Below are 57,409 nucleotides of genomic sequence, written 5' to 3' on the forward strand. Positions count from 1 at the left end.
GAAACGCCCGGTCCCCATTCCGAACCCGGAAGCTAAGCCTGACAGCGCTGATGGTACTGCACACATGTGTGGGAGAGTAAGACACTGCCGCAATCACCCATAACGAAGGCCCTGACAGGTCGCCCCCAAGGGTTGAGCATTGATTTGCTCCCCGGGGCACCTGCAGGGCCTTCACCCATTTGTGGCCCCTTCGACGCGTTCGCAGACGAAGTGGTTGGTGGCGATCTGACTTATAGACGTGTCACACAGAAGAACGAGGGTGGCAGCTCGACGAGCTGCCACCCTCTTCGTGTCTTCTATTGTGCCCTTAGCGCGTTTTGGGATTCGTCTTCTTGTTTACGAGTGGGGTTGAGGCTGTAATGGCCTCGTCATCGTGACCGATTCCTAGCCTGCGTCCACTGGTCTCTGGCATCAGACTTGTAGCGATGACTGCCCCGACTGCTATCACGGTCAGATAAATTGCTGGAGATATCGGGTTGTCGGTGGCATCAATCAGCCATGTTGCTGCGAATGGAGCTGTTCCACCGAAGATGGCGTAGCTGACGTTGTAGGTAATACCTGATGCGGTGTATCGCACCTTGGTGGGGAAGACTTCAGTCAGCAGCACAGCTGTGACAACGTTTGCCGTCACCGTGCCGAACATGATCATGATTTGGCCTGTCAGGGCGCCTGCAAAGCTGCCGTTGGACGCAACTAAGTACCCAGGTACTGCGGTTAGACCGAGCAGGATGGCAGAGAGGAACATTGTGCGGCGACGGCCAATCTTGTCGCACACCTTTCCCAGGAACGGGGCAATCACTGCTGCCAAGGTCAGGGCGAGCAGGTTTGAAAGCAGAACAGGAGTCGCTTCAAGTCCAACCACTTGACGCAGGAACGTGGTCATATATGTGGAGAAGATGTAGAACGACAAGGCTGTCAGTGAAATATATCCGGCGAGAATCATCATCTCGCGCCACTGCACCTTCAGAGTTTGGCGAATCGGTGCGTGTTCAGTTGCTTCCTGAGAATCCTTTATGTCTTGGAAGAGCGGGGACTCATTGAGATGACGGCGAATCCAGAAGGCAAGCAGCCCCAGCGGTGCCGCAATGAGGAACGGGATGCGCCAACCCCATTCATTCATTGCCTCTTGACCCAGCCCCGCGGATAATCCAAAGCTCAGAGCTGCTGCGGCAGCAAAGGCTGCGAAGGTAGCAGTCGGCATGGCTGATCCCCAACGAGCACGTTCGTTGGAGGGCGCATGCTCAATAACATAGGTGACAGCGCCAGCATATTCTCCACCTGCAGATAGTCCCTGCACACAGCGCGCAATCGTTAGGAGCACTGCCGCCCAGATACCGATTTGATCGTAGCCAGGAAGAATGCCGATGGCAGCAGTAGAACCGGACATGAGCAACACGGTGATTACCAGTACGCGTTTACGTCCAAGGCGGTCCCCCAGCATCCCGAACAACGCCCCACCAAGGGGTCGTAGTGCGAACGCAACGGCAAAAACAGCGAAGGTTTGCAGCAATCCGCTGACTGCTGAATCAGATTTGAAAAAAGTAGTGGCAATGGTACTTGCCATAAACCCGTAGACCGCGAAGTCGAACCACTCCACAACGGTGCCTGCGAAGCCAGCGAAGGTGACCTTACGCAGATTGGCCCGATCAATGGGGGCTTGGGTTTCCGGGTCGTTATTGGTGTATGGACGCTTTGAAACCGGAGGCGGCTGTGAAGGTGTAGTCATTAGTCTGCCTTTGACGAAGCGAGTGGGAAACGCCTCAGTGGAAGTTGCTGCAAGTGCGGAACCACGGTGGGTTTGGAGAGGCAAAGGGCGGCCTACCTGTTTGAGGGAATAAGAAAGATAGGCCGCCCTGAGCGGTAAGTGGAGTGTTTGTCAGCCTTTGGCGAATTCGGCTGCTGGTGCGTGTTGTTCGACGACTTGAGCTGCTGGGGTTGGGACGGTGTCTTCGAAGTTCGGCAAGTTGTTCAGGTAGTCAACAACGGTCGAGAGGTTTTCGACGTCTCCGAACTTGTTGTCGATATCGAATAGGTTCCAGGCAACGGTGCCGGCCACCCGGTCGCCGACTGCTTCGCGGACCACGACCGGGCGGAAGCCTTCAGCCATGGCATCTTCTACCGTGTTGCGTACACACGCTGAAGCGGTCACGCCGGTAACGATCAGGGTATCGATGCGGTTGGCAGTCAGGAACTGGTTCAGGTAGGTGCCAGGAAAGGCAGAGGCTCGCTTCTTGGTGATGACCAGCTCGCCGTCTTGTGGCGCGATGCGTGAATCGATATCAGCTGCACCGGTGGATGCGTCCAAGGTTTCCAGTGGGATCTTTTGGGACCACAATCCCATGTCCGAAGGCAAGGATGTGTCCAGCACTTCGTAGGTGGTGGTGATGAAGATGACCGGCACCCCTTTGGCCCGAGCTGCGGCGTTCAGATCCTGACAAGCCGGAATGATGGTATCCATGTTCCGACAGGTGAATGCGTGATCTGGGCGGGTCCAAGCGTTAGCCATATCGATATGGATCACCGCTGGGCGGGTGCCGAAACCAACCCGGCGTTTGAAACCACGACGCTTCATCTCTTCGGCACCCTGGTTGAAGGCCCGGTCCAGCATTTCCTCGAGCTGACGCTCGGTGTCCTTGTAGCTTGAGTCTGACTTGTAAATCTCATCCACCATGATGAGCTCCTCCAGTTAGATGTGACCTGCGCAACAGTCGGTTGCTGTATGAACATGCTAGTTGCGCCTGTAGCATCACACAAGGGTTTAGAAAGCTGTTGCAGTAACCGATTGCCTACTTGAAACGTAAATAGTGAGCTTGTTCCGGGCTCATGGAGAAGCCGACGTAGGCTTCAGGAAAGAAAATACTTTGAGAAAGGGTGCGCATGGCAGCAAGCTCAACCCCCACCTCGCGTCAAGGCGCTCCGGCAGCTCTGCTTAATGGGTTGGCAATTCTGGAGAGTTTCTCTTCGGTGGCTCCGTCGCTGACTGTCACGCAGATCGCTGCGAATGTCGGATTGCACAAGTCAACGGTTTCGCGAGTATTGCAGGGCATGGCGGAAGCCGGCTACGTTCTTCGCGATCCAGGCACTGGTAAGTATCAACTTGGTTTGCGTGTTCTTCGCCTGGCTGCGCCCTTGTTGGCTGATCTGGATGCTCGTGTCGCCGCCCGACCGTATCTGGAGCACTTGTCAACCGAGACTCAAGAGACCGCCGCACTTACCTTGTGGAACGGGAAGAATGCGGTTGTTGTAGACCAGGTGGCTAGTCCCCACCAGGTTAAACACACCGCGAGCGTTGGTACGCAATATGACCGGTGGCAATCCTCCTCAGTGCGCGTGGTGCTTGCTCATTTGCCGAAGGAAGAGGTTATGCGCTTGCTTGAAAGCGGGGAGGTTCGGTTTTCAGATGGCAATCCGGACCGAGAGCAGGTTTCAGAGAAACTGCAGGCCATTATGGAGAAGGGCTACGCAATCAACTATGGTCAGACCACGCCAGAAGAATTTGGGATTGCTGCGCCAATTTATGATTTGCAGGGAAGTATTCTCGGTGGATTGGTGGTCTCCGCTCCGTTGTCCCGGGTTGAGCACCAAGGCAAGTCCGAGTTCATGATCCAAAAACTCAAGGAGGCGGCCGCAGCTGTGACGATGCGGCTTGGTAAACCTTCGGGGGTGGCCCTCACCTCAGCCTCTTGAGGATTGTATTCGCACTCAGTTCCGCTCAGTAAACGTCCCATAGGACCGATGAAAACGCTGCAGGGGAGTGCCTTCAGTGTTTCTCTCACCCTGATCGACAACCGGGCCGGACACCAGTGTGTGGGTCGTTATCTCCGTCCGCTGCGCAATGTCCACGGTGAAGTAGGCAAGGCAGTTGGCAATGACCACCCCGCCCAATTCGGTCGTCTCCGTGGGGATCTGTGACAACAGCCCGTAGATAGGCTGTCCCGGCGTTCCAAGCCACTCTGCAGTGTCCTGCTGGTCTGCAGACAGAACACTCAACGTATACCTGCTCGCGTTATCCAGCGCCTCCATCATCCGTGAACCCGAATAGACAGAAACCGCCATCGTCGGCGGATCCCACGACACACTCATATAGGAATCAACAGTGATCGCCGCGGTGTGCGAACCCTTCGCACAGGTGAGAACAGCAAGGCCCGTCGACATATATCCGGTCATACGGCGGTACTCATCAATGCCGACAAGATCACGTTGGGGTGTATCCATAGCCTTCAGTCTAGGCGGCTAGAATGCTGGCATGTCTGAAACGTTCTCGGCTCCCGGTGGCAGTGCCACCATCGAACGTCAGCAACAGGAGCAGCTGACCGAACCCGGCGACCACGAACGCTTTTCGCACTACGCCCCCAAAGCCAAGATCATGGAGGCAATGGTCACCGGAACACCCATCGTCGCCCTGTGCGGCAAGGTGTGGGTTCCCTCCCGTGACCCCCAGAAATTCCCCGTGTGCCCGGCCTGCCGAGAAATCTACGAATCCATGCCCGAAGGCCCCCAGGAGCCCGACGACCAGTGAACGCACCCGGAAGAGTTCCGGGCACCTCGGCAGCAGAACATCTGCCTCCGGCTTATCCCGAACGCGCAGCGTGGGGTACAGCCGGCAAGCTTCGTGCCTGGCAGGCTGAAGCCCTCGAACAGTACTTCACCACCGAACCGCGAGATTTCCTCGCCGTCGCAACACCAGGGGCAGGTAAAACCACCTTTGCACTGCGCCTGGCAGCCGAACTGCTGGCTCAGCGCAAAGTCGACCGCGTCACCGTCGTAGCCCCCACAGAGCACCTCAAAGTGCAGTGGGCCGATGCAGCCGGCCGTGTCGGCATCAAGCTCGATCCGCGCTTTAAGAACAGCGACGGTTCAACCGCCCCCGGCTTTCACGGTGTCGCAGTCACCTACGCGCAGGTGGCGGCAAAGCCCGTCCTGCACCACAACAGGACGGCCCGCGCACGCACCCTCGTGATCCTCGACGAGGTACACCACGCCGGCGACGCACTGTCCTGGGGTGACGCCATTCGCGAGGCCTTCAGTCCCGCCCGCAGGCGCCTGTCGCTGACCGGTACGCCCTTCCGCTCAGACACCGCTGCAATTCCGTTCGTCGTCTACGAACCCGATGACGAAGGCATCCGCACCTCGCAGGCCGACTACTCCTACGGCTATTCGCGGGCCCTGGAAGACGGCGTGGTCCGCCCGGTCATCTTCATGACCTATTCGGGCAACATGCGCTGGAAGACCAAAACCGGCGATGTCATGGAAACCCTCCTGGGAGCTGATGCGACAAAGGACGTTCACGCTCAAGCGTGGCGAACCGCGCTGGACCCCAAGGGCGAATGGATCCCCGCCGTCCTCAAAGCAGCCGACCTGCGACTGAGCGAAGTGCGGCGCACGGTCCCTGACGCCGGTGGTCTTGTCATCGCAACCGACCAGAGCACCGCCCGCGCCTACGCAAAACAGCTCAAGCAGATCACCGGCGAAGACGTCACCGTCGTCCTGTCCGACGAAGCCGGTGCCAGCGACCGTATCGATGAATTCCAAGAGTCCGACCGCCGGTGGATGGTTGCGGTGCGCATGGTGTCAGAAGGCGTCGACGTGCCGCGCCTGGCTGTGGGCGTCTACGCGACATCCTCGGCAACCCCGCTGTTCTTCGCACAGGCCATCGGCCGTTTTGTGCGCGCACGCAAACGCGGCGAAACAGCCTCCATCTTCCTGCCATCCGTGCCGATCCTGCTGGCACTGGCAAACTCACTGGAAGTCGAACGCGACCACGCGCTCGACATCAGACGCGAAGACGTCGAAGACGATGAGCACCTGCTCGACGACGAAGCGATGGAGCAGGCCAACAGGAACGAAAATGCGTCATCGTCGCTGGACGAAGGAGCCTACGAGGCTCTGGAATCACAGGCGTCATTCGACAAGGTGCTGTTCGACGGCGGCGAATTCGGTGCCGGAGGTGCCGTCGGCTCAGAGGACGAACTCGACTTCATCGGCCTGCCCGGTCTGCTCGAACCCGACCAGGTGGCCGAACTCCTGCGCGCCCGGCAGGCCGAACAGGTCAAACGGCGCGGCAGCAGCGGCCAGGCCGCCCCACCACAGCCGCAGGCGGAAGCAGCAGAGCTGCAGCACCGCGCACTGAAAGAAGACCGCAGCAAACTGCAGTCCATGGTCGGAGCGTGGGCCCGCCGCACAGGCAAACCGCACGGCTCCATTCACCTGGAACTGCGGCGTGCCTGTGGGGGACCGGCCGTTGCGCAGGCCAGCCGCGAACAGATCCTCGACCGCATCAACACCCTGCAGCGCTGGTTCGTCGGCAGAAAATAGTCGCCGCTGATTACCCGGGTCGCCGCTTAGGCGTCGTAGAAGATCGTGGGGATCGTCGGGTCGCCGTCCTGGAGGCGGCGAGCCGAACGCGGCAGCTCCGCCATCGCGGCCCGGTGCATTTCCTGAGCGCGGACAACCGCCTGGGGGCCTGTGAAGCTGTCGTCGATTTCCCCATCGACAACAAAGTCCACCTGCAGATCCCGCCCTTTGCCGACGCCGTCGGGCAGGTGGGGCACACCGATTGCCTCCTGCGTGGCGGTGCCCCCTGAGAGCACCCGTCTGGCGGTCTTGAGACCACCGTGCGAGCCCTTGCCGGCAGCCTTCTTCGCCACCGAGTGCCACGTGCCCTCGTCATCCTGCCGGGCCGTGAGCTTATAGACGAGGTTCGCGGACGGCGCACCAGATCCGGTCACCAGACGTGTGCCAACACCGTAGGAATCCACCGGGGCAGAAGCCAAGGACGCAATCGCGTACTCGTCGAGGTCGCTCGTCACCGTGATCGTCGTGTTGTGCGCTCCCAGCGCATCGAGTTTTTCGCGCACCTCGGTCGCCTGAATGCCCAAGTCGCCCGAATCCAAGCGCACACCGCCAAGATTCGGCCCGGCAATGCGGACTGCCGTTTCGAGTGCCGCGTCAACGTCATAGGTGTCCAACAGGACAGTCGTGTCAGCGCCGAGCGAATTGATCTGCGCACGGAAGGCATCTTCTTCCGTTGGGTGCAGAAGAGTGAAGGAATGTGCCGAGGTGCCAATCGTGCGCAGACCATACCGACGCCCCGCTTCGAGGTTCGACGTAGAAGAAAAACCGGCGACAACAGCCGCGCGGGCCGCGGCAACAGCGCTGCTTTCATTTGTGCGCCGCGAACCCATCTCCGCCAGCGGGCGGCCCAGAGCCACACCGCTCATGCGCGAAGCCGCGGCGGCGACAGCACTGTCGTAGTTGTACACCGACAGAGCGAGAGTCTCCAGAATGACGGCTTCGGCAAACGAGGCTTCGACAATGAGCAGAGGCGAACCGGGGAAATAGACATCGCCCTCCCGATAGCCGCGGATCGTTCCCGAGAACCGGTAATCCGCCAGCCAATCCAGAGCGTCCTCGGACACAACACCCGTGTCACGCAGGAAGCCGAGCTCAGCATCACCGAACCGGAAACGGCTCAACCCCTCCAGAAAGCGGCCGGTGCCGGCAACCACGCCGTAGCGGCGGCCCGCGGGAAGTCTGCGCCCGAACATCTCAAACAAACACGGAGTGTCCGCAGTGCCGGCATCCAAAGCCGCCTGCAGCATCGTCAGTTCGTAATGGTCGGTAAGAAGAGCGGTCGAAGGTCCGTCAGGCGTTGTGAGTTCACGCATACTCGCGAGCATATCGGACCACACAGCGGGTCTTTTGGCACTCCGTGCAATACAGTTGAGAGCTGTGAGCACCACCGCCATGCCCGTCGCAGAATCGGACGTCCTCGCCGACGTCCAGACCGATCCTGCTCTGCCGTGGGTGACGATCGTGTTCAACGACCCGGTCAACCTCATGTCCTACGTGACATACGTGTTCCGGTCCTACTTCGGTTACTCCCGCGAAAAAGCCGCCGAACTCATGCGGCAGGTCCACTGCGAAGGCAAAGCCATCGTGTCCCAGGGATCCCGCGAAGAAATGGAAAAAGACACGGCCGCCATGCACGGCTTCGGCCTGTGGGCCTCCTGCCGCCAGATGGACTCCGGGGGAGCGGCATGAAGATCTCGCCTGGAAACTCCGAATTCGCCCAACTGGAATTCGACGACACAGAAAAGGCGATCATCGCCCGTGTTGTCAGCGACACCATCACCCTGCTCGACAGCCGGTCCGACAGCGAAAGCGACGACCCGCTGGCAAAGATGGTCGGCATAGAGGACCGCGAACGCCCCACCGACCCAGCGCTTCTGCGGCTGCTGCCGGACGCCGACCCGGAAAACCCAGAAGCCTCCGCCGAATTCCGCCGCTACACCGAAAACGACATCCGCGAAGGCAAAATCGCGAACCTGCAGACCATCCTCTTCACCCTGGGCCGCACCAGCCCCGCCGACATCGGCCGCGACGAAGCGCACGCCTGGATGATTGGGCTCACCGACGTCCGCCTGGTCATCACCAGTCGGCTGGGCATCGTCACCGAAGACGACATGCAGCAGCTCTACGACAACGACGACAACCTGGACGACAACGAAGCCGCCCTGCTGTCCATCTACGACTTCCTGTCCTGGATGCAGGAGCGCTTCACAGAACTGTTCATGAATCAGCTGGACGGAGACGGCCGATGATGAAACTCACTGCGATCGGCACGTCAGGCTCCTACCCGGGACCCCACGCCGCCGCCAGCTGCTATCTGCTGCGGATCGAAGCCGAGCGGACGTGGAACATCGTGCTCGACCTGGGTTCGGGCGCACTGGGGCCGCTGCAGCGCTGGATCAACCACACCGACATCGACGCGGTGGTGCTCAGCCACCTGCACCCCGACCACTGCCTCGACGTCACCGGACTCTACGTCATGCACCGCTACGACCCGCGGTTCCTCGACGCCGGAGGCCCACCCAACCGCCTGGCGGTGTACGGTCCGGCCGGCACCCGCGAAAGGCTCACGGCAGCCCACCACACGGACCCCGGAGCAAGCCCCGTCCCAGCCGATTCCACCTCGGACGGTTTGGAGCAGGCATTCGAGTTCACCGACATGCGCGACGGCCAGCCGTTCACGGTCGGCCCCGTGACCATCACCCCGCACCTGGTGCACCACCCGGTCGAGGCCTACGCCGTGCGGATCGAATACAACGGTGCGGTGCTTGCCTACTCCGGTGACTCCGACGCCTGCGAGAACCTGACCACAGCCGCGCGTGAGGCCGACCTCTTCCTGTGCGAAGCCGCATTCGAAGACGGCCGCGACACAGTGCGCGGCATTCACCTCAACGGTGAACGAGCCGGCCGCACAGCACAGGAAGCCGGTGCGAAGCGGCTGGTCCTGACCCACATCGCCCCCTGGACCAATTCCGATACCGTCACCGCCGCGGCAGCACGCCGCTACAGCGGCACAATCGACCTTGCGGTACCCGACCGCACATGGGAAATCCGCGCGCAGCAGCCGTAAAAACCGGCAGATGCCAGCGCCGAACAACAACATTGAGGAGCAGTCATGACCCGCTTTGACGGCCGCACGGCCGATCAGCTTCGACCCGTTTCCTTCCAGCGCGGCTGGCTCGACCACGCCGAAGGCTCCGTGCTCGTGGAGTTCGGCAACACCCGCGTGCTGTGCGCCGCATCCCTGACCGAAGGCGTGCCCCGCTGGCTCAAAGGCGAGGGCACCGGCTGGGTCACCGGCGAATACGCCATGCTGCCGCGCGCAACCCACACCCGCTCAAGCCGCGAATCCGTCCGCGGCAAAGTCGGCGGCCGCACCCACGAAATCTCCCGCCTCATCGGCCGCAGCCTCCGGGCCGTTGTCGACACAGCACAGCTGGGCGAAAACACCATCCAGCTGGACTGCGACGTCCTCCAGGCCGACGGCGGCACTCGCACGGCAGCGATCACCGGGGCGTACCTCGCGCTGCACGACGCAATCGAAAAGGGCCGCGAACTCGGCTGGATCACCAAGAACGCCCAGGTGCTGAAAGACTCACTGGCGGCCGTCTCCGTCGGCATCGTCGACGGCACCCCGGTGCTCGACCTTCCCTACGAAGAGGACTCGAAGGCCGAAACCGACATGAACGTCGTCATGACCGGCTCCGGCAAGTTCATCGAAATCCAGGGAACCGCAGAAGGCGAGCCGTTCGATCGCACCGAACTGGGCACACTGCTCGACCTGGCTTCGACCGGCTGTGCCGAGCTGACCCGCCTGCAGAAAGAAGCCCTCGAAGCATGAGCGGCGGCGAAGGCAAACGCGCGGTCCTTGCCACCGGGAACGAAGGCAAGCGCGCTGAACTCGAAGCGATCCTGTCGCGCACCCTGCCGGGCATGACGGTTGTGACGTCATCGGCTCTGGGACTGGCCAACCCCGTGGAGGACGGCACGACGTTCGAAGAGAACGCCCTCATCAAAGCCCGCGCGGCCGCTGCTGAATCCGGCATGCCCGCCTTTGCGGACGATTCCGGCCTGACCGTCAGCATTCTGGGTGGATCACCGGGCATCTTCTCGGCCCGCTGGAGCGGTGCCCACGGCGATGACCTCGCCAACAACCGGCTGCTGCTGGCTCAGCTGGCCGACGTCAAGGACGCCGACCGAGGAGCCGCTTTTGTGTGTGCGGCAGCTTTTGTCGACACCGACGGAACCGAGATCGTCTGCCGAGGTGCCCTGCCGGGAACACTGGCCCGCGCACCTCGCGGTTCGGGCGGGTTCGGCTACGACCCCATCTTCATCCCGGAAGGTCAGGAACGGTCCCTGGCGGAGTACAGCCGGGAAGAGAAGAACGCGGTGTCTCACCGTGGTCGAGCATTCACTGAACTCGTCGAGAAGGTCCGCGCGCACATCGCAGGCTGACGCCGCAAACACAAGCGCGGCCGGTGCATGAGCACCGGCCGCGCGGGTTGTTACTGCCGCTCTGCGGGTCAGAGCGGGCGGGGGTTACCACCCGTAGATCTTAGTGATCTTGATGGAGTCGCCGTCGATTTCGAACTCGCCGGCAGCGATCACGGGTGCTGGGCTTGCCAGCTTCCATGCGTTCTTGCCGCGGCTCTTGGAGTCGGCCGTGAAGGTGGCTTCGCCCTTCTTGGTGGTGGTGAAGGTGCCCTTGCCGCTGCCTCCGTCAAGCTTTGCTGACACCTTCGGGTTCGTCACCTTCCACGACACAGTGTCCAGCTTGACGTCCTTTTCGGGCTTGATGCTGGTGTTCTGTGCTTTCTTCGGCAGCTTGATCGGGCCGCAGCCGTCCTTTTCGAACTCCTTGGCCTTCTTGCAGTCGTTGATGCGCTTATCGATTGCCTTCTGCACTTCTGTGCCGAGCGCCTTCGTGGGCTTGGGGTCGACCTTGAGCTCTGCGCCGCCGTCATCCCCGCCGAAGCCGACCGTGGCCTTTGCCGAAGTCGCTTCGATGAACTTCGAACCTTCCGTCGAGATTTCGTAGGTGCCGGGCAGCACCGCGTACTCGGTGTCGGGGTTCGACGCCGTGAAGTCCTCGCCGTTGATCTTGACGTTCGCTCCGGCCGGAGCGGTGATCTTCACGGTGCCAAGGTCGGGGGCGTTGAGCTTCCACTTGTCGAAGAAGAGCCCCTGCTTTCCGTCCTTGTGGCCGGTGAGCTTGATGTGCTTATTTTCTCCGCCCTGCTTGTAGCCGACGGTGATGTTGGCCTCGTCGCCGTTGCGCTCCGAAGCAGTCACCTGGGCGTCCGACAGAGTGTCAGCGGCGGCCTTTGCGTACTTAGGGTCGTCGATGAGGTCCGTGTAGGCCTCTTCGGGAACATCGAACGACGCGAAGGACCGCGCCTTTTCGAAGTCTCCTTCGTTGAGGGCTTCGACGAACTTTTCGGCGGTGGCATCCGGGCCGTACACGGTGCGGTTGATGACGAAGTGTGCGATGGCGCCGACAATCACCAGGATCAGCACGACGGACGCTGCGATCACAGGGACAAGCCACGCTGCCGTGTTGGACTTCTTCTTGGGGCGTTCGCGAACCGGGGAGGCCGCAACCGTGGTCCCGCCGGCACCCGCTGGGGTGCCCGCACCCGGTCCTGAAGCCGGGCCAGCGCCGGGGCCTGGGGGAGGTGCCGTGTTGCCAGCGCCCGCTGCTCCAGCGGCCGCGCCTGCACCGGCGGCAGCACCTGCACCAGCTGCTCCTGCCGCGGCACCCGCGCCGGGTCCGCTGGCCGGGCGCTGCTGGACGGGAGGCATGACCGCGGTGTTGTCACCGGCGGGGCCAGAGGGGGACGAGGTGGAGTGAGGGTCGTTCTGTCCCTGCGGCTGTCCGGGCTTCTGCCCGGGCTGCTGGCCAGGAGCCTGTGCCGGTCCCTGCGGGGCGGCGGGCGGAAGGACGGTGGTCTTTGCGTCTTCGCTGCCGCGGGGAGTTCCCATGGGCGGCTTTGAAGTGCCGGCTTCCGCAGGCTTCTGCGGGCCAGCCTGCTCTGGTTTCTTCTGCGCAGCTTCAGGTGCCGGCTTCTGCTCTGGTTTCTGCGCGGGCGAGCCACCGGGGAACGGTTTGAACGCCTGGGTGGGCTGGTCCTCACTCGGCACAGGGCCATCCGCGCGCTTCGGCGTGGGCGCGCTGCCGCCCGGCGCCTGCGCGGGAGTCTGCGGTCCAGAGCCGCTCTTAGAGCTGCTTGGAGGTGTCGGCTTTTCAGATGGCCGTCCGCTGCCGGTATTCGGCTCGGGAGACGACGAGCTGTTGCTGCCTTCTTCGGGCGTTGGCTTGCTCATTGCTTCCTTCTTCGCATTGACTGTGTGAGGCCTGCGCCTCAATCTATCAGCTGGGCCCAGTCTGCACGTTCTTTCCGCGTGGAAGCTGGGAACCGCGGCAAAGCTGGTGCAACATAGGACCAATGGACCCCTCGGCACACAGACTTCGCATCCCCCTCCTCGCAATTCGCTCGGCACTCCCGGCTGTCATCGTGGTGGGTGCCGTTGCGTTCCTGTCGGGTGCTGCCGCGTGGACGATAGCCGCCGCACATCTCATGCCCACTTCGGTCATCATCGTGTGGGCCATGCGCGGGCTCGCGGCAGCCGCAGGCCTTGCTGTGCCGCTGGGTTCGGCAGTGCTTTCGCTGCCGCCGACGCTAGCCAACCTCGCTCTGTTCTTTGCGATCTACTGGAGCGGTGCGCGTCTGCGCCGGATGCTGGAAGCCGAAGACGCTGAAGACGGCACAGAGGGCCGTGATCGTCTGCGCGCGCAGATCATCGGTGCTGCATCCGTTTTCGGAATCTTTGCGGTGCTGGTCATCATCGCCGCGATTATCGGGGGCGCCGCCGCGGACCTGAGGGGCATCCTCCGGGTCGTCGTGCTCGTGAGTGTTCCGGTTCTCGTGTCCCTGCGGCCGGCCGGTGAACTCATCAACCAGGCAGTCCGTGACTACATGGGCTCAGCTGCGCTGGAAGCCCTGCGCATGTCCCGCGGGCAGACCCTGCGGGTTTTCGCGGCACTGGCCATCAGCTCGAACGTTGTTCTTGCCGTCCTGATTACCATCCGCTTCAGCGAAGTGACAGCAGTTCTGGACGCCTACTCATCGCCGGCTGCTGCCGCCGTGGGACTGGGCGTGATCCAGCTGGCCTACGCACCGACCATCTGGGCGGCCGGGATTGCCTGGGTGTCCGGTGCCGGAGTCACTCTGGCCCGGGGTGTCGAACTGTCGGCATACCGAGGTGCCGAGGGCATTGTGCCCCCGTTCCCCATCGCGTACGTGTTCCCGCCTGATCCAAGCCCGTGGGCTGGTCTGCTCGTACTCATTCCGGTTGCCGCGGTAGCCGCCGCGGTCATCGGGCGCAGCGCGTGGCAGTCAGCCGCTCAGCTGTGGCCGGCCGTGTTCTCTTCCGTGCAGATCCTCATCGGATTTGCCGTTCTGTGCCTGTTCTTCTCCGGCGGCATCGGCGGGGGAGGGCTGAGTGAAGTCGGCGTGGACGTTGTGCCGATGATGTTCCTCGCCGGCCTGGGCACGTGCGCCGTTGTCTTTGCCGGTACGGGAATGGTGTGGCTGCGCGACCGCTACTCCGAAGCTGAGTGAAGTGCGCGTAGGAAATCAGTTCTGCGGAGCCAGGCCGGGCATGTCGATGCCCGTGAGCTTCTTGAATTTGTCGTTCAGCGCCGTGTTGTACTCCGAGGTGCACGAAGCTGAAGCCTGTTCGGTCAGTGCTGAGCTGACGCACTCCTGGTAATCCGCCTGCTCCGGGTAGGTGAGCAGGGTGCCGACAGTGCCCAGGCCCACGTAGCCGGACACGATGATGCTGATGACGCCCATGATGAACCACGACGCGGGGCGGTTCTCCCGGCTCGATGCGGCAAAGAAGCGGATGGCCACAACGACGGCGGCAACAGCGAGAACGCCGGCCGCCACCTTGATGGGAACACCGAGCATGGACACCAGGAGACCGCCGATGACGAGCATGCTGAGCGTCGTTCCAAGCTGGGCGGCGCGGCTGGGCTGCTCGGAATCCTTCTTCGGCTTCTGGGTATCTGCGTCGGGTTGAGTCACGCTGTCTATCTTGGCATACCTCGTGACAGATGTGGCTGCTGGCCGCTTGGCGGTCCGCCCCGCTCAGATTTGCTCTACCTGGTGGACAGTGTCTTGCGCGGGTCTGTCACTCATGGGCGATTCAACTGTGCTGTGGGTTGTTTATAGTCCGAAGGCTCCACCGCTGACGAGGATGACGATGCCCAGCCCGATGAGCACTGCTGGGAAGAGAATGTCTTCCCACCGTTCCAGGGCTTCGGCAATAGGTTTTCTTGAGCTGATCCATTTGGCCAGGAACACCAGGACGGCCACCAGTGCTAAGAACACGATGCAGTAGGCCAGCACTGCACCCCAGCTGACGCTGACGAACACTGGCACATAGACGCCGAGATTGTCGCCGCCGTTGGCGAAGGTCACGGCCGCCACGGCCCAGATCGAGACGCGTTTGCCTTCCAGTTGTGCTTCGTCATCATCGTCTTCGCCGCGATTTCGCCAGGCCTGCCATGCCGCCCAGAGACCCAACCCCAGGGGAATCAGGCCAAAGTACGGCAGGATGGCTTCCGGCAGCAGTATTTGGGCGCCAAAGGCTGCTGCTGCTGCAGCGCCTAAAATACCCAGGAATCCTAGATATTGTCCCACCAGGATGCGGCGGGTGGTTCCTGGTTGTCCTTGGCCTCGGGCAAAAAACAGAGACAGGATGACGACGTCATCAATGTTGGTGGCGATAAACAGGCCAATCGCCTGCACGATGGAAGAAATCACGCGCTGAGCTCCTCATCATGAGCACAACCGGCAACAGTGCAGACCGGATCAATGCAAGGGGCAGCTACGTCAACGGCCAGGGTCGTGTCCACCAAGGCAGTCAGTGCCTGCGCCAAGTGTGGGTCCGCGATCTCGTAGCGGGTTTGGCGTCCCTGATGCTTGCCGACCACAATGCCACAATCGCGCAGACAGGCCAGGTGGTTGGACACATTAGACCGTGTCAGGTCCAGAGCGTGGGCAAGGGCCGCCGGATATTCAGGCCCCTCCAACAGCGTTAATAAAATTCGGGATCGCGTGGGATCGGCCATGGCTCGACCCAGCCGGTTCATGACATCTAAACGAGCAGAATTGGTCAGCATGTAGTGAACTATACAGCAAGCACTGAATAGTGTGTCTGGATTTGACAGGAACGAGAAGAGGTCTATTCGGCTGTTGACTTTGCTCGGCGGTTTTTCCAGCTTCATGTGGCGGCCTGCCTTCACCTCTTCTGTTGCTGCCCAAATGCACCACATAGAGTGCCGGAGCTGACCAAGGCGTATAGGGGTTGATGCAAACGCTGGCATATAATTCCGCATGTGCGACTACTGCTCCTAGCCTCCGGCACCGGTTCTCTTGTCCAAGCTGTCATTGAAGGGCTTGCTGACACGGGCATCGAAATCGTCGCCGTCGGCTCAGACCTGGCAGATGCGCCGGTCCTGCAGAAGGCGCGCGCGGCAGACATTGAGGTCTTCAGCGCACACCCGCGTGACTACGCCGACCGTGCGGCATGGGACCAGGCTTTTACTGAGACTGTTGCCGGCTACAGCCCCGACTGGGTTGTTTCGGCCGGCTTCATGCGGATCCTCGGAACAGCTTTCGTGTCCCGCTTCGGCGGAAGGATCATCAACACCCACCCCGCTCTTCTGCCTTCTTTCCCCGGTGCTCACGGGGTGCGCGACGCGCTCGCCTACGGGGCGAAAGTCACAGGGACCACCATCCACCTGGTTGACGAGGGCGTGGACACCGGCCCGATCATCGCGCAGTTCCCGATCGCAATCGAACCGGATGAAGACGAAGCGGCCCTGCATGAAAGAATCAAGATAATTGAGCGCCGCGAACTTGTGCGCTTCCTGCGCTTTCTTGAGCACAGCACAATCGAGGTGAGTGGGCGGCACGTGTCCGGGTACACGCCGTCGGCTTCCTGAAACAACCTGACCGAGGAGCAGAGTGAACGACCAGCGTCCCATCCGACGGGCACTTATCAGCGTCTATGACAAGACCGGACTCGAAGAGTTGGCCGCCGGACTGGCAGCCCAGGGCGTCGACATCGTGTCAACCGGTTCGACCGCGGCGCGCATTGAAGCCGCAGGAGCGTCCGTAACCCCGGTCGAACAGCTGACCGGATTCCCCGAATGCCTCGAGGGGCGCGTCAAAACGCTCCACCCGAAGGTCCACGCAGGCATCCTCGCCGACTCCCGCAAGGCCGACCACATGGACCAGCTGGAACAGCTGGGTGTCGAACAGTTTGACCTCGTGGTGGTCAACCTCTACCCGTTCGTCGAAACTGTGGCCTCCGGTGCCGGCTACGACGACGTTGTCGAACAGATCGACATCGGCGGACCCTCCATGGTGCGCGCAGCCGCAAAGAACCACCCCACGGTCGCCGTTGTCACCGATCCGGCCCGCTACGGCGAAGTCATCGAAGCCGCAGCTTCCGGTGGCTTTGACCTTGCTGCCCGCCGTGAACTTGCCAAGGCCGCTTTCGAACACACCGCCGCATACGATGTCGCGGTTGCCGTCTGGTTTGGTCAGCAGCTGGGCAGCGAAGACGTCGAACCGGACTTCTTCGGCATGACCGCTGAAAAGAAGAACGACCTGCGCTACGGCGAAAACCCGCACCAGAAGGCAGCTGTCTACGCATCTCCCGGCACCGGCGGCATCGCGAATGCCGTCCAGCACGGCGGCAAGGAAATGTCGTACAACAACTACGTCGACACCGACGCCGCTCTGCGCGCTGCTTACGACCACGAAGGCCCGGCCGTGGCCATCATCAAACACGCCAACCCGTGCGGCATCGCAACGGCTGACACCATTGCCGAAGCACACCGCCTGGCCCACGCCACGGACTCGCTGTCCGCATACGGCGGCGTCATCGCGTGCAACCGTCCGGTCGACCTGGCCACGGCCGAATCGATCAAGCCGATCTTCACCGAAGTCATCATCGCGCCGGGCTACGACGCCGACGCTCTTGAGCTGCTGCAGACCAAGAAGAACCTGCGGATCCTGGAAATCGAAGGCTACGACGTGCCGCTGATGGAATACCGTCAGGTCAGCGGAGGCCTGCTGGTGCAGGACCGCGACGCGCTGCAGGCAACGGGTGACCGCGCTGACCAGTGGACGCTGGCAGCTGGTGAGCCCGTTGACGACAAGACACTGGCCGACCTCGAATTCGCGTGGCGCGCATGCCGGGCCGTGAAGTCCAACGCAATCCTGCTGGCATCCGACGGTGCCGCCGTCGGCGTGGGCATGGGCCAGGTCAACCGCGTGGACTCGGCGAAGCTCGCCGTTGAGCGCGCAGGCGCTGAACGTGCCCAGGGCTCGGTTGCAGCATCCGATGCGTTCTTCCCGTTCGCCGACGGCCTCCAGGTGCTCATCGACGGCGGTGTCAAGGCTGTCGTTCAGCCCGGCGGTTCGATTCGCGACGAAGAGGTCATCGCCGCTGCAGAGGCCGCGGGCATTTCGATGTACTTCACCGGCACCCGCCACTTCTTCCACTGATCGGCTGTCGCCAGAGCACACATGGCTAAGGCCGGCAAAACCCGAACCTCCCGTGCGAGCCGCGCTCGCACGGGAGGTCGCGGGCCCATTTCCAAAAGGTGGATCTACTGGAAGCGCCGCTATTCCAACCCGGTGCGGCGCGACTGGGTTCTCCTGTACACGCTCATCGGGATTGCGCTGTCGTGTGCCGGTGCACTCGTGAACGTTCGCGTGGGCGGCATCATGCTCGCCGCGACAATCGCCGCCGTGGGGCTCCTGCGCATTGTGCCGAGCTCATGGCAGAAAACCTGGGTCAACCGAAGTGCCGCCACTGATGCTGTGACGACGCTGCTTGCCGCGGCCATCCTGGTTTTTCTCACTCTGACCCTGCCGTCAACCTGACGGCACCGGCTACAGCTTTTCGACCGGCGCGTAGCGCATGAGCAGGCGCTTGGTGCCCTCTGAACCGAAGTCGACCGTCGCGACTGCCTTGTCTCCGCTTCCGGACACTTCGAGAACCGTTCCCACCCCGAAGGAGTCGTGGGAAACCTTGTCCCCGGCTTCGACGACAACGGCTTCGCGATTGGGGCGAATGCGGTTGGGGAAGCTGCGGCCAACACTCGCCGCGGACTGGCTGGGCCGGCCTGAGCGCATGCTGCGGCCCAGAGTGCCCGACCATCCGTGTGCACCGGAACGCGATTCTTCGCGCTCGGCAGCTGCCGCGGGGCTCAGCGTGCCCGTCGATTCCCAGTTGATGAGATCTTCGGGGATTTCGCCTAGAAAGCGGCTGGGCGGGTTGTACTGCGGCTGGCCCCACATAGAGCGGGTTTCAGCGCGGGACAGGAACAGCTTCTGCTCTGCTCGGGTCAGACCGACATAGGCCAAGCGGCGCTCTTCGGCCAGTTCCGTGGGATCGGAGAATGAGCGCTGGTGGGGGAACGTGCCGTCTTCCAGACCCGTGAGGAACACCACGGGGAATTCGAGGCCCTTGGCCGTGTGCAGGGTCATGAGGGTGACTTCGCCCAGTTCGGCGTCCGGAATCGAATCGGCATCCGCTGTCAGCGACACCCGCTCAAGGAAGTCTCCGAGAGTGCTTTCCGGGTGCTGCGCGTGGAAGTCTTCGGCCACGGCAACGAGTTCGGCGAGGTTGTCGACCCGGGCTTCGTCCTGCGGATCCGAGCTGGCGCTCAGTTCAGCCAGGTAGCCGGTCTGTTCCAAAACGGATTCGATGACGCGGGAGGCAGGCGCACCGTCAGCTGAAGTCATGAGGTCGTTCATCAGGACCGTGAACTTTTTGAGGGGACCGAGCGTGCGGGATGTCATGCCGGGGGCTTCGTCGACTCGCTGCAGGGCCGCCCACAGGGAAATCTGTTCGCGCGAGGCAAAGGCCTGCAGCAGCGCCAGGGAGCGATCTCCGATGGAGCGCTTGGGAACGTTGATGATGCGGCTGAGGTTGACGTCGTCATCCGGGTTGTCGATGACGCGGACATAGGCCAGCGCGTCCTTGATTTCGCGGCGCTCGTAGAAGCGGGTGCCGCCGACGACCCGGTAGGGGATGCCGGAGCGCACAAGCGCGTCTTCAATGGCCCGGGACTGGGCGTTGGTCCTGTAGAACACCGCGAAGTCGCCGTAGCTTAGGCCTTTGTCGTCCATGACGGAGTCGATGCGGTCGACGATGAACTGCGCTTCTGACTGTTCGCTGTCGGCCACCCAGCCGGTGATGACGTCCCCGCTGCCGGAGTCCGTCCACAGGCGCTTGACCCGACGGTCGTCGTTGTTGGAGATGACGGCGTTGGCCGCTGACAGGATGTTCTGCGTGGACCGGTAGTTCTGTTCGAGCAGAACCGTGGCTGCCTGCGGAAAGTCCTCTTCGAACTCTTCGATATTGCGCACCGTGGCGCCGCGGAAAGCGTAGATGGACTGGTCTGCATCGCCGACGACCGTGAGTTCGGCCGGGTTGTCGTCCGAATCAGTTCCCGCAAGCGCCCTGACCAGCTGATACTGCGCGGGGTTCGTGTCTTGGTATTCGTCGACGAGGATGTGGCGGAACCGCGCCCGATAGCTGGCCGCGATGTCCGGAAACGCGCCGAGCATGTGGACGGTTTCCATGATGAGGTCGTCGAAGTCGAAGGCGTTGGCCGTGGCAAGCCGCTGCTGATAGCGGGTGTACACCGACGCGATCGTCGAATCATACGGGTTGTTCGCCGATTGCGCGGCGAAGTCCTCAGCCGTGATGAGTTCGTTCTTGACGTTCGAAATGCGGTGCTGGAGTGACTTCGGAGAGAACTTCTTGGTGTCAAGGTCGAGTTCGCGGGCCACCTGGGTGATTAGCCGCAGAGAGTCAGCGGAATCGTAGATGGTGAAGTTCGAGCTGCGGCCCAGCGCTTTGGCTTCGCGGCGCAGAATGCGCACGCACGCCGAGTGGAAGGTCGAAATCCACATGCCGCGGGCCTGCGTGCCGATGAGCTGTTCGACGCGCTCCTGCATTTCCCGGGCTGCCTTGTTGGTGAAGGTGATGGCGAGGATCTGCCCGGGGTGCGCCCGTCCGGTGCGCAGTGCGTAGGCGATCCTGCGGGTGAGCACCGCAGTTTTGCCCGAGCCCGCCCCGGCCACGATCAGCAGGGGGCCGCCCTGGTGTACAGCGGCTTCGCGCTGCTGCGGGTTGAGTCCGGCCAGCAGCTCTTCCGGGTCCGAGGTGGTAGGCACCGAACCGTCTGTGGAGACGGAGGATTCCGGGGTCGGCGAGGCTGCGGCTTCGGCGGCAGCGGAAGCATGGGGATTGAGGAAATCGAACGGTGAGCTCATGGTGCTTCCCAGTATGGCAGGAGGGGCTGACGCAGGGCCTGCGAGTGCGATTCGGACGCAGAGAACAGGCACAGAAAAGGGGCGCCGTACTCACGGCGCCCCTTGCAGTCCGACGAAATCAGAGGGTGAAGACTGCGACGAGCACGGCGAGCACAGCCGCGCCGAAGCCGATGTGCGCCATAGTGGCCGACGGGGCAGCGGTCTTGACCGCGCCGTCAGCGGCAACGTCGGCACCGGCAGCGGGTGCGGCAGCCTTTTCGCGCTTGTTGCCGATGATGAACACGATGAGCGCAACAAGTCCCAGGAGGATCTTGATGCCAGCACCTGCTCGCAGCGACATGGTCGGGTTGCCCTGCATCTCCAACATTCCGAACAGCAGGATGCCGGTGACGACCTGCAGGCCGGCCGCGTGGAGCATACCGGGCAGAACTCGCGGTGCTTTGACCGTGACGAGGTAGCCGCCGACGATCATCGCCATGCCGATAAGGTGAAGAAGAACGAGGATATTCTGAACGATTTCCATAGCCCAGATTCTAGTGGCAAGATATGAGAGCACCCTGAGCGGGCCAGCTCGGGGCCGTATCCCACGTCGGATCGATCCGCCCTGGTGTAATGGCAGCACGCCGGCCTTTGGAGCCGTGCAGTTTAGGTTCGAATCCTAAGGGCGGAGCTGAAGCGGAAAACCGCACGCAGTCAACACCGAGGAGCAGCATGGCTGACCATCCCGCAGCTGTCATCGTTCTGGCAGCAGGCGCCGGAACCCGGATGAAGTCCGCAACACCGAAGGTGATGCACCAGATCGGCGGGAGGTCCCTCCTGCACCACGCGGTCAGCGCGGCAGCCGGGGTTGCTCCCGAACACCTCGTGGTTGTGCTGCGCCATGAACGCGAACTCGTGGCAGACCACCTCGACCAGGTGACGGCGGCTGTCGAACAGTCGATCATCGTTGCCGACCAGGACAGCGTGCCCGGCACCGGCCGGGCCGCCGAATGCGCTCTCACCCAGCTTCCGCAGGACCTGCGCGGCACTGTCGTCGTCACCTACGGCGATGTCCCGCTGCTGACCTCGCAGACGATTGCGGACCTCGTGCGCTTCCACGAAGAGAACTCCCACGCCGTCACGGTTCTGTCTGCCCACGTGGACAACCCGCACGGCTACGGTCGCATCATCCGCGACGCCGCCGGTGCGCTCGAGAAGATCGTCGAAGAAAAAGACGCCGACGACGCGCAGCGCAAGATCACCGAAATCAACTCCGGCATCTACGCCTTTGACGCGGGCGTCCTGCGGTCCTCCCTCGAACAGGTCAGCACCGACAACGCGCAGGGCGAAAAGTACCTCACCGACGTCATCGGCCTGGCTCGCGATGCGGGCTCTTCGGTCGCTGCGATGGTCACGGATGACCTGTGGCAGGTCGAGGGCGCCAACGACCGTGTGCAGCTGGCCCAGCTGGGCCGCGAACTCAACCGCCGCACCGTCGAACACTGGATGCGCGAAGGCGTGACCGTCGTCGACCCCGAAACCACGTGGATCGACTCTGACGTTTCACTCAGCCCCGACGTCACGATCCTGCCGAACGTCCAGCTGCACGGAGCCACCGACATCGGCACCGGTGCCGTCATCGGGCCGGACACCACGCTCACCGACACCGAGGTGAAGGCAAGAGCCCGCGTCATTCGCACCCACGGCGAGCTCGCGGTGATCGGCGAGGGCGCCTCGGTCGGTCCGTTCGCCTACCTGCGCCCCGGCACGGAACTGGGTGCCGACGGCAAGATCGGCACCTTCGTCGAAACCAAGAACGCGCAGATCGGGACCGGCACCAAGGTGCCGCACCTGACCTACGTGGGGGACGCCGAAATCGGCGATTACTCCAACATCGGAGCTTCCTCCGTGTTCGTCAACTACGACGGACAGACCAAACACCGCACTGTTGTCGGCTCCCACTGCCGCACCGGTTCGGACACGATGTTCATCGCACCGGTGACCGTCGGCGACGGCGCCTATTCGGGCGCCGGCACCGTCATCCGCAAGAACGTTCCCGCGGGGTCACTGGCCATCACCTACGCTGAACAGAAGAACATCGAGGGGTGGGTTCAGAAGAACCGACCCGGAACAGCAGCAGCAGAAGCCGCAGAGCGCGCTAAGGAGTCTGAGGGCAAGTGAACGAGATTACAACTACCGGCGAAAAGAAACTCGTCCTGGTTACGGGGCGTTCGCACCCGGAACTGGCCGCCGATGTCGCCGAGAACCTCGGCACGGAACTGCTGGAAACCGAAATCCGGCCGTTTGCCAACGGTGAGATCTACGTGCGCTACTCCGAGTCCGTGCGCGGCAGCGACGTGTTCGTTCTGCAGTCGCACTGCACGCCCATCAACGAATGGGTCATGGAGCAGCTCATCATGCTCGACGCGCTCAAGCGCGCATCCGCCAAGCGCATCACCGTTATCGCCCCGTTCTTCCCGTACGCCCGTCAGGACAAGAAGCACCGCGGCCGCGAACCGATCTCCGCCCGCCTCATGGCCGACCTCTTCCGCACCGCCGGTGCTGACCGCATCATCACGGTCGACCTGCACACCTCCCAGATCCAGGGCTTCTTCGACGGCCCCGTCGACCACCTCGTTGCCCTGCCGACCCTGGCCGGCTACGTCAAGGACAACTACGGCGACAGCAGCCTGGCGGTTGTTTCCCCGGACGCCGGCCGCATCAAGGTCGCAGAGAACTGGTCGGAAGCGCTCGGCGGTGTGCCGCTGGCCTTCATCCACAAGACCCGTGACATCGACCGTCCGAACGAATCCAAGGCCAACCGCGTGGTCGGTGATGTCGAAGGCCGCATGTGCGTGCTCGTCGACGACATGATCGACACCGGCGGCACGATCGTCCAGGCGGCTGACGCGTGCATGAACGCCGGCGCTAAGGGCGTCATCATCGTCGCCACCCATGCCGTGTTCTCCGGCCCGGCAGTTGAGCGCCTGGACAACTCCTGCGCAGAAGAGGTCATCGTGACCAACACCCTGCCGATCGAAGACGACAAGAAGTTCGGCAAGCTCACCGAACTGTCGATCGCACCGCTTCTGGCACGCGCAGTCCACGAAGTTTTCGAAGACGGATCCGTCACCAGCCTGTTCGACATCTGAGGCGGGCTTCGGCGCTGAGCGCCAGAGCTTTCGCACTCGCCCCGTTCGCGGCATTTCTGCCGTGGGCGGGGCGTAGTGTATTCTTGTGTGGTTGCCTCGGCGAGGGGAGCCCAGACTCCCGTTATCGACGCGGGTTATCTTGCGTCCGCCGTGGGATTGTATTCACCACGAAGGAGACACAATGGCAGCTGATTTTGTTCTCAACGTTAAGCCGCGCGATGAGCACGGCAAGGGCGCATCCCGCCGCGCACGCCGTGCCGGCCGCGTTCCCGCTGTGATGTACGGTCACGGCATCGACCCCGTTCACATGACCATCGACGGCCACGACATCATGATGGCGATGAAGGTCCCGAACGCTCTTCTGGAAATCAAGAACGACGACGACGGCTTCAAGTCGCTCGCGGTTGCACGTGAAGTGCAGCGCCACCCGGTCCGCCGCGACATCGTCCACGTTGACCTCATCAAGGTCAAGAAGGGCGAAAAGATCGAGGTCGACGTCCCCGTCACCCTCGAAGGCGAATCCGCACCCGAAACCATCGTTTCGCTCGAAGCGGTCACCGTCCGCGTTCTCGCAGACGCCACCGACCTGCCGGAAGAAGTCATCGTTTCGGTCGAAGGCCGCGAAGCAGGCGACCACATCTACGCGGGCGACGTCAAGCTCGCCGGCGATGTCGAACTGGTCGACGACGAAGAGCTCATGGTCGTCAACATTGCGCAGGAAATGTCGGCTGAAGAACTCGAAGCTGAACTCGAATCCGACGCTCAGCCTGACGAACCCGAAGCAGCTGAGGGCGACGCCGAAGAAGCCGGCGACGACGCAGCTGAAGAAGAATCCGAAGACTGATCTTCTGATCTCTGTGAAAGGCCCCGCCCGAGTGCGGGGCCTTTCGCACATACACGGTCTTAAAGCACAACACTGAGCACTGCGAGCTTTTCGAGGAGAACGGCGATGTCTGGAACCTGGTTGATTGTCGGCCTGGGCAATCCGGGGCCGCGCTATGAGCGCACACGGCACAACATCGGCTACATGGTGGTTGATGAACTGCTGAGCCGCACCGGCGGTGCGCTGAGCAAAACCAAACACCGCGCCTTTGCCGACACCGTCCGCATCGGCGGCGAAAAAGCGGTGCTCATGCGCTCCATGACCTACATGAATGAAAGCGGGATCGCGGTACGCGGTCTGGCTGATTTCTACGGGGTTGACCCTGAGCGGATCATCGCCGTCCACGACGACGTCGACATTCCCTTCGACAGCATCAAACTCAAAATCGGTGGGGGAGAGGGCGGCCACAACGGCCTGCGCTCCATCACACAGCACATCGGAACCCGCGACTATCTGCGGCTGCGCGCCGGTGTTGGCCGCCCACCCGGACGCATGGACACCGCCGACTTCGTGCTTCGTCCCTTTTCCAGTGACGAGACCGCGAACCTGCCGATCTTCGTGGGCGACCTTGCGGATGCCTGCGAAGATCTGGTGCGCCTGGGATTGACGGAAACCCAGCAGCGCTATCACGGCCGTTCACGCGGTTAGTCGATGTCGAGGTCCCGCAGCAGCCGATCGAGTTCAGGATCTCCGGCCTGCTGAGACTCGGTCTGCTTTGTGGGGCGGGCGTTCTGCTGAGTGCCGGTCTTTCCAGCTGAGCCGATGGCCCACGCCGCCAAGCATCCGCCGATGAGCCCGAACAGGTGGCCCTGCCACGACATCGAGGTGCCGCGCGGGATCAGACCGATGACCATCGACACTCCGTACAGGCCGGTCACAACGACCGCGACGGCAATGTAGATGACCTTGCGCAGCATGCCGCGGGCAAAAAGACCGCGCAGAACAAGGTAGCCGAAATAGCCGAACACAAGCCCGGAAGCGCCGACCGTGACGGTTCCTGGCCGGTTGACGAAGAACACCCCGAGCCCGCCGGCAAGGGCCGAGAGCACGGTGACGGTCGCAAAGCGCTTGGCGCCGTCAAAGGCGACGATGAGCCCCAGAATGAGGAACGGGACCGAGTTCGAAAACAGGTGGAACCAGCTGACGTGCACAAACGGCGATGTTGCAATTGCCCACAGGCTTGATGGACTCCACGCGCGCACCCCGAGGGCATGGACGGTGCTGGGTGCGACCGTGCTGATCACGCGCATAATCCACATGAGCGCGAGCATCACGACGGGGGCGAAGTAGTGCGCGGGGACCGTCAGGGTCACGCCGCGGGTCTGCTGTGAGCTCATGGGCTCCATGGTCTCAAAAACACATGAGAGCGCGCTGGGCCGGGAAGCGTCGAAGCTCGGCCGCTGGCTGGCTGCAAAGACCGGCCGAAAGAGCCCAGAACGCCGGGCGTTTAGACTGTGGGGGTGTCTGTTCGCGGTATTTCCTCTGCCCTGTCCGAGCTTTCTGAATTCACCGACGTCGTCAATGCTGTCGGCGAAAAACACGGCAGCGGCGCGATCCAAGCCGTCAAAGGGCTGTGGCCCCACATCACGGCGGCCGCCGCACAGGGCCGCCCGGTTCTGGTCATCACCGCAACCGGCCGCGAAGCCGATGAGCTCGTCAACGCTTTAGCCGATCACTTAAGCCCGCGCTCCATTGCCATGTTCCCGTCGTGGGAAACTCTGCCGCACGAACGACTGTCCCCGCGTTCGGACACTGTCGGCCAGCGCCTGTCGGTGCTGCGTCGCCTGGCACACCCGGGAGACGCTCCGCTGTCGGTGATCGTCGCACCCGTCCGGGCTGTCACTCAGCCGCTTGTCAAGGGCTTGGGCGATCTGGAGCCGGTCGAACTTTCCGTCGGCAGCGAAGCTGATCTGGAAGAGCTTGCTGAACGGCTGTCCGGTTTGGCCTACAGCCGCGTGGACATGGTGTCCCGCCGCGGTGAATACGCTGTGCGCGGCGGCATCCTCGACGTCTTCCCGCCGACCGCCGATCATGCTCTGCGCATTGAGTTCTTCGGCGATGAGGTCGAAGAGATCCGCCCCTTCGCGGTTGCGGATCAGCGTTCGCTCGAAACTGCCGACGGTGCCGAATACGACCTGTGGGCCCCACCGTGCCGTGAAGTTCTGCTGACCGAGGACGTGCGGCGCCGCGCGGCAGACCTCATTTCCGAAGTCCCGGCGGCAGCTGATCTGCTGCAGAAGATCTCGAACGGCATTGCGGTTGAGGGTATGGAGTCACTCGCCCCGGTCTTGGCTGACGGCATGGAGCCGCTCATGGCGGTGCTGCCGGAGAACACCGCCGTGTTCGTCACGGCCCCGGAAAAGGTCGAGGCGCGTGCTGCTGACCTGGTGGCCACAACCGAGGAGTTCCTGGCCGCTGCTTGGACGTCGGCTGCCGCGGGTGCCGAAAGCCCCGTCGATCTGTCGGCCGCCAGCTTCGCAAGCTACGCCGAGGTGCAGCAGGCCGCGCAGGACCGTGGCTTTTCATGGTGGGACCTGGGCGGTTTCGCCATCGACGACGAACTCGAATCCGACCGCCTTGTCCTAACCATTGGGGCACGTGAACCTCGTGGTTATTCCGGTGATGTTCAGGCGGTGCTCGCAGATGTCGGTCAGCACATCAAGGACGGCTGGCAGGTCTACGTCCTCACAGAGGGCAAGGGGCCGGGTGAGCGCCTGGTGGAGGTCTTCAGCGAAGCCGACCTCCCGGCGCGCTTCGAACCTGACCTGGCAGACAAGGCCGAAGGCACAATCCTCGTGACAACAGCGGCCGCCTACGCCGGCTTCGTCTTCGACCAGCACCACATCGCCGTGCTGACGGAAGCCGAGGTGCTCGGTCGTGCCGCTGCCACCTCGACCAGGGATATGCGCCGGCTGCCCAGCCGCAGGCGCCGCAACCAGGTCGACCCGCTCGACCTCAAACCGGGTGACTACGTCGTCCACGACCAGCACGGTGTGGGCCGCTTCGTTGAGCTCATGCAGCGCACCACGGGTCGCGGCAAGGACCAGCACACTCGCGAATACCTCGTCATCGAGTACGCGCCCTCAAAGCGCGGCCAGCCCGGTGACCGCCTGTTCGTTCCCTCGGATGCTCTTGACCAGGTGACTCGCTATGTCGGCGGGGAAGACCCCAAGGTCAACAAGATGGGCGGTTCGGACTGGTCGAACACCAAGAAGAAGGCGCGTAAGGCGGTCAAGGAGATCGCCGGTGAGCTCATCCGCCTCTACGCGGCCAGGCGGGCGACCGTCGGCCACGCTTTCGGCCCGGACACCCCGTGGCAGCGGGAACTGGAAGACGCCTTCCCGTATGACGAAACACCCGATCAGCTGACCACGATCGACGAAGTCAAAGAGGACATGGAGAAGCAGATTCCCATGGACCGGCTGATCTGCGGTGACGTGGGATACGGCAAAACGGAAGTCGCTGTGCGCGCGGCCTTCAAGGCAATCCAGGAGGGCAAACAGGTCGCGGTGCTCGTGCCGACAACCCTGCTCGTTCAGCAGCATTACGACACGTTCTCCGAACGCTACTCCGGCTTCCCGGTCACAGTCGCTGCGATGTCGCGCTTCCAAACCCCGGCGGAAGTTCAGAAGACCAAGGATGACCTCAAAGAGGGCAAACTCGACCTGGTCATCGGCACCCACCGGCTGCTGTCCGGCGAAGTGCGCTTCAAGGACCTGGGCCTGGTCATCATCGACGAAGAGCAGCGCTTCGGCGTTGAACACAAGGAAACCCTCAAGGCGCTGCGCACCAACGTCGACGTGCTGGCCATGTCCGCAACCCCGATCCCGCGCACCCTGGAAATGGCGGTCACGGGAATCCGCGAAATGTCGACACTGGCAACTCCTCCGGAGGAGCGCCACCCCGTTCTGACATACGTCGGCAAGTACGAAGACCGGCAGGTTGCCGCTGCGATTCGCCGTGAGCTGCTGCGCGAAGGCCAGGTCTTCTACATCCACAACCGCGTCCAGGACATCGAGAAGGTCGCAGGCCACCTGGCGGAGCTCGTACCGGAGGCCCGGATTGCAGTCGCGCACGGAAAGATGAACGAAAGCCAGCTGGAACAGGTGATCGTCGACTTCTGGGAGAAGCGCTACGACGTTCTTGTGTGCACCACGATTGTGGAGACCGGCATCGACATTTCGAATGCGAACACGCTGATCGTCGACCGCGCCGAGCGCATGGGCCTGTCTCAGCTGCACCAGCTACGCGGCCGGGTGGGACGCGGCCGGGAGCGCGCCTACGCCTATTTCCTGTATCCCAGCGACATCACGCTGACCGAAACCGCGCACGATCGTCTGCAGACGGTTGCCGCGCACACGGAACTGGGCGCCGGTATGCAGGTGGCCATGAAGGACCTCGAAATCCGCGGTGCCGGCAACCTGCTGGGCGGTCAGCAGTCCGGCCACATTGAGGGTGTCGGCTTTGACCTGTACATCCGGATGGTCGGCGAGGCGGTTGCCGACTTCAAGGGCGACGGCGAAGAAGAGCTGCCGCCCATGAAGGTCGAACTGCCGATTGACGCGCACCTGCCGACCGACTACGTCGAGCACGAACGCCTGCGCCTGGAGGCCTACCGCAAACTCGCCTCCGCCGAAACAGAAGAGGCGCTGCGGGAAGTCCTCGAAGAGCTCACCGACCGCTACGGCCCCTATCCGGACGAAGTTGCAGTGCTTGCGGACGTGGCGCGCCTGCGCATTCGCGCTCGCCAGTCCGGCATCAGCGACATCGTCACGCAGGGCAACTTCATCCGCTTCGGCCCGGCGGAACTGGCCGAATGGCAGGTGGTCAGGCTCAAGCGCCTGTACCCGAAAGCGCTCATCAAACCGGCGCTGCGCTCAATCCTCGTGCCCAAGCCGGTCAGCCCCGGCAAGGGCTTCGACAAGCGCGAACTCACCGGTTCGGAACTGCTGGAATGGTGCCGCACGCTGCTCGATCAGGTCTTCCCGCTGGATGAGGCCGCATGACTCACGAGGCGCCGGAACCGGTTTCCTGGGATCCCGTGGATCCCGCTGGGCTCACCTTGGCCGAAGTGCTCAGCCTGCTGCGGGCGCGCTGCCCGTGGGCGGCTGAGCACACGCACGAAAGCCTTGCGCCGTTCCTGCTGGAGGAAACCTACGAACTGCTCGAGGCAATCGAGCAGCACAGCGAGGCCCGGAACGCGCACAGTCTTGCAGAGCTGAAAAAAGAACTCGGCGACGTTCTCTACCAGGTTCTGTTCCACGCCGCTGTACTCGACGCACCTCAACCGCACAGCCAGCCGACGGGACAGGCAGTACAGCCGGTGGCCTTTGCCGAGGTTGAACAGCTGCTGAAAGACAAGATCGTCCGCCGCCACCCGCACGTCTTCGAATCCACAGCACCGTGGACGCTCGAAGAAGTCGAAGACATGTATGAAAAGACAAAAGCCCGCGAACGGCAGGCCGAAGGAACACAGGCGGCAAAAAGCTCCTTCGATTCGCTTCCGCGAACCATGCCAGCACTGGCCCACGCTGCAGCCGTCGTCGACCGAGCCCAGCGGATGGGGTGGCAACTGCAGAACCCAGCCGGCACCTCGGCAGACAATCCAGCCGGCACCTCGGCAGAAGAAGAGCGGATCGGGAGGGAACTGCTCGACCTGGTGACACAAGCCAGAAGCAGGGGAGTGGACCCCGAAAAAGCCCTGCGGCTGGCAACGGAAGCCGCCGAAGACGCCACACTGAGCCACAACGCTCATAAGCGTGGATAGACTTAAACCCGCACCCCTCGGGGTGGCCCGGGACGACAACAACAAGGAGTACCCCAGATGGCAAGGATTGATGCCGCGAACGCACGCGAGATCCTCGACTCGCGCGGCAACCCGACGATCGAAGTTGAGATTCTGCTGGAAGACGACTCCGTCGGCACCGCAGGTGTTCCGTCGGGAGCATCGACAGGCGAGTTCGAAGCTGTCGAACTGCGCGACGGCGACCCCGAACGCTACGACGGCAAAGGCGTGCTGGCAGCTGTTGAAGCAGTGCTGGGTGAAATCAACGACGCCATCGAAGGCGAAGAAGCCGACGACCAGCGGATCGTTGACCAGATCCTCATCGACCTTGACGGCACCGACAACAAGTCCCGCCTGGGCGCAAACGCCATGCTCGGCACCTCGCTCGCCGTAGCCCGCGCGCAGGCAGATTCCTCGGACCTGCCGCTGTTCCGCTACCTGGGCGGACCGAACGCGCACCTCATGCCGGTGCCCATGATGAACATCCTCAACGGCGGATCCCACGCGGACTCCAACGTCGACATCCAGGAATTCATGATCGCCCCCATCGGCGCGGCAAGCTTCCGCGAAGCACTCCGCTGGGGCACCGAGGTCTACCACTCGCTCAAGAGCGTTCTCAAAGAACGCGGCCTGTCCACCGGCCTGGGTGACGAAGGCGGCTTCGCCCCGAACCTCGGTTCCAACGCAGAAGCGCTCGACCTCATCCTCGAAGCCATCAAGAACGCCGGCTACCAGCCCGGTTCGGACGTTGCGCTCGCCCTCGACGTGGCTTCCTCCGAGTTCTTCTCGGACGGTGTGTACAGCTTCGAAGGCGAAAAGCGCAGCGCCGAGCAGATGGCCGACTACTACGCCGAACTCGTCGACAAGTACCCGCTGGTGTCGATTGAAGACCCGCTGGACGAAAACGACTGGGACGGCTGGATTGCCATCACCGAAAAGCTGGGCAATCGCGTGCAGCTGGTCGGCGACGACCTTTTCGTCACCAACCCCGAACGCCTGGCCCGCGGCATCGACGAAGGTGCCGGCAATTCGCTGCTCGTGAAGGTCAACCAGATCGGCACGCTCACCGAAACGCTCGACGCAGTCAACATGGCGCAGTCGAACAACTACACCACGATGATTTCGCACCGCTCCGGCGAAACCGAAGACACGACGATCGCGGACCTCGCGGTTGCCGTCAACGCCGGACAGATCAAGACGGGTGCCCCGGCACGCTCTGAGCGCGTGGCCAAGTACAACCGCCTGCTGGTCATCGAGGAGATCCTGGGCGATGCCGCCCGCTACGCCGGACGAGGTGCCTTCCCGCGCTTCCAGGGCTGACCGGACTTCTGCCGGTCGGGTCTGCTGAGCTGGTTCTGCCCAGCCAGTGCCGCTGAACCGGCCGGGGTGCGAGCGGGGTGTGGAAACACACCCCGCTCGCTTTTTGCGTGCCGCCGCTGCGGCTGCGGGTGCTTGCGGGTGTGGGCGAATGATTGCGACACACCCCGACTGCTTCCCATAACATCCGGCACTGACACGGCACACTTGACTGTGTTCGTGCTTCTTCCCTTCCCCTACGCACGAATGAGGTGCATATGAGCAGCGCAGACAAACGTCGCACAAACCGCGGTTCCCGTTGGTCTGCGGCTCGTATTGCCGTCTTCTCGATCATCCTCGTGCTTCTGGCCGTCGGCTTCCTGCCGTCGGTCAGCGCGGGTGTTCGCCAGGCCCAGCAGATTCGGGCGCTGGAAAAGCAGAACAGCCAGACGCAAGAGGAAATCGACCAGCTGGAAAAGCGCCGCAAAGACTTCGATGACCCCGAGTACGTCAAGAAGCTCGCCCGGGAAAAGCACCTGTACGCAGAAGACGGCGAAACGCTGTATATCGTTGTCGATGAAGACCGCGAAGACACTGCGGCAGGTCAGGCAAACAAGGGGCAGGTCGACAGGCCCTGGTATCAGGAACTGGCCGATTACATGTCGACAGTGGGAATGGCATCGGAGGATCAGTGAAGTTTTCAAGCTCGGAGCAGGACCGCGCGATCGTCGAAGAGCAGCTCGGCCGCTTTCCCCGCGGCATGCTGGGTGTTGCAGCCCGCTCGGTCACCGGCGAACCCCTCGTCGTGGCAACCGCGCCCAGACTGGAAGACGGAACGCCGTTCCCCACGGTGTACTACCTGACCCACCCCGACTACGTGCGCGAATGCTCCCGCCTGGAATCCAGCGGCATCATGACCGAATGGACCGCGCAGCTGTCTGAACTTCCCGAACTGGCTGACGCTTACCGTCTGGCACACCGCTTCTACCTGGAAGACCGTAGGCAGATCGGCCTGGACGCAGGCATCCCCGAGGTTGAGGAGATCAAGGACTTCTCCGCCGGCGGCATGCCCACCCGCATCAAGTGCCTGCACGCGCTCGTAGCCCACTCGCTTGCAGCCGGTCCGGGCATCAACCCGATCGGCGACCGCGCTCTGTCGCTCATGGAAAACGTTCCCGAGGTCGCTCGATGACCCGCGCGGCAGCCGTTGACTGCGGCACTAACTCCATTCGCCTGCTCATCGCCGATGTCGAGGGCAACAATGTTGTCGACGTTGTGCGGTGCATGCGGATTGTGCGCTTGGGCCAGGGTGTTGACGCCACCGGACGGTTCGCTGACGAAGCACTCGAACGGGTTTTCACCGCGTGCGATGAATTCTCTGAACTCATCCGCGAACACGGGCCCATGCCCGTCCGCTTTGCCGCGACATCTGCCAGCCGTGACGTAGGCAACCGCGATGAATTCTTTGCCGGGGTACAGCAGCGTCTGGGCATCACACCGGAAGTCATCAGCGGAAACGACGAGGCGGCGCTGAGCTTCCTCGGGGCGACCGCCGGTGTTGCTTCGCGCATCGACGGGGGACTGCCCCAGCCGGTGCTCGTCATGGACCTCGGGGGAGGCTCCACTGAACTCGTTGTGGGCTCGGACACCGTTGACGGCGGGTACTCCATGAACATCGGCTGTGTCCGCATGACCGAGCGCCACATCACCTCGGACCCCGTGAGTGCCGAGAACATCGCTGCGATCGAAGCCGACGTCGACGCCGCTTTCGACGAGGCCGCCAAGCACGTTGACATTGCATCCGCGCGCGCCCTCGTGGGAGTTGCAGGCACCATCACCACGATCACTGCGGCCGCACTCGGCCTCGAGGCATACCAGCCGGACGTCATCCACGGGGCTCAGCTCAGTCGCGAACAAGCAGACCGGGCGGTACAGGACCTGCTTTCTGCCACCTCGGCCGCCCGTGCACAGCTGCCCTACATGCACCCGGGACGCGTCGACGTGATCGTCGGCGGCGCGATTGTCTATCGCCGTCTGGTCCACCGGATCGAACAGGCGGTCGGCCACAGCATTCCGCTGATCACCTCGGAAGCAGACATCCTCGACGGCATCGCCATCGACTTGGCACAGCGAACGGCCTGAGAATGCGGGCCCTGTCGCGTATGAAGCGCGCTGCGGCCACGGCTGCTGTTGCCGCCGTGGTGCTCAGTGCCGGAACAGCGCAGCCGGCCGCTGCCATCGAACCCGGACCCGGCCAGTGGTTCGCTGACGACCTCGGCTTGGAAGAGGCGTGGAAAACCTCGACCGGCAAGGGCGTCAAAGTCGCCGTCATCGACTCCGGAACTGACGACAGCCACGAAAACCTCAAGGGCCGCGTGGTCGATGCAAAAGACTTTTCCGGGGCGAAGAAGGACGGCACGACACCCGTCGGGCCGCAGGAGACCATCCACCACGGAACCGCGGTCGCCGGTGTCATCGCCGGCACCGGAAAGGGCGTCGGACCGGTGGGTATCGCGCCGGATTCGCGCATTATGTCGGCGTCCATCTGGTTGGGCTCCGACACCCCTGACGAATCCGACAGCCGCGACCAGGCCGCCGACGCGGTCATCTGGGCTGCTGACAACGGCGCGAAGGTCATCAACATGTCCCTGGGCTGGGCTGATCCCGCCTGGCCCGAATCATGGGACAAAGCGTTTATGCACGCCTACAAAAAGGACGTGCTCGTCATTGCGTGCGTTGGCAACGCCTCGCAGGGTGCTGAACGCGTGTGGTCACCGGCCACGGTACCCGGTGTCATCGGAGTCGGCGGTGTCGGCCGCGATGGAAAAGTCGACGAACAGTCCTCAGCACCCGGTGTTGACGTTGACCTCATGGCACCCTCTCAGGGCATTCCCGTCCCACTGACCGGCGGCAGCTACGGAACCGCCGAAGGGTGCTCTTTCGCCGCACCGATCGTCGCCGGAACCGCAGCACTCATTCGCTCAGCGCACCCCGACTACACGGCCGACCAGACCGCCGAAGCACTGCGTTCGACCGCCACGGCCGTAAAAGACCACGACGGTGTGACAAACGGCGATGACTTCGACACGACCGTCGGCTACGGCCGCATCCGCCCCGTCGAAGCGCTCAAAGCCAACATCGACAAGGCCCCGTCAGCAGAAAAAGCGCTCACCGACTGGATTCACATGCACAGGCGGGCCGAAACCAAACCTGAGCAGCAGGAAGAGGCGGGCTCCACCTCGGGCCCGGAAACCCATGCCGCCGGCACCCTGACAGAAGCTGAAGCCCGAGGTGCTCGCAGCGGTCCCGCGGTTTTCACCATCCTGCTTGCCGGCGCCGCTGTGACCGCCGGAATCGGCGTGGGCAGGCGGTTGCGCAACCGTGGTCGCAATCACTAAGACGTTTGGGTCTAGACTGGGGGTATGGCTTTGATTCGCAACAGCAAACTACGTCCTCGTATCCTCATCGTCGGCGGTGGCTACCTGGGTCTCGTCACAGCCCAGAACCTCCTGAAGAACCTCGGTCGCGGAGAAGCAACCGTCACCGTCGTCGACCCGAACCCGTACATGACGTACGCGCCGTTCCTGCCGGAAGTTGCCGGCGGTTCGATTGAAGCGCGCCACGCCATTGTTCCGCTGCGCCGCAACCTCAAGGGCGCAGAGGTCGTCATCGGCTCGGTTCGCAACATCAACCACGCTGAAAAGTTCGTCACCATCGAACCCGAAGGTGACGAAGCGTTCGAACTCGACTACGACTACATCGTGCTGGCCGCAGGTGCCGTCGCTCGCGCCCTGCCGATTCCGGGTCTGGCTGACGAAGCCATCGGACTCAAGCGGATCGAAGAAGCAGTCGCACTGCGCGACCACGTGCTCAACCGCCTTGACGAAGCTGCTCTCATGGAAGACGACGAAGAGCGCCGCAAGGCTCTGACCTTCGTGTTCGTCGGCGGTGGCTTCGCAGGCATCGAAGCCCTCGCAGAACTCGAAGACATGGTCCGTGCGGGTGTTCGCGAACGCGAAACCCTCACCGACGCCGACGTGCGCTTCGTGCTTGTTGAAGCCATGCCGCGCGTCATGCCGGAAGTCGGCGAAGCTCAGGCCCGCTGGGTTGTCGACCACCTGCGCAGCCGCGGCATCGACGTCTACCTCGAAACCTTCCTGGAAGACTGCACCGACAAGGTCTGCAAGCTCTCCAACGGCGAACAGTTCACCGCTGACACCATCGTGTGGAACGCCGGTGTCAAGGCCAACCCGGTCCTCGTCGACTCCGACCTTCCGCTGGACGACCGCGGCCGCGTGACGGTTCGCGCCGACCTGCGCGTCGAAGATGAAAACGGTGTTGTCGAAGGCGCATGGGCTGCCGGTGACAACGCCGCTGTTCCGGACCTCACCGGTGACGGCCCCGGCGGCTTCTGCGTGCCGAACGCTCAGCACGCCGTCCGCCAGGCTCCGGTTCTGGCCGCAAACCTGCTGGCTTCGCTGCGCGGCGAAACCGAATTCAAGCAGTACTACCACAAGTCGCTCGGCGTTGTTGCCGGCATGGGCCTGTGGAAGGGTGTTTCGCAGATGGGCAAGACCGAACTGCGCGGACCCATTGCCTGGGCTATGCACCGTGCCTACCACGGCTACGCCATCCCGACCGTCGACCGCAAGGTCCGCGTGTTCGTCAACTGGGGCCTCAACCTGGTTCTCGGCCGCGACCTCACCCCGGTCAAGGACCTCGACGTGCCGCGCAAGAACTTCGTCGAAGCAGCCAACTCAAAGCCTGCACCGAAGAAGTGACGCGCTGATCTGAAGGGCTGACAGCCAGCCTGCCTGATCACTCACGAGGCGGGGCCGCCGATTTCCGGTGGCCCCGCCTTATGTTGTTCCTAAGGCGCAGAATCCGGCTAAGGGGTGTGGGGTGGTGGCTTGGCGGTGGGGCTCCGGTTGGCGGCAAAAACACCCGTTAGCCGGAATCCACCCGTTAGCCGCAAAAAGACTCCCGATAGCCGGAAAATGTCGCCGTAGAAGTTGTTCCTAAGGCGCAGAATCCGGCTACGGGGTGGGTGCGTACGCGCTGTGTGGGCAGAAAAAGTCCCCCCAGTGGGACTCGAACCCACACTGAATCGATTTTAAGTCGACTGCCTCTGCCGATTGGGCTATAGGGGGAGTGGTGCAGATGCTGGCCGAAAACGTGCTCGAACAGCCCCTCGAGCTTAGCAGGACTGCGCCGCGGAAGGCGGAATCAGTGCCGGGTGCCCAGAGCAAGAATCTGCAGCTCCCTGACCCCTACCGCCCATCCGCGCCCATCCGCCGAACCTTCAACAGCAGCAATCTGTGCGCCAGTTCATCTCGTGTCAATCTCGGTGCGTAAAGTGGAAAGAGAAGCAAGTTAAGGAGCCTGTATGCACCCCCACCCAAAAGAAAACCTGCGCGAATACATCGACAAACTCCGCACGGAGGGCTACACGGTTGTAGACGGGCACACTCCTGACCCGCACCTCATCAGCCCTGACGGCAAAGCCGTTGAAACCTGGCGCGAAGGCTACCCGTACGACACCCTCATGGACCGGGAAGCCTACGAAATCGAGAAGTACAAGCTGCAGATCGAACTTCTGAAGTACCAGTACTTCGCCGAAGACAACGGCCTGCGCAACGTCATTGTGTTCGAGGGCCGTGACGCTGCCGGCAAGGGCGGAACCATTAAGCGCTTCACGGAGCACCTCAACCCGCGTTCAGCTCGCATCGTGGCGCTGGCTAAGCCGACAGAAGAAGAATCCGGCCAGTGGTACTTCCAGCGCTACGTGCAGCACCTGCCCACGCGCGGTGAGATCGTCATGTTCGACCGCTCCTGGTACAACCGCGCCAATGTTGAGCGCGTCATGGGCTTCTGCACTGACGACCAGTACGAGGTCTTCATGCGCCAGGCCCCGGAGTTCGAACGCATGCTCGTTGAGGCTGGCATCCACCTGACGAAGTTCTGGTTCTCCGTGACGGAAGCCGAACAGCGCACCCGCTTTGCCATCCGCCAGATCGACCCCGTGCGCCAGTGGAAACTGTCACCCATGGACCTCGAATCGCTGGGCCGCTGGGATGACTACACGGAAGCGAAAGAACAGACGTTCCTGCGCACCGACACCGATCACGCCCCGTGGATCTCGGTGAAGTCCAACGACAAGAAGCGGGCCCGGCTCAACGCCATGCGCTACTTCCTCAACACGGTCGAATACGACGACAAGGACACCAGCGTCGTCTACGAACCGGATGCCAACATCGTGATGCGCGGCATCGAAGCCGTCGGCGACTGACGCCTGACCGCAGAACACACGAGGCGGGGCTGGAGAAATCTCCAGCCCCGCCTCGTTATGTGGTCGCCTGAGGATCAGTGCTTCGGCTGATCGTCATCCTTTCCGACACGCTTGCGGCCCAGGGAGTAGTCGGCGTCCTTCTTGCGAAGGCTGCCCTTCTTCCGTGCGGTGTGTGCGTCTTTGCCGGCCGAGGCGATGTCGTCGGGGGAGTAGGCTTCGGTCGGCTGGTCTTCAATCGGCGTTTCGGCACCGCGTGTTTCCGCACTGCGCGCTTCGGCACCGCGTGCGCTGGCTGAAGCTGCCGAAACCGGTGCGGCGGCCCGCGTCTGCTCTTCAGCCTGCGCGGTGGTCTGAGCGTGTGCCCTGCTGTCAGCCTTGGCTCCGGTCTTTGCCGCAGTGTGCGCCTTGTGCTGAGCTTCGCTCTGACGGTTGTAGTCGTCCTGGCGTTCGCGCAGTGCCTTCACGGCAGCGCGGGCCTTCTTGCGGCGGCCGTGGCCGATGAATGACAGGCCGATAAGCAGGCCGGAACCCAGCAGGATGACGAGGCCCGCGGTGATTCCCGCATCCATCCAGAAGGTCTGCGGGAACAGGCGGATGAGTGAATCATCGAGGTAGAACTCCCATGTTCCAGCAGTGAAGAACAGGCTGTGGAAACCGCGGAAGAACGTGTCCCAGCTGACCAGAGCGAGGACACCCAGAACGAGGATCGACACGAGTGTGAGGATCGCACCGAAGCGGATGCCGATGCGCAGGCCCGGACCGTGTGCGCGGCTGAGGTAGAGGCCGGCGAGCACTGCGCCGATGAGTCCGATGATCGCCACCAGCATGAGGATCTGAACGAGGCCCTTGACGTCGGCCATGTGGGCGATTTCGGCGTCGTTGAACACGGCAACGCCGTTGCCGGCGACAACATCGGCCAGATACCGCTTGGAATCGGCGTTGTACAGGTAGTCGACGGTGTAGGACGCAAAGTGCAGACGGTCAGAGGCGTTGAAGCCGAATTCGTCGACGGGGAAGCCGGGACGGTGGAAGTACTCGAACTTCAGGAACAGTCCGGAGGCTACCGTGCGGACAGCGACTGCGAGCGTGATGAACGGAACAGCGAGGATGACCCACGCGGTTGCCAGAACATCGAGGAACGTGAACCTGCGGTACAGGCGCGTCTGGCTGAGCAGTTCGACCGGCGGCTGTTCGGTCTGAGCTGCACGACCGGCACCCCGGTCGCCCAGGTAGCGCCACTCTTCTTCCGACAGCGCGGCGGGCCTGCGCACACGCGACTCCTGCCGGCGCACCGACGGGTACGCCTCAAACTGTGCGGTGTCGTCGAGTTCGGAGGATCGACCGGCCGCCTTGGCGCCGCGCTCACCGGCACCGCGCTCACCGGCGCTGCGTGCGGCAGCGTCGTCCTGCGCGTGCTCAGCGGTTTTCATCCGCTTGGCCACGAGGTCGTCGGAGGTTTCTGGAGTGTTCGATTTTTCAGCCACAGAACCATGGTGCCAATTGTGGGCGGCAAGCGCTCGGATGACACGCGCAATCAGCGCCGACTGCGGACCGGCGACCTCAGGACAGAAGGGCTGAAAGCAGCACAATCGTGGGGAAGGAGAGGATCGTTGTGACGAAAACGGCATCGCGCACCAGCGTTTCTGCCATGCGGTAGCGCATGGAGTACACGTAGACATTCTGCGCTGTCGGCAGGGCCGAGGTGACGACGATCGCCATGAGGTCAATGCCGGTGAATCCGAGCAGCGGACCGCCGATCACCCACGCAATGAGCGGCTGGACCGCGAGTTTGACCGCCGTGATGAGGGTCAGATCCGTGCGTGTTCCGCGGGCCGGCACCGCCCAGCCGTCCTTGAGGGATATGCCGAACGCCAGCAGGGTGAGCGGCACGGAGGTCGCACCGATCATTGAGACGGGATCGTGGATGATCTGGGGAAGACGCAGACCGGTGATGGCGAAGAACAGTCCAACGGCAGCACCGATGAGGATCGGGTTGCGGATCACCTGCAGCAGCGGGGTCCACCAGTGGGCGAGAGTACCGGCGCGCTTGGCCTGGTGAATGTCGAGAATCACCATGCCCAGGGGCGCGAGGATCACCAGTTGGAACAGCATGATCGGCGGTACGTACGAACTGGACTTCAGGACGTAGATCGCGATCGGAATGCCCAAGTTGCCGATGTTGACGTAGGACACCGCCCAGCCGCTCATCACCGCCCTGCCCAAGGACCGGTGTTTGAAATACGAGAACGTGAACAACGCGATGCCCACGAGTGATGCCGAACCTGCCGTGGCGAAGATGGCGGGGGAGAAGATCCGCTCGAGCGGGGCTTCTGCAATGAGGTCGTACAGCAGCGCCGGGGTCGACACGTAGAAGACGGTGGACGCCAGAACCCTCTGGCTCTGTGCGCCGAGAACTCCGCTGCGCCCTAAGAGGAAGCCCACGAAGATGATGAAGCCGATGACGGCAAAGCCTTCGAGAGCGCCGAGCACAGAATGTCCTTTCTTCGATCAGTCGTCACTCTACGCCTGTCTCATCTTGTGCGCGCAGACGTCCCGAAACACGGACGGGTGGGCGAGGTGCCGGACTGACTGACGAGGTGCCGGGAGGGCTGCTCTTGGAAGTCGGGGGAGCGCTGACGCGCCCGCGGTCTCATCTTGCGGTGGGATCCGGCTACTGTTGTGGGGATATGTCTGACGCTTCGTCTTCACAGCCCTCATCCCGCCGGTCTTCGCGCCGCCGCGGGAAGCGTCGCCGTCCCCGCGGCAGTTCTCCCCAACAGGCCGAACGCCTGCAGCGTCTGCGCCAAGCGCGCCTGCGGACCGACCTCCACATCGAATATCCCGATGAACTTCCCGTCAGCAGCCGCCGCGATGACATCGCCCAGGCCATAGAAGACAACCAGGTTGTCGTTGTGGCCGGCGAAACCGGTTCGGGAAAAACAACGCAGCTGCCGAAGATCCTGCTGGAACTGGGCTACGGCATCAACGGGCTGATCGGGCACACCCAGCCGCGGCGCATTGCCGCCCGTTCGGTGGCGGCCCGTCTGGCAGAAGAGACCCTCACGGAACTCGGTGAGGGAGTCGGCTATCAGGTGCGCTTCACCTCGGACGTCGTTGATGCGACCCGCGTGAAGGTCATGACCGACGGCATCCTCCTGGCCGAACTGCAGCACGACAAGCGGCTGGAGGCCTATGACGCGATCATCATCGACGAAGCCCACGAACGCAGCCTCAACATTGACTTCCTGCTGGGCTATCTGGCCCGGCTCTTGCCGAAACGGCCCGACCTCAAGGTGATCATCACCTCGGCGACCATCGACCCGGAGTCCTTTGCCGAGCATTTCGGAGACGCGCCGATCGTGTCGGTATCCGGGCGCACCTACCCGGTGGAGATCCGGTATCGGCCAGTTGACGAAGACTTCGCAGAAGACCCCGACGGACTCCTCGAAGAAGAGCAGCCCGAGCCGCGCGCGGCGGTCCCGCACGTCCCGGATGCCGATGGGCTCATGTCCGGCCTGCTGCGAGCCGTTGACGAACTCGACCGCGAAGCCCCCGGCGACATCCTCGTGTTCCTATCCGGTGAGGCTGAAATCCGCGACGCGCAGGCAGAGCTCGAAGGCCACATGCGCACCAAGCGGCGCAACTGGGAAATCGTCCCCCTCTACGGTCGACTGTCAGCAGGGGAGCAGCAGCGCGTCTTCGCACCCCACTCCACCCCGCGGATTGTTCTGGCGACCAATGTCGCCGAAACCTCACTGACCGTTCCGGGCATCAAATACGTCATCGACGGCGGCACGGCGCGCATCTCGCGCTACTCCACGCGCACAAAAGTGCAGCGCCTGCCGATCGAGCCGATCTCTCAGGCGTCTGCCCGGCAGCGCTCCGGCCGGTCTGGCCGCACCAGCAACGGCATCGCCATCCGGCTGTACTCGGAAGGCGAATTCGACGCCCGGCCCGAATACACCGACCCAGAGATCCTGCGCACAAACCTCGCCAGCGTGCTGCTCATGATGGCGCAGCTGGGCTTTGTGCGCACAGAAAAGGACATCCTCGACTTCCCGTTCCTCACCCCACCGGAACCCCGGGCGGTCAAGAACGGCAAGAACGCACTCGTCGAACTCGGTGCGCTGCGCGAATCGGGCGGCACCCTCACGCTGACAAAACTGGGCCGGACACTGGCGACACTGCCGCTGGACCCCAGGCTGGCGCGCATGGTGCTGGCCGGGATCGAGGCGGGGGTCGGCCTGGAAACCGCCGTCATCGTCGCCTTCCTGTCCGGTCAGGACCCGCGTGAACGCCCCACGGAACAGCGGCAGGAAGCCGACGAAAAGCACAAGCGCTTCCACCATCCGTCGTCTGACTTCCTGTCCGTGCTGCGCCTGTGGAACTACGTGCAGCGCAGATCGGATGAGCTCTCAACCTCGAAGTTCAAAAAGCTGTGCAAGTCCGAGTTCATCCACTTTGTGCGGGTGCGCGAATGGCAGGACCTCGTCCAGCAGATCCGTCAGATGCTCGGCAACATCGGCAAACACATCGATCGGCCCGGAAGCGAACTCGGCACCCGACCGTCTGAGGCGGCACAGGCAGATGAGGCCCGTAGCAGGCGAAAGGGACGCCGCACGAACAAGCGCGGACCCTACACGGCAACCGAACAGGCCGTGCACTCAAGCCTGCTCACCGGCATGCTCGACACAATCGGTGCGCGCACCGTCGAAGGCAAGGACTACATCGGCGCCCGCGGCACCAAGTTCAGGATCTTCCCCGGATCAGGCGTCTTCGGTGCCAACCCCGACTTCGTCATGGCCGCTGAACTCGTTGAAACCTCCCGCCTGTGGGCGCGCACGGTCGCAGCAATCGAACCCGAGTGGGTAGTGCGGGCCGCCGGTGAGCTCATCACCCACAGCTATTCAGAACCCCACTGGTCATCCCGTTCAGCAGCCGCCCTCGCATACGACAGGATGAGCCTCAACGGGGTCCCGCTGATCTCAGACGCGCGCATCAACTACGGCAAGATCGACCGGGAAGCCGCGCGTGACCTCTTCATCCGCCACGCACTCATCGACGGCGACTGGAACGAAAAACACGCCTTCGCCACCCACAACGCCCAGGCTTTGGAAAAAGCCGAGGCGCTCGCCAGCCGCCTGCGCGACCGCCGACTGCTGGCCGAAGACGATGTGCTGTTCGAGTTCTACGACGAACGCCTGCCGGAGAACATCGTGTCCGCCGGACACTTCAACGGCTGGTGGAAACGCAAGCGGGCGGAAGAACCCGACTTCCTCAACGTCGACCCCAACAGCCTGCTGGCCGCTGACGGAACCGACCTCGAAAGCGCCGCGGACGACTACCCGCTGCAGGTGCAGCTGGCCGACGGCAGCAGCGTGCGCCTCAGCTACGCCTATGAACCCGGATCCCGCCGCGACGGCGTGACCGTTTTCCTCAGCCCCGAACAGCTGCGAAGCGTCGACGCCGACGACTTTTCGTGGCAAGTGCCGGGACTGCGCCTGGAATACATCACCGCACTCATCCGCTCCCTGCCGAAGGCGAAAAGAACCTACTTCGTCCCGGCTCCCGACGTCGCAGCTGAAATCCTTGTAGGCGTGACGGGGCCGGAAGACGACAGCCGACTGCTGAACCGGCCTGCCGGCCACGCCCTCGAAGTGCTGGCAGCAGAACTCACGGCCCGCGCCGGCGGAGGCGGACTCATGGACCGCGTGCCCATCACCGTAACACCCGACGACTTCGAGCTTGTGCGGCTGCCAAGCCATCTGCGGATGAGCTTCGTCATCCGGCGCGGCAGAAAAACACTCGCCAGCGGAGAGAACCTCGCAGAACTTCAGCAGCGCGCCAAAAACCTTGACGCGGCAGCTGACAGACAGCCCGCACCCGCACCCGCCGCCCCTGCCCGCACGACCAAGGTGAAGACGCAGACCGCGGTGCCGGCACCTCGTCAGGGGATCCGGGGATGGGACTTCGGCGCCTTCCCGCAGCCAATCGAGGCGGACGGCCGCCGATTCTTCCCAGCACTCGTCGACGAGGGAACCTCCGTGACCCTGCGCTACTCAGCAGATGAAACCTGGGCGCACCAGGCAACAATCCTGGGAGTCACACGGCTGCTGAGCTTCGGACAGAAAGAAGCCGCCCGCTACTGCCAAGACGCGCTGAACAACACGGCAAAGCTCGTGCTCGGGGCCCGCCGCACAAAGGACTCCGACCCGCTGGAAGACGCCGTCTTCACCGCGGTCGGCAGGATCGTGCGCACCGCGCAGTGCCTGAACCGCACTGACGACCACGGACTGCCCGGCGGCGGCGACCACCCGCGGACAGAAGAGGAATACAAAGCGCTTCAGCGCGAAGTGGCCAGCCGCATCACCGGTGAACTCGACAGGGTCTACCAGGCGCTGACCCGCACATACACGCTCGCGGCGGATGTCGAACGGACCATCAAGAACACCCGCTCACTGACAGTGCTCGCCTCGATAACCGACGAACAGGCCCACCTGGCGGCCCTCCTGCAGCCGGGCTTCCTGACAACAGTCGCACCCGACTACGTGCTGCGCATGCCGGCCTACCTCGAAGCCGCTCAGAACCGTCTGGACAAACTCGGCACACAGGCCAGCCGTGACCGCCAGTTCATGGACCGCATCCAGCAGGTGCGCACCCAGATCGACGACAAGCTCGGCCGGGTGCTTGGCAGTGCGGCCCGGGACGACGCTGAGCGCTACAGCGCCGTTCTGCCCGCCGAATGGCAAAAAGTCCTCTGGGACGTCGAAGAGCTGCGCGTATCACTGTGGGCACCCCACGTCGGCACGGCACACACCGTGTCCGAACAGCGCATCACCAAAGCGCTCGCAAAACTGTAGGGCCTCTCAGGCGAGAACAGCGGCCCCGTAAGGGGCAGCGGGAGGCCGGCGGCGCCTCGTGAATCAGATGTAGAACAAGATCCAGGACGCCGGGAAGAGAGCTGCGGTGCAGACCGCCGCAAGCGCCCAGCGGATGCGCTTCTTGGCGGTCTTGCGGGTCAGTGCGACCCAGTAGACGATGATCGTGGCCGCCGTCATCAGCCAGCCGGCGGAAGCCAAAAACCACATGCCCAACAGCTGGCTGTTCGGCACACCCAACTGCTGCATGGGCTGCATGAAGTGCGCGGCCATGAGCGACATCGCGATGCCCAGTAAGCACAGCGCCAAAGACACAATGGCCGAGGCAATGAACACCCACAGCACCCGCCTGTCGCTCCTGACCGGGCGGGCAGCAACCGAATATTCGGCGCCCTCGGTGCGCTGTCTGCTGGTTCTGTTCCTCTTGGCCACGGAACCATCCTACGGAACCAAGCACGAGGTGCCGCCCACCTTCCGCCTGAGAGCTCAGCAGGCTGTCCTAGACTGGCCGGGTGACTCCCACCCCGCAGACCATTCGTGACGAAGCCGCCAGACGGCGCACATTCGCCGTCATCGCCCACCCCGACGCCGGTAAATCAACCCTGACCGAAGCGCTCGCCCTGCACGCGCGCGCCATCGGCCAGGCCGGCGCAACCCACGGCAAGGCCGGCCGTCGCGCCACCGTGTCCGACTGGATGCAGATGGAGCAGGACCGCGGCATTTCGATTTCCTCAGCCGCTCTGCAGTTCGAATACCGCGACTGCGTGGTCAACCTCATCGACACCCCCGGTCACGCCGACTTCTCAGAAGACACCTACCGCGTGCTGTCGTCCGTCGACTGCGCCATCATGCTCGTCGACGCGGCCAAGGGCATGGAAGAGCAGACCATGAAGCTGTTCGAAGTCTGCTCCCACCGCAACATCCCGATCATGACGGTCATCAACAAGTGGGACCGCCCCGGTCTGGAATCGCTGGAGCTCATGGACGAAATCCAGCAGAAGACCGGCATGCTGCCCACACCGCTGACGTGGCCCGTGGGTGACTCCGGTGACTTCCGCGGCGTGCTTGACCGTGAAACGGGGGAGTACACCAAGTTCACCCGCACCGACGGCGGCGCCACCATCGCCGGCGCTGAAACCATGGACCCCGCACGGGCCGAAGAAGTCGAAGGCGACGTGTGGACCACCGCCGTCGAAGAATCCGAGCTTCTGGAACTGGAAGAGCAGAACTTCGACTACGACGAATTCCGGGCAGGCAAGCACACCCCGGTGATGTTCGCCTCAGCCGTCCTCAACTTCGGTGTGGCCAAGATCCTCGACACGCTCATCGACCGTGCCCCGGCGGCAGAACCTCGCCTGGACCGCGACGGCGAACCTCGACCCGTCGATGCGCCTTTCTCCGGCTTCGTGTTCAAAGTGCAGGCCGGAATGGACCGCAACCACCGCGACCTTTTGGCCTACATCCGCGTGTGCTCCGGAGTTTTCGAACGCGGCATGGTCGTCACCCACGCCGAAACGAAAAAGCCGTTTGCCACCAAACACGCTCAGCACGTCTTCGGCCGTGACCGCGACTCCGTTGAGACCGCCTACCCCGGAGACGTCGTCGGCTTGGTCAACGCCTCAGCCCTGCGCGTCGGCGACAGCCTCTACGTCGACGAGCCCGTGCAGTTCCCACCGATTCCGTCGTTCAGCCCCGAACACTTCATGGTCATCCGCGCGAAAGACCCGTCGAAGTACAAGCAGTTCCGCCGCGGCATCGACCAGCTGGACCACGAAGGCGTCATCCAGGTGCTGCGCTCCGACCTGCGCGGCGATCAGGCCCCCGTGCTCGGAGCCGTCGGCCCGATTCAGTTCGAAGTGGTCGAAGACCGCATGGTCAACGAATTCAACTCACCGTGCCGCCTGGAGTCCCTGCCCTACACGCTGGCCCGCCGCACAGTGAAGGACGACATCCCCAAACTGGCGAAAGAGCGCAGCGTCGAAGTGCTCGAACGCTCCGACGGAACGCTGCTGGCACTGTTCTCAGACCGGTGGCGCCTGGGCGGTGTGGAGCGGGAAAACCCCGGCATCACACTTGAGCCGCTGGTGGTCACCTGACCGACTGCGAGCACCTCGCGGCGGGGGTTTAGAATAGATCGTCGGGCAGACTCTGGTCCTGACTGCGTCGCTGCTCAGGACCCTGCCCGCAGTCATGTCTGCAATAAGGAGCTAGGACAAGTGGGAAACACGTCGATCCGCGTCGCCATCGCGGGCCTGGGAAACTGCGCAACGTCACTCATCGAAGGCGTTGAATACTACAAGGACGCAGATCCCGAATCGAAGGTTCCGGGACTCATGCACGTGCAGTTCGGCGACTACCACATCAGCGACATCGAATTCGTCGCAGCGTTCGACGTCGACGCTGACAAGGTCGGCAAGGACATTTCCGAAGCCGCCTACTCCAGCGAGAACCACACCATCAAAATCACTGACATCCCGCACACCGGGGTGGAAGTGCAGCGCGGCCCAACGCTTGACGGCCTCGGCAAGTACTATCGCGAAACCATCACCGAATCCGACGTCGAACCGGTTGACGTTGCGCAGGCTCTGCGCGACGCGAAGGTCGACGTTCTGGTGTGCTACCTGCCGGTTGGCTCGCAGAAGGCCGTCGAATACTACGCGCAGGCCGCAATCGATGCGAAGGTCGCATTCGTCAACGCCCTGCCGGTGTTCATCGCAGGCACTAAGGAATGGGACGACAAGTTCAAGGAAGCCGGCGTGCCGATCGTCGGCGACGACATCAAGAGCCAGATCGGTGCGACGATCACCCACCGCGTCATGGCCCGCCTGTTCGAAGAGCGCGGCGTGATCCTCGACCGCACCTACCAGCTCAACGTCGGCGGCAACATGGACTTCAAGAACATGCTCGAACGCGAGCGTCTCGAGTCCAAGAAGATCTCGAAGACCCAGGCGGTCACCTCGAACACCTCGGCAGAACTCGCCGAACGCGACGTCCACATCGGCCCCTCCGACTACGTGGGCTGGCTGGACGACCGCAAGTGGGCATTCGTCCGCTTGGAGGGCCGTAACTTCGGCGACGCGCCCGTCTCCCTTGAGTACAAGCTCGAAGTGTGGGACTCTCCGAACTCCGCCGGCGTCATCATCGACGCTGTGCGCGCAGCCAAGATCGGCCTGGACCGCGGCATCGGCGGTGCACTCATTTCAGCATCGTCGTACTTCATGAAGTCCCCGCCACTCCAGCAGAACGACGAAGCCGCACACGCGGCCGTAGAAGCTTTCATTGCCGGCGAAGCCGACAGCTGACCTGCCACAACACACAGAACACTCTGAGGAGAGATCGTCAATGCACGTCATCGTAGTCGGAGCCGGATTCGTCGGGCTCTCCAGCGCACTCCACCTGGCCGCAGACGGCCACGAGGTGACCGTCCTGGAGCGCACCGGTGTTGCCGCCGGATCAAGCTGGGGCAACGCAGGATTCGTTGTTCCCCCGATGACGAAGCCTCTCGCCGCTCCCGGCGCGTGGGTCAACGGCTTCGACATGATGCTCAACAAGGACGCTCCGCTGTCCATGCCGCAGCCGTTCTCACCGCGCCTGGCGCTGTTCCTGGCGAAGTTCGCATCCCAGATGACGAAGAAGCGCTACGCCGCTTCCGTGCGCGCCGAAGCACCTGCTCTCAAAGATGCTTTCGCGGCTTTCGGCCGGATGGAAGAGCTCGGCGTCAAGGCATCGCTGACACGGGCCACCTTCACGATGGGCTTTGAATCCGCAGACGGTCTCGAGGGTCTGAAAACCGGCATGGCCGAAAGCAACTCGGTGGGCCTGGAAGGCAACGTCGACGTTGTATCGCCGGAGGTTCTGCCGTTCTTCTCAGACAAGATCACGCACGCCGCTCAGGTGCGCGACCAGGCCTACATCGACCCGCCGGCCTACATGGAGGCTCTCGCTGAGGCCTGCCGTACGGCCGGCGTGAACATCATCGAAGACGCCGACGTCGTGTCCGGCTATGAGGGCGACTCCGGTGTCGGGCTCGTTGATCGCAAGGGGCGCTCCTATGGTGGTGACGCGGTTGTCGTCGCTGCCGGCGTGTGGTCGGACGACCTGCTGGAAACCCTCCACGGCAAGAAGGCCCGCATCGGCATGGCAGCGGGCCGCGGCTACTCGTTCACGGCCTCGGTTGACCCCGAGTTCCTGCCGACCGAACCGGTGCGCTTCCCCTCGGTCAGCGTTGTTGTCACGCCCTACCGCGGCAAAGTCCGCGTGGGCGGAACCATGGAGTTCCTGCCGGCAGATGCCCCCATGAACCCAGCGCGCATCGACTCGATCAAGAAAGCCCTGCGCCCGCTGGTTCGCGGCATCGACCTGGAGAACACCACGGATCACTGGATGGGTCCCCGTCCGGTCAGCCCCGACGGCAGCGAGCGCGTCGAAGCTGTATCTCAGCGCACCTTCGTCGCTTCTGGCCACGGCATGTGGGGCGTCACGCTCGGCCCGCGGGCCGGCGAAATCATTGCGAAGCTCGTCACAGAGCGACTGGGTCGCTGACGCACTAGAATTCACAGGGGAGAGCGTCCCCTCGCGTTCCTATAGTCAAGGAGGAGACTATGACGCACATTGCAGTAGTCGGGGCCGGAATGGTCGGCCTGGCAAGTGCACTCAACCTGGCTGACGCCGGATACGACGTCACCGTACTCGACCGCAAGGGTGTTGCCGCCGGCGCAAGCTGGGGCAACGCCGGCTTCATCTGCCCGTCGATGACCTTCCCACTGTCGGCACCGGGCGAATGGAAGAACGGCTTTGACGCCGTCACCAACAGGGATGCCCCGCTGGCCCTGCCGCAGCCGTTCAACCCGAAGCTGTGGAAGTTCCTCACGACCTTCACGCTGCAGATGACCGAAAAGAAGTTCAAGCGCGCAGTTGACGAACTCGCACCGGACCTCAAGGACTCCATCGCATCGTTCGAACGTCTCAAGGACTTCGGCGTCGAAGGCAAGTTCAACCACTCCGACTTCACCGTCGGCCTGGGTTCGGAAGCCGAACTCCACCACTTCATCGAAGAGACCGGCATCAACCGCGACGCCGGTGTGCCCTCTGTTGTCGAAACCTTCGACCCCCGCGAAAAGCCGTACTTCACGGACCTCGTCACCCACGGTGCAATCGTGAAGGACCAGGCCTACATCGACCCGCCGGCATTCGTCCAGTCGATCGCAGATGCCGCCCAGAAGCTGGGCGTGAAGATCGTGACCGACGCCGAGATCGTCACCGGCCACGTCGGTGCTGACGCCGTCGGCCTCGTTGACGCCCAGGGACGCAGCTACAGCTTCGATGGTGTTGTCATCGCCGCGGGCGCTTGGTCGGACGAACTGCTGCGCAAGCTGCACGGCAAGTCCGCCACCATCGGCATGGCCGCCGGCCGCGGATACTCGTTCACCGCTCAGGTCGACCCCGAGTACCTGCCGACCACCCCCGTGTACCTGCCCACCACGCGCGTTGTGTTCACTCCGTACCGCGGTGGCGTGCGTGTGGGCGGAACCATGGAGTTCCTCGACCCGGATGCTCCGCTGCGTCCCGAGCGCATCGAATCTATGAAGCGCGTGGCCAGCAAGTACATGAAGGGCATCGACCTCGAGAACACCACCGACCACTGGGTTGGTCCTCGCCCGGTCAGCCCCACCGGTCCGCCGAAGATCGAAGCCCTCTCGCCGCGCAGCTTCGTCGCTGCAGGTCACGGCATGTGGGGTATCGCCCACGGGCCGCGTGCCGGTGAGCAGATCGCACAGATCGTCAAGCGCACCCTCAAGTGATGCTTTCCTGAGTGCCGCCGCAGAATCCTCCCGCAGGGGAATTCTGCGGCGGCACTTTGCTGTTGAAACAGCAAAGACAGTAAACTCCCGTGCAACGGAAGCGATCAGAAAGAGTCTCATGGCAAACCCGCTGATGAACAGGGCCCTGAACGAAGGCGTGAAAGACCGCCAGACCCCTTCGGCCGATCACCTCAACTCCATGTACATGGCCCCGTCGGCAGAGAACCGCAACGCCGGCCCCGGCCAGCCAGTCCAGCCGCAGGCTCCAGCCGCAGAGCGCCCCATGCAGTACAACGACGTCTTCATGAAGTCGCTGGCCTGCTTCGGTGTTCTTCTCGTTGGCGCAATCGTCGGCTGGGTGATGCCTGCTCTGGCGCTGCCAGCCGTGCTCATCGGCCTGGTTCTGGGTCTGATCAACTCGTTCAAGCGCGAACCCGTCCCGTTCCTCATCCTGGCCTACGCCGCTGTTGAGGGTGTTTTCCTCGGCGGCATTTCGAAGATCTTCGAAACCTCATACGACGGCATTGTCATGCAGGCGGTGCTGGCAACGCTCAGCGTCTTTGCCGTGATGTTCGCGCTGTTCAAGTTCAAGGTCATCCGCTTCGGCGCCAAGGGCATGAAGTTCCTCATGCTGGCCGTCGGCGGCTACGCGGTGTTCTCGCTCATCAACTTCTTCTACGTTCTGTTCACCGGCAACGGCGGTGCGCGCAACGTGCAGATTGAACTGTTCGGCATGACCTTCCCGCTGGGCGTCATCATCGGAGTTGTCGCCGTGGTGCTGGCATCGCTGACCCTGATCACTGACTTCCAGGCAATCGAAGCCGGCGTCGACAACAAGATCCCGGAGCGCTACTCCTGGACCATGGCGTTCTCGCTCATGGTGTCGCTCATCTGGCTGTACGTCGAAATCCTGCGCCTGCTGTCCTACTTCCGACAGGACTGATATGAGTGACGTGTTCGCTGCCGGACCGGTGGGCGAACAGCACCGACAGAAAGCGGCGGACCTCGAAACTGAGGTCCGCCGTCTTCGTGTCCGGCTGGTTTCGCTCACGGTCGACGCCTGGTCTCAGGTTCCCGATGGACAGCCGCTGAACCGTCGGCAGCTGGTGGCTGCCGCTGTTCGTCAGCTGTGTGATCTGACAGGCCCACCGGAGGGCGCACCCGAAATCTGGAAGGCTGACGAGGCGCAGCTTCCGTTCCGCTTGTTCGCTCTGTTGGAAGCGGCACAGCCGCGCAGGGGAGCCGGCGAGGAGCACACGGCAGAAGCACTTGCCCTTGCCGAAAACCTCAGGCGCAGTCTGTGAGGAGCTGCTGCGGCACCTCGTCCGTTTCTGTGCGGCACTGGAGCCGTACGGCTCCAGGACCCGTGCACATCAGGTAAGCGCGCGCTTGAGCGTGTCGAGACCGACCGAGCCGATTGCCAGGGCCTTGGTGTGGAAGTCTTTGAGTGTGAAGTTTGGGTCGCTGGCTTTCGCCGCGTTGCGGGTCTGCTCCCACAGGCGCTGGCCGATCTTGTAGGACGGCGCCTGGCCCGGCCAGCCCAGGTAGCGGTCGAGTTCGAACGCGAGGAAGCTGCGCTCCATGGCCGCGTTGTCGGTCAGGAACGTCCAGGCCTTGTCCGCATCCCACGTGCCGCCCCCGATTGATTCGGGAGCCGGCAGACCCAGGTGCACGCCGATGTCGAGGCACACCCGGGCTGCCCTCAGCCGCTGGGAGTCGAGCATGCCCATGTAGTCGCCCAGATCGTCCAGGAAGCCGAGTTCGGCCATGAGCGCCTCGGAGTACAGGGCCCATCCTTCGCCGTGACCGGACACCCAGCACAGGTGACGACGCCACGTGTTGAGGCTGTCAGCCATGTGGGTCGCCCCGCCCACCTGCAGGTGATGTCCGGGAACGCCCTCGTGGTAGACGGTCGTAAGCTCCTGCCACGTGTTGAATGTTTCAACCCCGGCCGGAACCGACCACCACATGCGGCCCGGGCGTGAAAAGTCATCAGTTGGGCCGGTGTAGTAGATGCCGCCCGTGCCGTCGGGCAGGACCATGCATTCGATCTTCTTGACCGGTTCGGGAATGTCGAAGTGCACGCCCGCAAGTTCCTCAATGGCCCGGTCGGCCTTGTCCTGCATCCAGGCGCGCAGAGCATCCAGACCGTGAACCTGGCGCTGCGGATCGGCATTGAGCTTGTCGAAGCACTCGGAGACGGTGGAACCGGGGTAGAGCTCGTTTGCCACGCGGCGCTGTTCGGCGTCGATCGCGGCCAGCTGTTCGAGGCCCCAGGCGTAGGTCTCGTCGAGATCGACCTCGGCTCCCAGGAACTGGCGAGAGAACAGGGCGTAGTCATCGCGACCGCAGGCGTCGGTTTCGGTAGCCAGGGGAGCGATGATGTCGCCGAGGAAGTCAGCGAGCGAATCATAGGCTTCCCGCGCACCGTCAGCGGCTGTGCGGACCTCTGCTGACAGGGCTTCCGAGGCGGTGTCGGCTGCCTGCTGGGCGAAGCGGTCAAAGCTGCCGTCGGCTTTCGCATGGTCGCGGCACTGTTCGATGACGCGCTTGACCTGCCGCAGCGCAGGCGGCCGGCCGTCGTGAGCGGCCTGGCTCAGTGCGTGTCGGTACTCGGTGAGTGCCCTGGGCACCTGCGATAGGCGGACGGCGTTGTCCTTCCAGTCGTCTTCCGTGTCAGTGGGCACGAGGTCGAAGAGCATCTGCACATCCTGCGGAGCCGATGCAATGACGTTGAGTTCACCGGACGTCAGACCGGCGGCGTGCAGTTCGCGCTCACAGCCCAGGCGCTCCCGCATGGCATCGAGCGTGACGGCATCGACCTCGTCGAGGTTCTGCGCTTCCCGTTCTGCTTTGTCGAGTTCGCGCAGCGTGCGGGCGTTGAGCTCATCGAGCTGGTCTGCGGCTTCGCGGCTCTGGGAATCCAGGCGCGTGCGGTCTCCGTCAAGACCAGCGGTGACAGACAGGGTGGGGAACAGGTCAACAAGGGAGCGGGCGTAGTCTTCGGCGACTTCATCGACTGCCGAAGGGATTCGCGATAATTCAGTCATGGTCCCACTGTAAACGGCGGAAAAGGCATGATCTACCATTGCTCAGTCGGCGAACAGCGTTTGTGCGCCGACTTTCTCAATGGCTTTATAGGAGGCGCATGCCGCGGTGACCCCGAGCAGACTGTGGAACAAGAACTTCATCCTGTCTTTCAGCATCAGCCTCATGGGCTCACTGGTGTTCTACATGCTGCTGACGTCCATGGCGGCATACGCGGTGATTTCGTTCGGTGCGGGGCAGGCGGCGGCCGGCTTCGCCTCGAGCTCCTTCGTTCTGGGTGCTGTGGTGTCCCGCGTCCCCGCGGGCAAGTACCTCGACTTCATCGGTCGCAAGCGGGTCATCCTGCTGTCTTCGATCATCCAGATTCTGCTGTCTCTGGCCTACATTCCGACCGGCACGCTCGACCTGTTCATTGCGGTGCGCTTCCTGCAGGGCTTTGCGTTCGGGTTCAACCACACGGCAACGTCGGCCGCTGTGCAGACCGTCATCCCGCCGCACCGCAGGGCCGAGGGAACGGGATATTTCGGCATGGCAACCTCTTTGGCAATGGCCAGCGGCCCGTTCCTCGCGGTGACGGTGTCCGCGTCACACGGCTACCAGCCGCTGTTCTACATCTGCGCGACAATTGCCGTCGTCGCCTCGCTGCTGTCGCTTCTGCTGACTCTTCCGGAGAACCCGCCCAGTGCTGAACAGCGAGCTGATAAATGGCGGCTGACCCCGAGTTCGTTCCTTGAGAAGGACACGCTGAAGACCTCTTCTGTGATGTTCTTTGCAGGTCTCGTGTACTCGGTCGTCATGGCCTTTTTGGGCTCCTATGCGGAGGCTATAGGGGCGTCCGAGGCGGCAGGCTGGTTCTTTGTTGCGCTCGCTGCCGCTATGCTCATCTGCCGTTCCTTTGTGGGCCGCCTGCAGGACAAGTACGGGGACGGCTGGGTGATCTACCCAGCCATCCTCATCTACGCTGCATCACTTACGGTGCTTACCTTTGCTCACGGTGAGTTCGCCATCGTCGTTGCGGGTGCGCTCGTGGGAGCAGGCTTTGGAACCCTGCTTCCTGCAGTGCAGGCCGTGTGTGTCGCCGATGCGCTGCCGGCCCGCTACGGGGTTGTCGTGTCGACGTTCTTCATCATGCTCGATTTGGGAACGGCAATCGGCTCCGTCGTTTTGGGTGCGCTGGAACCCGTGGTGGGTCAGCGGGGCATGTTCGGCGTTTCGACGTTTGTCGTGTTGTTCGGACTGCTTGTCTACTGGGCTGGCCGGCGCTCAGTCGCTCAGGGACGCTGACGCCGAGCCCAGGTGCCAGCACCCGGTTCGCGCATGCGGCGAACCGGGCTGCTGTAGCCGGTGCCCGGCTGGCTGGTGTTTTCGTTTCCACCGGAGGAGTGGCGCAGCGCCATGACGGCGGCGAATGCCGCCGAGCGCGCCAGGCGCTGCTCCTTCGGGGTTCCGGTCTTCGGCTTTTCTCTCACAGCGGGATGTTTCCGTGTTTGCGGGCGGGTGCCTGCACGTGCTTGTTGCGCAGAGCGCGCAGGCCTCGGACAATCCGTTCGCGGGTTTCAGACGGTGCGATGACCGCGTCGATGTAGCCCTCTTCCGCAGCCAAGTAGGGGTTGAGCAGAGCGTCTTCGTATTCCTGGACGAGTTCGGCTCGTTTGGCTTCGACGTCTTCGCCCGCGGCTTCGGCTTCCTTCAGTGTGCGGCGGTAGACGATGTTCGCAGCACCCTGCGCGCCCATGACGGCAATCTGTGCCGACGGCCAGGCCAGATTGAGGTCAGCGCCGAGCTGCTTAGAGCCCATAACGCAGTACGCGCCGCCGTAGGCCTTGCGGGTGATGAGCGTCAGGCACGGCACGGTCGCTTCACCGTAGGCGTAGATGAGCTTTGCGCCGCGGCGGATGATGCCGTTGTACTCCTGGTCGGTGCCGGGCAGGAAGCCTGGAACGTCGACGAAGGTCAGAATCGGAATGTTGAACGCGTCGAGGAAGCGCACAAAGCGGGCTGCCTTTTCTGATGCGTCAATGTCGAGCGTGCCGGCCATCTGCATGGGCTGGTTGGCAATGATGCCGACCGTTTCGCCTTCCACGCGGCCGAAACCGGTGACGACGTTCGGGGCGAAGAGTTCGCTGGTTTCGAGGAACTCGCCGTCGTCGAGGACCGTCGTGACGACATCCAGGATGTCGTAGGGCTGCGATGCGGAGTCCGGCACGATCGTGTTGAGCGCGTTGTCGGCTTCCGTCAGTTCAAGGTCAGCCGGGGCCGGCACCGTCGGAACGGGATCCATATTGTTCGACGGCAGGAACGACAGGAGGTCGCGCACATAGTTCAGTGCGTCTTCTTCGTCCTGTGCGAGGTACTGGGCGTTGCCGGAGACCGTGTTGTGGGTGTACCCGCCGCCCAGTTCTTCGTGGCCGACGTTTTCACCAGTGACGGTCTTGATGACGTCAGGACCGGTGATGTACATGTGCGAGGTGCCGTCGACCATGATCGTGAAGTCGGTCAGAGCGGGGGAGTAGACGGCACCGCCTGCCGAGGGTCCCATGATGAGGCTGATCTGCGGGATCACACCGGAGGACTTGACGTTCCAGTGGAAGATTTCGGCGAACAGGGCGATCGATCCGACACCCTCCTGGATGCGGGCACCGCCGGAGTCGTTGATGCCGATGATGGGGCAGCCGATCTTCAGCGCGAGTTTCTGCACCTTGACGATCTTGCGGCCGTTGGCTTCGGCAAGCGAACCGCCGAGCACAGTGAAGTCGTGGGCGAAGACCGCAACGGTGCGACCGTCGATTGTGCCCAGACCGCAGACCACGCCGTCGCCGTCGGGACGCTTCTTCTCCATGCCGAACTGGTGGCTGTGGTGGCGGACGAACTCGTCGATCTCCTGGAAAGAGCCGGGGTCGAGGAGTTCCGCAATGCGTTCGCGGGCGGTCTGCTTGCCGCGGTTGTGCTGGCGTTCAGCAGCCTGGGGATCGGGAGTGTGCGCGTTGCGGCGGCGCTCAATGAAAGCGGCCAACCGCTGCGCTGTCGTCTGCGGTGCGGTAGAAGGACTCATGTCACTAGACTAGCGGTGATTCTCACACGGTGGGCCGGTGTTGTGTCCGGCCGATAAAACAGCCTACAGTGATGTAGTGCATGATTGCGTTTCTCCTTTTGACCTCAGCCGCTTCAGCGAAGCCTGGAGCCTGGAAAGCCGGTTGCCTCAGCCGGACATCGAGTGGTCGGAGAAAACCGGCTCGACCAACGACGACCTCGTTGCAGCCGTAGAAAGCGGAAGTGCGGCACCCTTCAGCATTATCGGCACGGATCATCAGCAGGCCGGCCGCGGCCGCCTGTCGCGCACGTGGACGACACCTCCGAACACGTGTCTGACCTTTTCCATTGCCGTTCCAGTGCCGTCGACAGTCGCCGCGGACGACCTCGGCTGGATTCCGCTCATCACGGGCCGCGCTGTTGTTGACGCTCTGCGCGCCGAGGGAGTTCCGGCCGAACTCAAGTGGCCCAACGACGTCCTCATCCGCGACTGCAAGCTCGTCGGCATCCTCACTCGGATTGTCATCGGAGCTGACGGCGAAAAG

General features: G+C 63.1%; 51 protein-coding genes, 2 tRNA genes and 1 rRNA gene (1 of these 54 cut by a window edge). 36 read left to right on the forward strand and 18 right to left on the reverse strand.

Annotated features, from left to right (window positions below):
• Positions 1-93, forward strand: a 5S ribosomal RNA gene (gene rrf / locus Bravens_RS01305); the annotation flags it as partial.
• Between the two features lie 214 nt (positions 94-307).
• On the opposite strand, the gene Bravens_RS01310 is transcribed toward rrf, so the two are convergent.
• Both Bravens_RS01310 and Bravens_RS01315 read right to left on the reverse strand, forming a co-directional pair.
• Entirely contained in the window at positions 308-1,726 is a 1,419-nt protein-coding gene (locus tag Bravens_RS01310) for an MFS transporter (RefSeq protein ID WP_082790957.1), read from the reverse strand.
• Positions 1,727-1,876: 150 nt separating this feature from the next.
• Positions 1,877-2,671 carry an isochorismatase family protein gene (locus Bravens_RS01315; protein ID WP_062019611.1) on the reverse strand — a complete coding sequence of 265 codons (795 nt, stop codon included), beginning with the start codon at positions 2,669-2,671 and terminating at the stop codon, positions 1,877-1,879.
• Positions 2,672-2,877: 206 nt separating this feature from the next.
• Between Bravens_RS01315 and Bravens_RS01320 the strand changes: the two genes are divergently transcribed.
• Positions 2,878-3,687, forward strand: a complete 810-nt coding sequence (locus Bravens_RS01320) for an IclR family transcriptional regulator (protein ID WP_062019613.1) — start codon at positions 2,878-2,880, stop codon at positions 3,685-3,687.
• Positions 3,688-3,702: 15 nt separating this feature from the next.
• Here the strand turns inward: Bravens_RS01320 and Bravens_RS01325 are convergent, their stop codons facing one another.
• Positions 3,703-4,215 (reverse strand): flavin reductase family protein, encoded by a 513-nt coding sequence (locus tag Bravens_RS01325; RefSeq protein ID WP_062019615.1) that lies wholly within the window; start codon positions 4,213-4,215, stop codon positions 3,703-3,705.
• A 31-nt stretch (positions 4,216-4,246) separates the two neighbouring features.
• Here Bravens_RS01325 and Bravens_RS01330 point away from each other — a divergent pair, with 31 nt between their 5' ends.
• Both Bravens_RS01330 and Bravens_RS01335 read left to right on the forward strand, forming a co-directional pair.
• Entirely contained in the window at positions 4,247-4,519 is a 273-nt protein-coding gene (locus Bravens_RS01330) for a DUF3039 domain-containing protein (protein WP_061943832.1), read from the forward strand.
• Positions 4,516-6,315 (forward strand): DEAD/DEAH box helicase, encoded by a 1,800-nt coding sequence (locus tag Bravens_RS01335; RefSeq protein ID WP_062019617.1) that lies wholly within the window; start codon positions 4,516-4,518, stop codon positions 6,313-6,315. Before Bravens_RS01330 ends, Bravens_RS01335 begins: the two co-directional genes overlap by 4 nt.
• Before the next feature lie 26 nt (positions 6,316-6,341).
• Here the strand turns inward: Bravens_RS01335 and Bravens_RS01340 are convergent, their stop codons facing one another.
• Positions 6,342-7,667, reverse strand: a complete 1,326-nt coding sequence (locus Bravens_RS01340; protein WP_062019619.1) for a nicotinate phosphoribosyltransferase — start codon at positions 7,665-7,667, stop codon at positions 6,342-6,344.
• 79 nt (positions 7,668-7,746) lie between these two features.
• Between Bravens_RS01340 and clpS the strand changes: the two genes are divergently transcribed.
• Genes clpS through rdgB form a run of 5 tightly spaced genes read left to right on the forward strand, consistent with a single transcriptional unit; the run spans position 7,747 to position 10,806 of the window.
• A complete protein-coding gene (gene clpS / locus Bravens_RS01345) occupies positions 7,747-8,043 on the forward strand; it encodes an ATP-dependent Clp protease adapter ClpS (protein ID WP_062019850.1) in 297 nt (98 codons plus the stop codon).
• A complete protein-coding gene (locus Bravens_RS01350) occupies positions 8,040-8,603 on the forward strand; it encodes a DUF2017 domain-containing protein (protein ID WP_062019620.1) in 564 nt (187 codons plus the stop codon). Before clpS ends, Bravens_RS01350 begins: the two co-directional genes overlap by 4 nt.
• Positions 8,600-9,421, forward strand: coding sequence for an MBL fold metallo-hydrolase (locus Bravens_RS01355; RefSeq protein WP_082790958.1), 822 nt, complete (start codon positions 8,600-8,602; stop codon positions 9,419-9,421). The genes Bravens_RS01350 and Bravens_RS01355 overlap by 4 nt, the downstream gene beginning before the upstream one ends.
• 45 nt (positions 9,422-9,466) lie before the next feature.
• Positions 9,467-10,192 carry a ribonuclease PH gene (gene rph / locus Bravens_RS01360; RefSeq protein ID WP_062019622.1) on the forward strand — a complete coding sequence of 242 codons (726 nt, stop codon included), beginning with the start codon at positions 9,467-9,469 and terminating at the stop codon, positions 10,190-10,192.
• Positions 10,189-10,806 (forward strand): RdgB/HAM1 family non-canonical purine NTP pyrophosphatase, encoded by a 618-nt coding sequence (rdgB, locus tag Bravens_RS01365; protein ID WP_062019624.1) that lies wholly within the window; start codon positions 10,189-10,191, stop codon positions 10,804-10,806. Before rph ends, rdgB begins: the two co-directional genes overlap by 4 nt.
• Positions 10,807-10,890: 84 nt before the next feature.
• Here the strand turns inward: rdgB and Bravens_RS10595 are convergent, their stop codons facing one another.
• Positions 10,891-12,675, reverse strand: a complete 1,785-nt coding sequence (locus Bravens_RS10595; RefSeq protein WP_167346379.1) for a zinc ribbon domain-containing protein — start codon at positions 12,673-12,675, stop codon at positions 10,891-10,893.
• Positions 12,676-12,797: 122 nt separating this feature from the next.
• Between Bravens_RS10595 and Bravens_RS01375 the strand changes: the two genes are divergently transcribed.
• Positions 12,798-13,973 carry a cell division protein PerM gene (locus Bravens_RS01375; protein ID WP_062019628.1) on the forward strand — a complete coding sequence of 392 codons (1,176 nt, stop codon included), beginning with the start codon at positions 12,798-12,800 and terminating at the stop codon, positions 13,971-13,973.
• A 15-nt stretch (positions 13,974-13,988) separates the two neighbouring features.
• On the opposite strand, the gene Bravens_RS01380 is transcribed toward Bravens_RS01375, so the two are convergent.
• The 3 genes from Bravens_RS01380 to cmtR all read right to left on the reverse strand — a co-directional run bounded on the left by Bravens_RS01380 (position 13,989) and on the right by cmtR (position 15,541).
• Complete coding sequence (locus Bravens_RS01380) at positions 13,989-14,441, reverse strand: hypothetical protein (RefSeq protein ID WP_062019630.1); 453 nt, start codon at positions 14,439-14,441, stop codon at positions 13,989-13,991.
• Between the two features lie 141 nt (positions 14,442-14,582).
• On the reverse strand, positions 14,583-15,182 hold the full coding sequence (locus Bravens_RS01385; protein WP_019175691.1) for a cadmium resistance transporter: 600 nt from the start codon (positions 15,180-15,182) through the stop codon (positions 14,583-14,585).
• On the reverse strand, positions 15,179-15,541 hold the full coding sequence (cmtR, locus tag Bravens_RS01390) for a Cd(II)/Pb(II)-sensing metalloregulatory transcriptional regulator CmtR (RefSeq protein WP_062019854.1): 363 nt from the start codon (positions 15,539-15,541) through the stop codon (positions 15,179-15,181). Before cmtR ends, Bravens_RS01385 begins: the two co-directional genes overlap by 4 nt.
• Before the next feature lie 216 nt (positions 15,542-15,757).
• Between cmtR and purN the strand changes: the two genes are divergently transcribed.
• The 3 genes from purN to Bravens_RS01405 are packed head-to-tail and all read left to right on the forward strand — an operon-like array spanning position 15,758 to position 18,320.
• Complete coding sequence (gene purN / locus Bravens_RS01395; RefSeq protein ID WP_062019632.1) at positions 15,758-16,366, forward strand: phosphoribosylglycinamide formyltransferase; 609 nt, start codon at positions 15,758-15,760, stop codon at positions 16,364-16,366.
• Between the two features lie 22 nt (positions 16,367-16,388).
• Positions 16,389-17,939, forward strand: coding sequence for a bifunctional phosphoribosylaminoimidazolecarboxamide formyltransferase/IMP cyclohydrolase (gene purH / locus Bravens_RS01400; protein WP_062019634.1), 1,551 nt, complete (start codon positions 16,389-16,391; stop codon positions 17,937-17,939).
• A 21-nt stretch (positions 17,940-17,960) separates the two neighbouring features.
• On the forward strand, positions 17,961-18,320 hold the full coding sequence (locus tag Bravens_RS01405) for a hypothetical protein (RefSeq protein WP_062019636.1): 360 nt from the start codon (positions 17,961-17,963) through the stop codon (positions 18,318-18,320).
• Between the two features lie 9 nt (positions 18,321-18,329).
• Here Bravens_RS01405 and pcrA read toward each other — a convergent pair whose 3' ends face one another.
• Both pcrA and Bravens_RS01415 read right to left on the reverse strand, forming a co-directional pair.
• Positions 18,330-20,723, reverse strand: coding sequence for a DNA helicase PcrA (gene pcrA / locus Bravens_RS01410; RefSeq protein WP_062019638.1), 2,394 nt, complete (start codon positions 20,721-20,723; stop codon positions 18,330-18,332).
• A 118-nt stretch (positions 20,724-20,841) separates the two neighbouring features.
• Positions 20,842-21,246: a hypothetical protein gene (locus Bravens_RS01415; protein WP_019175685.1), complete on the reverse strand. Its 405-nt coding sequence runs from the start codon at positions 21,244-21,246 to the stop codon at positions 20,842-20,844.
• Between the two features lie 75 nt (positions 21,247-21,321).
• Between Bravens_RS01415 and Bravens_RS01420 the strand changes: the two genes are divergently transcribed.
• The 5 genes from Bravens_RS01420 (at position 21,322) to pth (ending at position 25,385) form a co-directional block, all read left to right on the forward strand.
• A tRNA-Gln gene (locus Bravens_RS01420) sits at positions 21,322-21,393 on the forward strand.
• A gap of 41 nt (positions 21,394-21,434) precedes the next feature.
• Entirely contained in the window at positions 21,435-22,883 is a 1,449-nt protein-coding gene (gene glmU / locus Bravens_RS01425) for a bifunctional UDP-N-acetylglucosamine diphosphorylase/glucosamine-1-phosphate N-acetyltransferase GlmU (protein WP_019175684.1), read from the forward strand.
• Positions 22,880-23,854 (forward strand): ribose-phosphate diphosphokinase, encoded by a 975-nt coding sequence (locus Bravens_RS01430; RefSeq protein ID WP_062019640.1) that lies wholly within the window; start codon positions 22,880-22,882, stop codon positions 23,852-23,854. The genes glmU and Bravens_RS01430 overlap by 4 nt, the downstream gene beginning before the upstream one ends.
• Before the next feature lie 181 nt (positions 23,855-24,035).
• Positions 24,036-24,698 (forward strand): 50S ribosomal protein L25/general stress protein Ctc, encoded by a 663-nt coding sequence (locus Bravens_RS01435; protein ID WP_062019642.1) that lies wholly within the window; start codon positions 24,036-24,038, stop codon positions 24,696-24,698.
• Positions 24,699-24,803: 105 nt separating this feature from the next.
• On the forward strand, positions 24,804-25,385 hold the full coding sequence (gene pth / locus Bravens_RS01440) for an aminoacyl-tRNA hydrolase (RefSeq protein WP_062019644.1): 582 nt from the start codon (positions 24,804-24,806) through the stop codon (positions 25,383-25,385).
• Here pth and Bravens_RS01445 read toward each other — a convergent pair.
• Positions 25,382-26,074: a rhomboid family intramembrane serine protease gene (locus Bravens_RS01445; protein WP_062019646.1), complete on the reverse strand. Its 693-nt coding sequence runs from the start codon at positions 26,072-26,074 to the stop codon at positions 25,382-25,384. The genes pth and Bravens_RS01445 overlap by 4 nt on opposite strands.
• 123 nt (positions 26,075-26,197) lie before the next feature.
• Here Bravens_RS01445 and mfd point away from each other — a divergent pair, with 123 nt between their 5' ends.
• The 8 genes from mfd to Bravens_RS01485 all read left to right on the forward strand — a co-directional run bounded on the left by mfd (position 26,198) and on the right by Bravens_RS01485 (position 36,599).
• Positions 26,198-29,743 carry a transcription-repair coupling factor gene (gene mfd / locus Bravens_RS01450; protein WP_062019648.1) on the forward strand — a complete coding sequence of 1,182 codons (3,546 nt, stop codon included), beginning with the start codon at positions 26,198-26,200 and terminating at the stop codon, positions 29,741-29,743.
• On the forward strand, positions 29,740-30,504 hold the full coding sequence (locus tag Bravens_RS01455) for a MazG nucleotide pyrophosphohydrolase domain-containing protein (RefSeq protein WP_062019650.1): 765 nt from the start codon (positions 29,740-29,742) through the stop codon (positions 30,502-30,504). Before mfd ends, Bravens_RS01455 begins: the two co-directional genes overlap by 4 nt.
• Positions 30,505-30,561: 57 nt before the next feature.
• A complete protein-coding gene (gene eno / locus Bravens_RS01460; protein WP_062019653.1) occupies positions 30,562-31,842 on the forward strand; it encodes a phosphopyruvate hydratase in 1,281 nt (426 codons plus the stop codon).
• A gap of 254 nt (positions 31,843-32,096) precedes the next feature.
• Entirely contained in the window at positions 32,097-32,513 is a 417-nt protein-coding gene (locus Bravens_RS01465; protein ID WP_062019655.1) for an FtsB family cell division protein, read from the forward strand.
• The gene (locus Bravens_RS01470; protein WP_062019657.1) at positions 32,510-33,010 is read left to right on the forward strand and encodes a DUF501 domain-containing protein; all 501 of its coding nucleotides are present in this window, start codon (positions 32,510-32,512) and stop codon (positions 33,008-33,010) included. Before Bravens_RS01465 ends, Bravens_RS01470 begins: the two co-directional genes overlap by 4 nt.
• Positions 33,007-33,960 carry a Ppx/GppA phosphatase family protein gene (locus Bravens_RS01475; protein WP_062019659.1) on the forward strand — a complete coding sequence of 318 codons (954 nt, stop codon included), beginning with the start codon at positions 33,007-33,009 and terminating at the stop codon, positions 33,958-33,960. The genes Bravens_RS01470 and Bravens_RS01475 overlap by 4 nt, the downstream gene beginning before the upstream one ends.
• Positions 33,961-33,980: 20 nt before the next feature.
• A complete protein-coding gene (locus Bravens_RS01480) occupies positions 33,981-35,216 on the forward strand; it encodes a S8 family peptidase (protein WP_244878090.1) in 1,236 nt (411 codons plus the stop codon).
• Between the two features lie 24 nt (positions 35,217-35,240).
• Positions 35,241-36,599: an NAD(P)/FAD-dependent oxidoreductase gene (locus Bravens_RS01485; protein ID WP_019175672.1), complete on the forward strand. Its 1,359-nt coding sequence runs from the start codon at positions 35,241-35,243 to the stop codon at positions 36,597-36,599.
• A 295-nt stretch (positions 36,600-36,894) separates the two neighbouring features.
• On the opposite strand, the gene Bravens_RS01490 is transcribed toward Bravens_RS01485, so the two are convergent.
• Positions 36,895-36,968 (reverse strand) — tRNA-Leu (locus Bravens_RS01490).
• Positions 36,969-37,204: 236 nt separating this feature from the next.
• Between Bravens_RS01490 and ppk2 the strand changes: the two genes are divergently transcribed.
• A complete protein-coding gene (gene ppk2 / locus Bravens_RS01500) occupies positions 37,205-38,107 on the forward strand; it encodes a polyphosphate kinase 2 (protein ID WP_062019668.1) in 903 nt (300 codons plus the stop codon).
• Positions 38,108-38,181: 74 nt separating this feature from the next.
• Here ppk2 and Bravens_RS01505 read toward each other — a convergent pair whose 3' ends face one another.
• Positions 38,182-39,591 (reverse strand): TIGR01906 family membrane protein, encoded by a 1,410-nt coding sequence (locus Bravens_RS01505; protein WP_062019669.1) that lies wholly within the window; start codon positions 39,589-39,591, stop codon positions 38,182-38,184.
• Positions 39,592-39,667: 76 nt separating this feature from the next.
• Positions 39,668-40,597, reverse strand: a complete 930-nt coding sequence (locus tag Bravens_RS01510; RefSeq protein ID WP_062019671.1) for an AEC family transporter — start codon at positions 40,595-40,597, stop codon at positions 39,668-39,670.
• A 197-nt stretch (positions 40,598-40,794) separates the two neighbouring features.
• Here Bravens_RS01510 and hrpA point away from each other — a divergent pair, with 197 nt between their 5' ends.
• The gene (gene hrpA / locus Bravens_RS01515) at positions 40,795-44,967 is read left to right on the forward strand and encodes an ATP-dependent RNA helicase HrpA (RefSeq protein ID WP_062019673.1); all 4,173 of its coding nucleotides are present in this window, start codon (positions 40,795-40,797) and stop codon (positions 44,965-44,967) included.
• Positions 44,968-45,030: 63 nt separating this feature from the next.
• Here the strand turns inward: hrpA and Bravens_RS10500 are convergent, their stop codons facing one another.
• Entirely contained in the window at positions 45,031-45,417 is a 387-nt protein-coding gene (locus tag Bravens_RS10500; RefSeq protein WP_157452676.1) for a hypothetical protein, read from the reverse strand.
• Positions 45,418-45,497: 80 nt separating this feature from the next.
• Here Bravens_RS10500 and Bravens_RS01530 point away from each other — a divergent pair, with 80 nt between their 5' ends.
• The 6 genes from Bravens_RS01530 to Bravens_RS01555 all read left to right on the forward strand — a co-directional run bounded on the left by Bravens_RS01530 (position 45,498) and on the right by Bravens_RS01555 (position 52,090).
• Positions 45,498-47,081 (forward strand): peptide chain release factor 3, encoded by a 1,584-nt coding sequence (locus tag Bravens_RS01530; RefSeq protein ID WP_062019678.1) that lies wholly within the window; start codon positions 45,498-45,500, stop codon positions 47,079-47,081.
• A gap of 120 nt (positions 47,082-47,201) precedes the next feature.
• Positions 47,202-48,287, forward strand: coding sequence for an inositol-3-phosphate synthase (locus Bravens_RS01535; RefSeq protein ID WP_062019680.1), 1,086 nt, complete (start codon positions 47,202-47,204; stop codon positions 48,285-48,287).
• A 40-nt stretch (positions 48,288-48,327) separates the two neighbouring features.
• Entirely contained in the window at positions 48,328-49,527 is a 1,200-nt protein-coding gene (locus Bravens_RS01540; protein ID WP_062019682.1) for an NAD(P)/FAD-dependent oxidoreductase, read from the forward strand.
• A gap of 59 nt (positions 49,528-49,586) precedes the next feature.
• Complete coding sequence (locus tag Bravens_RS01545; protein WP_062019684.1) at positions 49,587-50,786, forward strand: NAD(P)/FAD-dependent oxidoreductase; 1,200 nt, start codon at positions 49,587-49,589, stop codon at positions 50,784-50,786.
• A 118-nt stretch (positions 50,787-50,904) separates the two neighbouring features.
• Entirely contained in the window at positions 50,905-51,729 is an 825-nt protein-coding gene (locus tag Bravens_RS01550) for a Bax inhibitor-1/YccA family protein (RefSeq protein WP_062019686.1), read from the forward strand.
• Position 51,730: 1 nt separating this feature from the next.
• The gene (locus Bravens_RS01555) at positions 51,731-52,090 is read left to right on the forward strand and encodes a hypothetical protein (protein WP_062019688.1); all 360 of its coding nucleotides are present in this window, start codon (positions 51,731-51,733) and stop codon (positions 52,088-52,090) included.
• A gap of 69 nt (positions 52,091-52,159) precedes the next feature.
• Here the strand turns inward: Bravens_RS01555 and Bravens_RS01560 are convergent, their stop codons facing one another.
• Positions 52,160-53,836 carry a DUF885 domain-containing protein gene (locus tag Bravens_RS01560; protein WP_062019690.1) on the reverse strand — a complete coding sequence of 559 codons (1,677 nt, stop codon included), beginning with the start codon at positions 53,834-53,836 and terminating at the stop codon, positions 52,160-52,162.
• Between the two features lie 106 nt (positions 53,837-53,942).
• Here Bravens_RS01560 and Bravens_RS01565 point away from each other — a divergent pair, with 106 nt between their 5' ends.
• The gene (locus tag Bravens_RS01565) at positions 53,943-55,118 is read left to right on the forward strand and encodes an MFS transporter (protein ID WP_082790961.1); all 1,176 of its coding nucleotides are present in this window, start codon (positions 53,943-53,945) and stop codon (positions 55,116-55,118) included.
• Here the strand turns inward: Bravens_RS01565 and Bravens_RS01570 are convergent.
• Both Bravens_RS01570 and Bravens_RS01575 read right to left on the reverse strand, forming a co-directional pair.
• Positions 55,106-55,303: a hypothetical protein gene (locus Bravens_RS01570; protein WP_062019692.1), complete on the reverse strand. Its 198-nt coding sequence runs from the start codon at positions 55,301-55,303 to the stop codon at positions 55,106-55,108. The genes Bravens_RS01565 and Bravens_RS01570 overlap by 13 nt on opposite strands.
• Positions 55,300-56,886, reverse strand: a complete 1,587-nt coding sequence (locus tag Bravens_RS01575) for an acyl-CoA carboxylase subunit beta (RefSeq protein ID WP_062019694.1) — start codon at positions 56,884-56,886, stop codon at positions 55,300-55,302. Before Bravens_RS01575 ends, Bravens_RS01570 begins: the two co-directional genes overlap by 4 nt.
• 76 nt (positions 56,887-56,962) lie before the next feature.
• On the opposite strand from Bravens_RS01575, the gene Bravens_RS01580 reads away from it, so the two are divergent.
• Positions 56,963-57,409, forward strand: the 5' portion of a protein-coding gene (locus Bravens_RS01580; protein WP_167346380.1) for a biotin--[acetyl-CoA-carboxylase] ligase. Its footprint extends 372 nt past the window's final position; only the first 447 of its 819 coding nucleotides appear in the window; its start codon is at positions 56,963-56,965; its stop codon lies beyond the right edge, outside the window.

Origin of the sequence: Brevibacterium ravenspurgense (assembly GCF_001584615.1) — a bacterium.
GTDB lineage: Bacteria > Actinomycetota > Actinomycetes > Actinomycetales > Brevibacteriaceae > Brevibacterium > Brevibacterium ravenspurgense.

What these genes read in the sequence shown, in the direction of transcription:
- Bravens_RS01480 (WP_244878090.1), top strand. Translation starts at nt 33,981, where the DNA reads ATGAAGCGCGCTGCGGCCACGGCTGCTGTTGCCGCCGTGGTGCTCAGT.
- ppk2 (WP_062019668.1), top strand. Translation starts at nt 37,205, where the DNA reads ATGCACCCCCACCCAAAAGAAAACCTGCGCGAATACATCGACAAACTC.
- Bravens_RS01540 (WP_062019682.1), top strand. Translation starts at nt 48,328, where the DNA reads ATGCACGTCATCGTAGTCGGAGCCGGATTCGTCGGGCTCTCCAGCGCA.
- eno (WP_062019653.1), top strand. Translation starts at nt 30,562, where the DNA reads ATGGCAAGGATTGATGCCGCGAACGCACGCGAGATCCTCGACTCGCGC.
- Bravens_RS01375 (WP_062019628.1), top strand. Translation starts at nt 12,798, where the DNA reads ATGGACCCCTCGGCACACAGACTTCGCATCCCCCTCCTCGCAATTCGC.
- Bravens_RS01330 (WP_061943832.1), top strand. Translation starts at nt 4,247, where the DNA reads ATGTCTGAAACGTTCTCGGCTCCCGGTGGCAGTGCCACCATCGAACGT.
- clpS (WP_062019850.1), top strand. Translation starts at nt 7,747, where the DNA reads ATGCCCGTCGCAGAATCGGACGTCCTCGCCGACGTCCAGACCGATCCT.
- Bravens_RS01320 (WP_062019613.1), top strand. Translation starts at nt 2,878, where the DNA reads ATGGCAGCAAGCTCAACCCCCACCTCGCGTCAAGGCGCTCCGGCAGCT.
- cmtR (WP_062019854.1), bottom strand. Translation starts at nt 15,541, where the DNA reads ATGCTGACCAATTCTGCTCGTTTAGATGTCATGAACCGGCTGGGTCGA.
- Bravens_RS01555 (WP_062019688.1), top strand. Translation starts at nt 51,731, where the DNA reads ATGAGTGACGTGTTCGCTGCCGGACCGGTGGGCGAACAGCACCGACAG.
- pth (WP_062019644.1), top strand. Translation starts at nt 24,804, where the DNA reads ATGTCTGGAACCTGGTTGATTGTCGGCCTGGGCAATCCGGGGCCGCGC.
- rdgB (WP_062019624.1), top strand. Translation starts at nt 10,189, where the DNA reads ATGAGCGGCGGCGAAGGCAAACGCGCGGTCCTTGCCACCGGGAACGAA.
- Bravens_RS01355 (WP_082790958.1), top strand. Translation starts at nt 8,600, where the DNA reads ATGATGAAACTCACTGCGATCGGCACGTCAGGCTCCTACCCGGGACCC.
- Bravens_RS01550 (WP_062019686.1), top strand. Translation starts at nt 50,905, where the DNA reads ATGGCAAACCCGCTGATGAACAGGGCCCTGAACGAAGGCGTGAAAGAC.
- Bravens_RS01455 (WP_062019650.1), top strand. Translation starts at nt 29,740, where the DNA reads ATGACTCACGAGGCGCCGGAACCGGTTTCCTGGGATCCCGTGGATCCC.
- Bravens_RS01415 (WP_019175685.1), bottom strand. Translation starts at nt 21,246, where the DNA reads ATGGAAATCGTTCAGAATATCCTCGTTCTTCTTCACCTTATCGGCATG.
- Bravens_RS01310 (WP_082790957.1), bottom strand. Translation starts at nt 1,726, where the DNA reads ATGACTACACCTTCACAGCCGCCTCCGGTTTCAAAGCGTCCATACACC.
- Bravens_RS01465 (WP_062019655.1), top strand. Translation starts at nt 32,097, where the DNA reads ATGAGCAGCGCAGACAAACGTCGCACAAACCGCGGTTCCCGTTGGTCT.
- Bravens_RS01575 (WP_062019694.1), bottom strand. Translation starts at nt 56,886, where the DNA reads ATGAGTCCTTCTACCGCACCGCAGACGACAGCGCAGCGGTTGGCCGCT.
- Bravens_RS10595 (WP_167346379.1), bottom strand. Translation starts at nt 12,675, where the DNA reads ATGAGCAAGCCAACGCCCGAAGAAGGCAGCAACAGCTCGTCGTCTCCC.
- Bravens_RS01475 (WP_062019659.1), top strand. Translation starts at nt 33,007, where the DNA reads ATGACCCGCGCGGCAGCCGTTGACTGCGGCACTAACTCCATTCGCCTG.
- Bravens_RS01545 (WP_062019684.1), top strand. Translation starts at nt 49,587, where the DNA reads ATGACGCACATTGCAGTAGTCGGGGCCGGAATGGTCGGCCTGGCAAGT.
- hrpA (WP_062019673.1), top strand. Translation starts at nt 40,795, where the DNA reads ATGTCTGACGCTTCGTCTTCACAGCCCTCATCCCGCCGGTCTTCGCGC.
- glmU (WP_019175684.1), top strand. Translation starts at nt 21,435, where the DNA reads ATGGCTGACCATCCCGCAGCTGTCATCGTTCTGGCAGCAGGCGCCGGA.
- Bravens_RS01445 (WP_062019646.1), bottom strand. Translation starts at nt 26,074, where the DNA reads ATGAGCTCACAGCAGACCCGCGGCGTGACCCTGACGGTCCCCGCGCAC.
- pcrA (WP_062019638.1), bottom strand. Translation starts at nt 20,723, where the DNA reads ATGAGCTCACCGTTCGATTTCCTCAATCCCCATGCTTCCGCTGCCGCC.
- rph (WP_062019622.1), top strand. Translation starts at nt 9,467, where the DNA reads ATGACCCGCTTTGACGGCCGCACGGCCGATCAGCTTCGACCCGTTTCC.
- Bravens_RS01350 (WP_062019620.1), top strand. Translation starts at nt 8,040, where the DNA reads ATGAAGATCTCGCCTGGAAACTCCGAATTCGCCCAACTGGAATTCGAC.
- Bravens_RS01325 (WP_062019615.1), bottom strand. Translation starts at nt 4,215, where the DNA reads ATGGATACACCCCAACGTGATCTTGTCGGCATTGATGAGTACCGCCGT.
- Bravens_RS01315 (WP_062019611.1), bottom strand. Translation starts at nt 2,671, where the DNA reads ATGGTGGATGAGATTTACAAGTCAGACTCAAGCTACAAGGACACCGAG.
- Bravens_RS01560 (WP_062019690.1), bottom strand. Translation starts at nt 53,836, where the DNA reads ATGACTGAATTATCGCGAATCCCTTCGGCAGTCGATGAAGTCGCCGAA.
- Bravens_RS01405 (WP_062019636.1), top strand. Translation starts at nt 17,961, where the DNA reads ATGGCTAAGGCCGGCAAAACCCGAACCTCCCGTGCGAGCCGCGCTCGC.
- Bravens_RS01435 (WP_062019642.1), top strand. Translation starts at nt 24,036, where the DNA reads ATGGCAGCTGATTTTGTTCTCAACGTTAAGCCGCGCGATGAGCACGGC.
- Bravens_RS01485 (WP_019175672.1), top strand. Translation starts at nt 35,241, where the DNA reads ATGGCTTTGATTCGCAACAGCAAACTACGTCCTCGTATCCTCATCGTC.
- Bravens_RS01340 (WP_062019619.1), bottom strand. Translation starts at nt 7,667, where the DNA reads ATGCGTGAACTCACAACGCCTGACGGACCTTCGACCGCTCTTCTTACC.